This window comes from Streptococcus thoraltensis DSM 12221, from assembly GCF_000380145.1.
Classification (GTDB): Bacteria; Bacillota; Bacilli; order Lactobacillales; family Streptococcaceae; genus Streptococcus; species Streptococcus thoraltensis.
On the sequence record NZ_KB904629.1, the window covers coordinates 1 to 57671 of the forward strand.

A 57671-nucleotide genomic window follows, 5' to 3' on the forward strand; every position below is an offset into this window, starting at 1 on the left:
TCAAAGAGTATGAGTAGGGCAAGTCGAAAGTGACCATCTAGCAAAGTTGAGTCAAAAGACTGTAAGCGCCCAATAACGAGGTATATTGAAAAACATTCCAAAGTCAAGTTGACTCTGGAAACTTTTCTATTTGCAGTTGTTCTGAATTCGTTCAGCCCACGGTACATAAGCCTCTAGCACTTCCTTTTTAGCGAGCGTCGCCTCGTTATGGCGCGGTTACGAAAGACTGATAGTAAAGTCAAAGAGTATGAGTAGGGCAAGTCGAAAGTGACCATCTAGCACAATTGAGTCAAAAGACTGTAAGCGCCCAATAACGAGGTATATTGAAAAACATTCCAAAGTCAACTTGACTCTGAAAACTTTTCTATTTGCAGTTGTTCTGAATTCGTTCAGCCCACGGTAAATAAACCTCTAGCACTTCCTTTTTAGCAAGCGTCGCCTCGTTATGGCGCGGTTACGAAAGACAGATCGTAAAGTCAAAGACTTTTGGTGGCGGCTTATTTATAAAGCAAAAAACCTGCCAGAAGTGACAGGTTTTTTAGCTTCTAGTTTAAATAGGAGATTAGAAACTAGAAAGGAGATTAAATTAGAAAGCGAGGGTGGAGATTATTGAAATGCATCGAACAGTCAATTTTAAGAGAGAGTTCCTCGCCTCTACTGTGTATTAGTTTATCACATCGCCAGATTTTAACCAGTTAAAAATCATGAAATGTCGTTTTTTCGTCCTGAAATGTTGTTTTCCCATTTCGCGATCAAGGTTTTTATCTTCAAACGTGAAACAAGGCATGACTCTCCATTTTCAAAATAAACCAGCTGTTCAGCCTTATCTACACCGTTCACATTGTCCAAATTGACTAAAAACGACCGGTGACATTGATAGAATTTATCGCTCATTTTTTCAATATCTGATAGTTTTGCATAAAATTCTAAACGTTCCGTTTTCGTCCTTAAAATTAATTTATGTGCCGTTTGTGATGTTTCAAAGTACAAAATATCGTGAAGTGGAACTTTAACCTGCGCCTTGGCAGATTTGTAATCAAAATAGTCTACTTCAGTCTGTAAACTTTTCGATAGACTAGCGGTATATAGAATACTGTCGCGAACCTGCTCTTTGAAATCATCTGGATCTAAGTTTTTATCAATAAAATCATAGGCGGCAACCTTGTATTTAAAACTTATTGGAGCAAATTCTGAGTGAGTTGTTACAAAGACAATCACCGCATTTGGATCCATTTGACGCAATTCTGAAGCAACTTCCAAGCCTTTACGAGGCTCATCTTTGATTTCAATATCAAAGAAAAAGAGCTGGTGGCTTCCTCGTTCTTTAACATTATCAAGTAAATTTGTGGCTTTACTATAAGCTGCCAAATGACGAGCAGATAAGTTTTCTTCTTTTAAAATTTCTTTGACAGCTCCCAATAACCGTTCTTGTTGATAGAGGTTGTCTTCTAAGATAAAAATATTCATGGCTCTGGTCTCATTTCTAGAATTTGTGTAAAGCTATGCTGTCCTACCTTGGTAGATAGAATCGTTTCTGGATAGTTCTCTAAAATCTGTCGAACATTTGCTAAACCAATCCCTCTATTTGGTCCTTTTGTCGAATATCCTTTTTGGAATATTTTAGACATATTAACACTATCCTTGCTTATGCTATTTTCAATGACTAGTAATTGACTCTCTTCTCTCTCAAAAAAGGCAACACTGATGTGCGGTCTATGCGATTGTTTGGCTGCTTCGATGGCATTATCTAAAAAGACGGACAAGACAATGACCAAATCCAAAACATCTAGATAAATCTCATCTATCACATCCGGAATTTCTAAAAAGGCTTCAACATTTTGGCTTTGAGCCTCAATCATCTTGGTTGATAAGATGCTTTTAATCGGCGAAACTTTTAAATTAACTAGACGCCCCAATTCGTATTGAGAGCGTTCCACTTTCATTTTACGTCCCTCAATCATTTCTCCATACGATTTTTGAATGTCTGCCAGATTACCCTCATCAATTAAGGTTTGCAGGGTTTTAAAGGAGGCCTCATAATGTTCCCTAAAATTCTGAATATCGCCATATAATTTTTCAATATGCTGATTGTAATCCTCAAGCGCTTTGATTTTTTCAGCCTTGGCTTCTTCTAATTTGCGATCCATTTCTAATTTTGCTTCATGATTAACTTCGGACAACAACCAGAAATACAAGAGTATGTAAATGAACAGAATCTGCTGGCGGTAATCCCAAAAATTTAACAAGGTTGGAAATAAAACCTCTGCTACAGCACTATAGGTAAAAATCAAGTAATAGCTCAGTAAAACCCCACTAAACATATTAGATAAAAAGTTCTTCTTTGCTGTCGTTCCTTTTTGGATATGTTTGAAATTAAGGTTTAAAATTTTATTTAGAAAGTAATAGACGGGAAATACACCACCATAACTAATGTATAAAAGAATGTAATCCTTATCTAGTGCTTCGGGAGTAATATTTAGCAGTGGCGATAATAGGTATAAGGCTATTGCTCTTGAGATAATATCGACCGTCACCACAGGAAAAAAACTGTACAAAATATATTTGTAAAAACTTTCCTTTGGATTTCGATAATAATAAGTAGCCAAAAACACGCAAAAAATAAATGGGGATGTTTCTAATTGAAAGAAGTAGTTAATGACGATAACTACAAAGGCAGACGGTAACAAATACCGTTTCTTGAGATTAATATCACTGACGTGAAGAAATACCAGCCAGTACATCAACCACATGGTAGTAAATACCAAAAAATCCTTAATTAATCCTAAACTCATACTCCCTCCTGTTCATAGGAATTGATAATCAAAGTATCCTTAGCCATATAAGAACCACTTCAAAAGCCATCGAAATATTAAGATTTCTCTGGAAAATCTCTCGGATAGTCTTTGATGCCGTGCTCGTATGATCATCTAAGTGGGGGCTTTGACTATCAAACTGCAAACAACTGGAGACTAATTTTTCTACAGAAGTGCTATAAGACACACTGGCTTCAAAGCCATTCTCGACTTTTTTGACAACCAGCCGTAGGGTTGGTTTTTTGCTGAGTTTAGCATGGTGGATACCCAGTTGAAGCATGTTATGAAGTAGGGTAATGGCATCCTTTTGATTTAGCATAGGAACATCTTCTGAATCAGCAAGCGATACGGAAACTTGAATGCCTGAATGTTTTGCTTCCAACAAATCTTTCGTCACGATTAATTTAATATGATTATTGGCTATTGGCATCAATTGGTAGAATAAATAATCTTCATCTTCCATTCTGTCCTGAGATTTTTTCAAAACTTCTGCAAATGAGCGTCTAATCTCATCAATATCCCCATGATAGATACTTTCGTTGAGACTAATCAAGATATTATCATAGTCATGCTTAAAAGATCGGATATTTTGATAAATACCTTCTAAATGTTGGCTGTATTGTTCCAAATTCTCCAAATACTGCTTTTCTTCTCTTTCAACGTTTGAAACATGTAGTTCTCCAGCCTTTCGATTCAAAAGCGTTAGCACATAGACCAAGACCATAACAGAGGCAAAGAGTGTTACACGATCGTAGTTAGCCATCACTGATGGGTTTTTCAAGAAGACTGTATAATGGATAATGTAGTAAAGGAAAAAGAGCCCATTCATGGCGTAAATATAGCGTTGAACCAGCTTATCTGGCATTTTCAAAATGGTTGGGTAATCAATGCGAAAAAGACGCCTTAGAGCCTTAGTGATTAGTATTAAAAATGGGAAAATGAGTACAATCCCCAAAGGTTTGAGATAGGGTGGAAAAGCAATCCCTCTTAGTAAAACCGGAAACACAAAGATGTAAAAACACCTTAAAAAGAGGTCAAAAAGTACCACTGATAAACCGCTGTAAAATAAATGCCTACAAATCGTTCTTGCTTCTTTTTCCAATAGGGATAGTAGGAAAAAAGTGAGCCAGAGAGGTAGGAAAGCATTTACTGGGATTAGGACTAGAAAGACAATTGATAATAGTAAGAGAAAAGGAAAATAGTATTTCTTTACTTTTCTCTGTACCAAGTCTTGGTAAATATACCAAATCGCTGTGAATTCCAGTAGGTAATATTCAATTCCAAAAAATTCCATCTATCCTCTCTCCTGAATGGTTTGATGAGTATCATATATTCTTTCTTAATTTTAATATCGTCAAATAAATTAACTTTTAGACAAAGAACACAAGACGCCGATGCAGATAGAACTGTCTTCATCAAATTAAGTCAACGACGCCTGCTTTTGATTATCAAAGGGTATGAGTAGGGCAAGTCGAAAGTGCCCCTGTCTCACAGTTAATTCAAAAGACGATACAAATTAGAAAAGAAGAGTCAGGTAAGTCCCGCTCTTCTTCTGCTATTAAAGACTTTGTAACATATTATCAAGGTGTTCGATAGACTTATCGCGTCCTAGTAGGTAGATGGTATTTGGCAATTCTGGGCCGTGCATTTCCCCTGAAACGGCGATACGAATCGGCATGAAGAGATTTTTCCCTTTAATACCTGTCTCTTTTTGAACAGCCTTAATTTGCGGGAATATATTTTCTGGTTGGAAACCTTCATCTGACATGGCTTCAAGTTTGGCTTTGAAGGCTGCAAGGACTGTTGGAACAGTCTCACCTGCCATCACTTCTTTTTCGGCATCGCTCAAGGCTGGGAAGTCAGAGAAGAATAGATCTGTTAATGGTACAATCTCGTCAGCAGCTGTCATCTGTGGTTTATAAAGTTCCACCAATTTTTCAGCCTTGTCTGTCAGACGACCAGCTTCTTCAAGGAATGGTTTGCAAAGCTCAAACACCTTGTCAAAGTCCGCATTCTTGATGTAGTCATTGCTCATCCAGTCCAATTTCTTTTGGTCAAAGGCGGCTGGAGATTTGCTGAGGCGACGTTCATCAAAGAGATGAATCAATTCTTCACGTGAGAAGATTTCATCTTCGCCACCAGGATTCCAACCAAGAAGAGCGATGAAGTTAAAGACTGCTTCTGGCAGATAACCTTTGCGACGGTAATCTTCAATGAACTGAAGCGTATTGGTATCGCGTTTTGAGAGTTTTTTACCTGTTTCAGAATTGATGATGAGGGTCATGTGACCAAATTCAGGTGCTTGCCAACCAAGGGCTTCATAGACCATGAGTTGTTTTGGTGTATTGGCAATGTGGTCATCTCCACGAATAACGTGAGAGATTTGCATGTCATGGTCGTCCACTACTACTGCAAAATTGTAGGTTGGAAAACCGTCTTTTTTCTGGATAACCCAGTCACCACCAATGTTGCCACCTTCAAACTCAATATCACCTTTGACCATATCCGTCCATTTGTAGATAGCTGTCTCATTAACTGCCAAACGGACAGTTGGAATAACACCCGCTGCTTCACGTTCTGCGATGTAGGCTGCCTTTTCCTCTTCTGACATGCCAAGGAATTCGTTGACATAACGTGGGGTTTCGCCAGCTTTTTCTTGACGTTCACGCTCTGCTGCCAATTCTTCTTCTGTAACGTATGATTTGTAGGCTTTACCTTCGTCAAGTAATTGTTGGATGTATTTTTGATAAAGTTCTAAACGTTCAGACTGACGGTAGTTTTCATGGGTTTCAGGACTTTCATCCCAATCCATCCCCAACCAACGAAGATTTTCAAGCTGGCTGCGCTCACCATCTTCAACGTGACGTTTACGGTCTGTATCTTCAATACGGATAATGAAGGTGCCGCCATGGTGACGTGCATAAAGATAGTTGAATAGTGCTGTACGGGCATTACCGATATGCAAAAGACCCGTTGGACTTGGTGCGTAGCGCACACGAATATCGTTTGACATGTCTGTCTCCTATAATCATTTTTATCAATAGCTTTAGGCAAATACAAATTCTTTTGTATTTGCCAATCTATACCATTATAGCATAAGTCAGCTCTGTCAGCTAAGGAAATGACAAGAATTTTCTGATAAAAATGCTAACATCAATCAACCTCTTTCTAGCACAGTTACTTAGGCATCAGAAAAGCTTTTTATAGTCTTTTGAATTAACTGTGAGACATGGTCACTTTTGATATGCCCTACTCATCTCTTTAAAAATCCAAAGCAGACCTTGCGGACTTGATTTGATGACCTTCAGCTCTATCTGCGTCGGCGTCGTTTTGACTGCTTGTGATTTTCATTGGGTATCAAGTCCTGTCTGCGGCTTTTCTGTGCCTTGTCTGCAAGTTCATTCATTTGACCATACTACAAAAAAAGAGTCAAGCCCTTGGCTCAACTCGTCAACTTCAATCAAGATTTAATCAAGATTTAATCAAGATAAATCCAAAATACCGTTTCTGTCTTAACGCCCATTATCCTGACCAGCCGCCATTACCGCGACCAGAAGTTGTAAGATGTCCTCCTACAACTTCGGCGAAAGTTTCAATGTTAAGGCTCTGCACATAAATCTCACCGTAACCTCTAAAACTATTGACGATACCCTCACCAGTACCGATTGACTGTAAAAAGCCATTTTCTAAGTGAATGTCATAATCTAAGGTATCACTCCATGCCACAACATGGGCATTATCTATCGTCATACTCTCTCCATGAAGCTCTAACTTTTTAATCGAACCAAAAGCATTCACCAGAAGGGTTCCCTGTCCTTCTGTCGCCATCACAAAGAGACCACCTTGACCACCAAAGAAAGCTTTACCGATGGATTGTCTTTCCATACGATACTGAGCTGATCCGTCCAATGCTAAGAAGGCACCATCATTGAGGCGGTATTGCTTTTCGCCCAATTCAAGCGCTACTACCTGACCCGGCATAGAAGGTGCTAAAGCCAATCGACCATTATCTTCTGTCGAAATGGCTTGGGTCACAAAGAGTGATTCTCCCGACGTCATCGATCGTCCAAGCGCACCCAGCATTTTTCCCAGACCTTCCCCACGTCCATTTAAGCGCGTATTCAACTGGACACTTGGTGTATGGTAAACCATGCTCCCTTTTTGCAAATAAACAGACTCTCCAGCCTCCAGAGCAATCTCCACCAAAGGAAATTGCATGTTGCTATCAATATGATACGTCATTCGTTGATCTGCCATAATCAAATCCTCCATTAAACTTATTATGACAGATAATGAAAACGATAACATCAGTCTTGAGAACGATTCTCAAGTTCTTCTACAAATGCGCTCCCTTTATAAAGTGGGTATGCAATAGGCTGATGTAACCGTAGGGGTTTTCTTTGAATTTTTATCGTTAATCAATTATTAATTATTAAAAAACGATATTTTTTTATTGATATTCGATAATTTTATGGTATACTATTTTCAAAATTAATCAGGAGATGACCATCATGAACCATAAAAGTTATGAAGATTTCAGTATTGTCTTAACCAAAATTTGCCTAATCGTCCTTTTTATAGGAGCTGTTGTTCTACTTTCAACGGGAACTTGGGTCGTTGATTTAGCTATTATTTATCCGTCGCCTCTCCTAAAAGGTGCTCATCGCTACATGACAATGTTAGTTTTAGGATATAGCATTGGATTTATATCTTTAATTTTCCTATATCATTTATTTCAACTCATCAACAGAATCGGTAAAGGACTTATTTTTATCGAGTCAAATGTTCGCAGTCTTCAACGCTTAGGATGGGAGGCTGCTGCGATTACAACCATTTCGTTTCTGATGGGAGTAACTTGCTACATTCCAATGCTCTTAATCACGGCAGCTGGTATTGCGCTGACCCTAGTTATTCGTGTGATTCGCAACGCCTTTGGCAAAGCTATTGAGTTACAAAATGATGTCGATTATACCATCTAAGAGAGGAAAAAACGTTTATGATTCGTATCAACTTAGACCTTGTCATGGCACAAAAACACATCAGTGCGGGGCGGCTAGCCGAACTAATCGAGTTGACCCCTGCCAATCTATCGATTTTAAAAAATAACAAGGCTAAAGCCATTCGCTTTTCAACCTTGAATGCTCTTTGTCGCGAATTAGGCTGTCAGCCAGGCGACATCATCGAGTATGTTCCCGATGCAGAAAGTGAGTAATAAAAACATGAAAAACCCTTCCTCTTTCAAGAAACCCCTCATCCCTCTCTACCTAAAAAAACTCTCTGATTCAGACTTTTACCATTATAAAATCGGAGCACAACTCACCTATCTTCCAGCCTACTTTTACATTGTCAATCTTTTTAACAACAATCCTATTTACCTCGTCTTAGCTGCTCTTTTGACGATTATCATCACCGAATGGAATCAGCCAAATCAAGTGTATCTGGATAGCATCAAACAAAAATCACCAGAAGATATGCTGCTGCTTGGTTCTCTCCTTCTCCAATTGCTAGGATTTGCCATTTGGGGGATTCAAGCCCAATTTGACTTCTTTCGTCTAGTTGGACTCCATCTAACCTTCATCTACTATGTCTTAGCTCGCAACAAGCAATTCATTCAAGGGCGATTTGGTATTTTCTTTCTTAGAGATGCCTGGCGAGGCTTTTGGACTATCCCTATCAAAAACATTCGCCTTCGCTCTCAAATACTTGGTCACCCTCCTCTTCAAAAATCCAACAAGTCCAAAGTAAATCCCCAATTTATCTTGACACTCTTAGGTTCTATTGGCGTAGCAATCCTACTAGTCGCCTTTGCAATCAGCCAGCTGCAAGCCGTCTCCCAGCAATTTAAACTGGTCACTGATCACTGGTTTGACCAGTTAAATGCTATTTATTTCCAGTTCAGCTGGTACGACCTTTTCATCGAATTTCTTTGCTATGCCATTTTATCTCTGCCTGTAGGTGCCTACCTCTACGGACTGCTTTTTGGTCCACTGATTAGAGGAAGAAAAAGCGATGAAAGCTATCAAGCTCTCCAAGAAAAACTTAATAACAATAGGACTCTTCCTGTCTTTAGCAGTTACATTATCATTGGCAGTTTGTGTTTTATCTATTTGCTCTTTCTAATACTTGGTTTTTCTGATTTACAGGCACTGTTTCAAGCACAGACGATTAGTCCACAGGCAGCTTCTGAGACAGCCGTATCTGGTTTTTGGCAACTGGTTCGCGTAGCCCTCTTGAATTTTACAACGCTTGCTGGAAGCTACTTTTTCGTATCATCTCCCATCTGGGATAAAAAGATTGGCAAACTCATTTTAACTTGCTTATTCGCATTTTCTCTCATCTTTGCACTTCTCGCTGCTTGGAAACTCTTTGGTATTTATATCTACCTTTTCGGACTGACACCTCGCCGGCTCATTTCTGGCTGGTTTGTCACCGTTCTAATCGTTTGGACACTATTGACACTCGTTCGACTTCATAAACCATTTCATAGCATTCGTATCGGGCTGTTCTACCTTATTTTTAGTTTTAGCTGCCTTTCCTACCTGTATGCCTTTTGGATAGACTAATACGCTTCGAAAATTAATTTTAACCCTATTATTGACTTGATTGATGACCTTCAGCATTGTTTGCGGCGGATAGTCTGATTTTGATTGTTATTGTGAGTATTAAAAAACTGGCGTATGTTCCTTTATGGACACTCCAGTTTTTTTCTGAACAGGTTAAGGTTTTGTCACAATCCCCCATCACTTCAAGTGAGTAATCCCTCGTGGTGGCAATGACTAAACGAAATAAAAAGCAAAAATATAGCCTTTTGACGATAGAACTTAGTCAAACACTGCACCTTGATACGCTTTGAAAATCAAATTTAGACCCTGTTGACTTGATTGATGACCTTCAGCGCTGCCTGCGGCGGATAGTCTGATTTTGATTGTTATTGAGTATAAAGCTCCTATAATAACAAAAAGGACGTTGAGCATTTTTTCTCAACTTCCTTTTTTTAGGCTTGGTGTTCTATCCAATCAATACACCAATTTATTAACTTTTCCAAACGCTCAGTCTGACCAGTCATATCCAGATAGCCCATCACAGCTTCAAAACCAGTTGACATTCGGTAGGTCACGACATCCGCATTCTTAGCTTTGGTGCGACTATTGGTATTGCGCCCACGATGGTAGATATTTTCTTCTTTTTCGGTCAAAAGCTGCGCTTCTAACATGGCTGTGATTAGGTTGGCTTGTGCCTTGGCTGATACGTAGCGAGTGGCTAAGCGATGAAGTTGATTAGGCTTAGTTTGACCTGTAAAAATCAGGTGACGGCGGATGTAATAAGAGTAAACGGCATCCCCTTCAAAAGCAAGGGCAATCCCATTAATCAAATTGACATCCACTTGAGTTGCTTTAATCACGTGTCCACCTCACGCCATCTTTGGTATCTAAGAGCTTAATGCCTTGTTCGGCTAGCTGGTTTCGAATGGCATCGGCACGCGCAAAATCTTTATTAGCTCGTGCTTCTTGACGTTCTTCAATCAAAGCTTCAATATCTGCATCAAGAACTTCTTCTGCTTCTTCTTGGAAGACAATGCCAAAGACCGCTAACATAGCTGCAAATTCTTCTTTGATAGAAACTGTGTAATGCCCAGAATTAATCCACTTCGCTAGCTCAAACAGCACCGTAAGACCATTAGCACTGTTGAAATCATCGTCCATAGCTGCTATGAACTGTGATTTGAATGCTTCAAAGCTGTCGCCATCCACAGTTTCTTGGAGTGGCTGTTGATAAGCATTCTTCAAATACTTAAGATTAACTTCTGCATCATGGATGGCTTTTTCAGTGAAGTTAACCGGCTTGCGGTACTGTTGGGTCGCTAAGAAGAAGCGAAGCACCTGCCCATCCACTGTTTTCAACATGTCGTGAACTGTCACAAAGTTACCTAGTGACTTGGACATTTTTTCGTTATCCACATTGACAAAGCCATTGTGCATCCAGTAATTAGCAAAGGTATGTCCTGTTTTGGCTTCGGATTGGGCAATTTCATTAGTGTGGTGTGGAAATTCCAAATCAGCTCCACCGCCATGAATATCGATAGTATCACCTAGAATCTCTGTCGCCATCACCGAGCATTCGATATGCCAACCCGGACGACCCGCTCCCCAAGGACTTTCCCAAGAAACTTCACCAGCTTTCGCTGATTTCCAAAGGGCAAAATCAACTGGATTCTCCTTACGAGCTGTTTCCTCATCGGTACGTCCTGAAGCCCCGATTTCCAAATCAGCTAAAGTTTTATTAGCCAATTTAGCATAGTTCTCCGACTTTTCAACACGGAAGTAAACATCACCTTGCGACTCGTAAGCAAAGCCTTTTTCCACAAGTGTTTCCACAAAGGCAATAATCTGATCCATGTAGTTGATAACACGAGGGTTTTTGGTAGCAGGCTTGACCCCCAACTTAGCCGTATCTTCCATAAAAGCTGCAATAAACTTATCAGACAGCTCTTTGGTAGAAATCTGTGCTTGCTTAGCCGCTTTGATGATTTTGTCATCCACATCGGTAAAATTAGAAATGTAATCAACACGATAGCCACGGTATTCAAAGTAGCGACGAATCGTATCAAAAGCCACGGTTGAGCGAGCATTTCCAATATGAATATAGTTATACACCGTTGGTCCGCAGACATACATCTTAACCCTGCCTTCTTCTAAAGGCACGAAGTCACGGAGACTGCGAGTCATGGTATCGTAAATTTTAATCACTTAGTTCTCCTTGTCATTTTTTCGCATAGATGTTCTACGGTACATGGTCCAAACACCTGATATAAGCCCTAGTAAACAGATGACAGTTAAAAATAAATCGCCCTTTTCAACTGATGTTTTCGTTAATAACCGTAACAGTACGATGGTGAGATAAATACAAGCAAGCAAAAACAACCAATTGAGCTTCAAAAAACTTTTCATCTTTGATACTCCTTTTTTCATTACCCTCTATTAACTTGGTTCGGTGGATTAGATTGCTTAAAGGTGGGATGACTGATGACTCTTATCCGCCGCTTCTTCCATTTTGGAAGCGTAATAATGGCTTTTACGGTCTTCTTCAACCGCGTGATTGACCAACTCATCTTTTTTTCCATGCACACGAACCACCTTGGCTGGCACACCGACGACCGTCACATCTGCAGGCACATCTGACACTACAACAGCACCCGCACCGACCTTAGCATTTTCGCCAATTTCAATAGGTCCAATAACCTGAGAGTGCGCCGAAACTAGCGCACCACGGCGTACGGTTGGATGCCTCTTACCAGTATCTTTACCAGTACCACCAAGCGTCACTCCATGATAGAGCATGACACCTTCTTCAACCATAGCCGTTTCACCAATCACAAGACCTGCTCCATGGTCGATGAAAACCCCGGGAGCAATCTCAGCCCCAGGATGGATTTCAATATTGGTCCAAAATCGCCAAAATTGACTATGCATCCGCGCAATCAATTTGAACCCACGTTGCCATAAATAATGAGAAAGGCGATGTGCCGCAAGAGCCTTGATACCAGGATAGGTGAGAACCACCTCTAAAGACGTACGAGCCGCTGGATCTAACTCTTTAACAATATCGATTGATTTTCGCCACCAGCCCATACCAGTCCTCCTTTTGCTTTTTTATCTCATCCTAAACCCTTGATAGTTTAGCTATTTTTATAGTCTTTTGAATTAACTTTGATCATGGTCACTGTTGACTTGCCTTATTCACAGCCTTCGAAAATCAAGTACTGCTCGCGTCTTGCGTTCCTTGTCTGAAAGGTAATTCATGTGACTATATCTCATGCTTACTTATTGATACCAGCCCACTCAACGATAGCCTGTTGTTCTGCCAAAGGATTGACCACAACGCCTAACGTATCACCAGCTTCTTTACCATCTGCTTGTAAAATTTCTGCTAACTTCCATACAAAGACTGAACCGCCCATTTCTCTAAATGGCAAGCCGAATTCCTCATTGTTATACCAATCCGCAAAGTTTGGCAGGCTTGAAAAGACGGGAACAAAACTTTGGTCCAATTCATTTGCCATAGTCGGGAAACGACGCTCGTGTGTCCCATCAGCTTTGGGATAAATAAAGACTGGCACCAGATAAACTTTTTCCAATAAATCAGCAGCTTGATTCTCATCACTCATGATGTCATTGATCAATTCTGTAAAAGTATTAACAAACTGAATCATCTCGCTAGATTGGAAAATCGTTGAGTTGCTGAAATCTCCTGTTTTCTTCACATTAAAAATCAATCCTGTCAGCTGATGTAAAATCACTTCTTCAAGAACGTCTAATGCTGAGCGCTCAATCCATTCCTGCTTGGAGGCTGACGGGTGTTCGTGACAGAAGACTTCAAGGTCTTCTGTACTCGTAAAAACAGGGGTTAACTTCTGCCCATCAATAGCAATAGCATAAGGTTCTGAACTGGCTAGTACAGGATAGGTGTGCATGCTGTTGACGAGGGCAATGCTACGCAGAAAATTATCTGGCTCTTCAATGAATTGACGAAGGGCTAAGCCCAACTCAATGTTAAATCTTTCCATGATTAGTTTTCCTTTTTGTCTGAAATCTTTTCCTCAGGTTTTTCAGCTGGTTTTGGACGTGGTACGAGAACTTTCATCGACGCATCAATGCGACCCTTTTCGTCAACTTTGATGACTTTGACATCCACTTCTTCACCAACTTCAAGAACATCTTCCACGCGGTTGGTGCGTGTCCAAGCGATTTCTGAAATGTGCACAAGGGCATCTGTCTTGTCAAAGAGGTTGACAAAGGCACCGAATTTTTCGATACGAACCACTTTGGCATGATAGATTTCGCCAACTTTAGCTTCACGAACTAAATTAGCAATGATTTCTTTAGCTCTATCAATAGCATCTTGGTCGGAAGAATAGATGGAAACATTTCCTTCTTCATCAATGTCAATCTTAACACCTGTTTCAGCGATGATTTTATCAATCGTTTCGCCACCTTTACCAATGACAATCTTGATTTTATCCACATCAATCTTGATCGTATCAATCTTAGGTGCGGTTGGTGCTAGGTGTGGACGTGGCGCAGCAATCGCTCCTTCGATGACATCAAGGATTTCAAAACGAGCTTTTTTGGCTTGTGCCAACGCTTCTTCGAGGATTTGTGGCGTAATCCCTTCGATTTTAATATCCATTTGGAGGGCTGTGATACCTTCACGAGTTCCCGCCACTTTAAAGTCCATATCACCAAAGTGGTCTTCCAAACCTTGAATATCGGTTAGGACTGTATAGTTGGTGCCATCTGAGATGAGACCCATGGCAATCCCTGCAACGGGTGCTTTGATGGGCACACCACCAGCCATAAGCGCTAGCGTTCCTGCTGTAATGGAGGCTTGAGAGGATGACCCATTGGACTCCAAAACTTCTGCCACTAAACGGATGGCATAGGGGAATTCTTCTAGGCTTGGAAGCACTTGCTCCAAGGCACGCTCACCAAGTGCGCCGTGTCCAATTTCACGACGACCGGCGGCACCGTAACGCCCAGTTTCTCCGACAGAGTATTGTGGGAAATTATAGTGGTGTAGGAAGCGTTTTTTGTACTCGGGATCTAAACCATCGACAATCTGAGTTTCTCCCATCGGTGCAAGTGTCAACACTGAAAGCGCTTGGGTTTGCCCACGTGTAAAGAGACCTGAACCGTGAACTTTTGGCAAAAAGTCAATTTCTGCCTCTAACGGACGAATTTCATCAACACGACGGCCATCTGGACGAATCTTGTCTTCAGTAATGAGACGGCGCACTTCCGCATGCTCCATTTGTTCCAAAGTTTCAGCCACATCACGATAGATGCGGTCAAATTCTGGGTCATCAGCATAGCGATCGGTGTATTCTCCAAAGACCTGTTCACGCACTTCATGAGTTGCTTCTTGACGAGCTAGTTTTTCCTCAACTTGGACGGCACGCGCCAAATCATCATAGTATTTGTCGTTAATTTCCTTGAAAATTTCTGGGTCAACTTGAAGTAATTCTACATCAGCTTTTTCTTTACCGACTGCGGCGACAATTTCTTCTTGGAAAGCAATCAAGTCTTGGATAGCTTGATGCCCTTTCAAAAGAGCCTCGAGCATGATGTCTTCTGATAATTCTTTGGCACCTGATTCCACCATATTGATGGCTTCTTTAGTACCGGCTACCGTCAGCTCAAGAGCAGAGGCTTCTTTTTGTGCCTTGTCTGGATTGATGATGAATTCTCCATCAATGTATGCCACTTGCACACCTGCGATTGGGCGTTTGAAAGGAATATCTGAAATCGCAAGCGAGAGAGAAGACCCAAACATAGCAGCCATTGGTGCGCTGGCGTCTTCATCATAAGAAAGGACAGTGTTAATCACTTGAACTTCGTTGCGAAAGCCCTCTGCAAACATGGGGCGGATAGGGCGGTCAATGAGACGCGCAGTTAGGGTAGCATCTGTTGACGGACGTCCTTCACGCTTATTAAAGCCTCCGGGGAATTTACCAGCGGCATACATCTTTTCTTCATAGTTGACTTGAAGGGGGAAGAAATCACCGGTTGCCATTTTCTTAGACATGACTGCTGCTGTCAAAACAGTGGATTCACCATAACGAACAACCGTAGCCCCATTCGCTTGCTTAGCCACTTGACCAATCTCAACTACTAAGGGTTTGCCAGCAAAAATCGTTTCAAAAACGTGTTTACTCATTTGTTTACCTCATCTCATAAATCTTTAGATACCTTGTTTTTTACAAAGCTCAATCTAACTGAAACGCTGTTAAATTCAGCTTTGCAACAAACCATGGTATCTGTACCATTTTACCATAAAAAAATCAGAAATGGAGAGTAGAAAAAGTGATATTCTCTAGGGAGGACAATGAGAAATAAAACCACACTATTGTTCCAACATTCATAGGATTATTCTTTTTTACAAAACAACATATGTAGTCAAATGAATTAACTTTCAGAACAAGGAACAGAAGTACTTGACACTCAATGAAAATCAAAAGCAGACGAGGCGATGCCGATGCAGATAGAACTGTCTTCATCAAATCAAGGTAACAAGGTCTGCTTTTGATTTTCAAAAAGGATGAGTAGGGCTAGTCGAAAGTGAGCAGGTATCAAAATTAATTTAAAAGACTATACTTATCAAATCCCCCTCGCTCTTAAAACACACCTATCTTTTTTACTTATGCTGATCACATCATAAAGCTGAAAAATGTTTTAACAGCAAAAACCATTTGATTAGCTCTATCTGGGGATAGCAAGACACTCTATCAGAAACATGTCACCAAACAGTCAAAATAAGAACTAAGCAAGGCAAGCAAGAAGGACAACGACAATTGGCGTGTTCATACTAAACTCTCAAAAATAGCTTTAGTCACACTGTGACTAAAATAACTATTTAGATGACATAGCATAATCTCGACTCTCTTGAGAGTGCTTTCACTATTCTTTAAATTATGATAAAATTCAAGAAATAATAATAAAAGGATGTTAAATATGTCTAAAACAAAGCTGAAGTGGCTTAGTCGGATTATGACAAGTCTTGGGCTACTTTCCTCTATCTATTCCTTTTTCATTTTAGGTACCATTATGGCAAAAGTAGAACGTACAATTACAGACGAAACTTGGCTTTTGGTAGCACTGGGTATCTTTATCTTCTATTTCTTTTCCATCTACTTTATTCTACTCCTTCATGAACTAGGTCATGCTTTTTTTGGAAAACTCTCTGGCTACCAAATGGTCGCTCTGGGAATTGGCAATTGGCACCTTATCCGCCAGAAGACTGGTTGGAAATTTGAGAAGAAAGCGGTAGTACTGGGAGCAGCTGCCCAATACATCGGAATTAAGAAGGATAGGGATGATATTCGAGGAATCCTCATGTTCTCAGGTGGGCTGCTTACTCACCTTCTGCTCTTACTAGTGGCTGTCCTTGTAGGATGGATTTGGAATATCTGGGACTGGGCAAGCCTTTATATCTTCTTTAATTTGGGGCTTATCTTGATAAATGCTTCTCCTGATGGCATTACAGACGGGGCAAGGCTTTTAGAGCTGTACCTTTTCCCTGAAAACGGTCGCTACCTTCAGCCAGCTCTAAAACATGCAGCAATCCTCTATACCGCACCCGACACGGCGACAATGACAGACTTCTATAGCGAGGAAGTCCCCTTGCAGATGGGTAGCATCCCCCAAATTTTCTACCTAAATCATACTTGGATTGATATTTTTGAAGGGCGTTTTGAAAAAGCTGATGCTGATTTGCAGACCTTGGCTAACTTTACGGAAAACTCTTTTATCAAGATGTGCGCCAGCTACTCCCGCTTCGAAACCCAACTCCTATCTGGTAATAGTAATAAAGCTAGAGAACTAGCTAAAACCAAAGCAGTCAAAAAAATGCTGGCTCACCCCCAAGCAAGTATACAAACCATAAAAGCGAAATATGAACTTGAAGTTCTCGGCAACAAGAAAAAAGCACAAAAGAGTCTTAAAATCGCTAAAAAAGCCTTCAAACTCAACCAACTCTTAAAAGATGAAAAAGCCTTTTATAGCAAGATTTATGAAGAAATAAAAGAAAAAGTCTAAAAACTACTGGAGAGGCAGACAAAGAACAGCCCCAAAACCCACCAGTGACCATTTTCTTCAACATTTTTTAAGCTCTTTGAAAAAACTCTTAGGAACGATGTCAAATCGGCAACCCTAAGAGTTTTCTTTATTGGCAATTAAATGTCAAATCCTCTAACCATTAAAAATAGAGATAGCTATTGTAGCAATTGTTACCCGTGTTTGAATCTGACAACCTTCTAACAGCACAGAATTCCTAAAACTCAAGCTGCAGGCGTTCATTAAAGTAGGTTTTATAAGCAAAATAAGATGCAATGACTGAACCTAAGCTTGTAGCTGACAAAAGCATAAACATAACCATGATTTGGTATTTGATGGCATAGACTGGGTCTACCCCTGCAAAAATCAAACCAGACATCATCCCCGGCAAGCTGACTAGACCAACCGTTTTAGCAGAGTCAATGGTCGGCTGTACTCCTGTTTTAATAGCTTGTCGCAAAATAGATAGCGAAGCCATTTTTACCGGTGCGCCGAGAGCTAATTTTTCCAAAACTTGTTGACGTTGGTCGGTAAAAAGACTGTACATGGCGCGATAACTAAGACCGATGGCAACCATGGAGTTGCTGGCAATCATCCCCGAAATTGGGACGATCTGGGAGGGCATAACCTTGATGGCACCTGAAGCTATCAGAATTCCCAAAGTTATGGCAGTCGATAGTAAAATAGCCAACCAGGATTGCCATAAGTGTTTATTACCATTAGGATTGCGCGAGTGGGCTTGACGGCTGGCATTAAAAATGATGACCATGACCATGGCAAAGGTTAAAAAGATGTTGTTAACTCGAAAAATGTATTGCAGGATAAAGCCAACCACAACCAGTTGGATAACGGTGCGCACAACAGCGATAGCAATCTCTTTACCCAAGCCTAATTTTTCTTTAGCGCTGAGCCCAACCGCCAGAAGCACCAAGCCAAAGGCTAGAACGAGTGATAGATTACTGACTGATACGTTTGTCATCGACTAATGCTCCTTTCTCGATGGTAATGATACGACTGGCTGACTGAATTTCCTCCTCATCATGAGTGACTTCAATGATGGTATGACCCTTAGTATGATAATCGGCAATAACCTTGTTAACTAGATGCTTGGTAGCACTGTCTAAACCAGAAGTCACCTCATCAAGTAACAAAACCTTCGGTTCAAAAAGCAGATTACGCAATAGGGCGATACGCTGCTTCTCACCACCTGATAAGTCCTTGATGGCTTGGTCTAGATGGTTAGGCGTCAAATTGAACCGAGTAAGCTGTTCCAAGACTTTCTTTTCATCAAAAGGAAGCTGACGAATCTCAAAAGGAAAGATCATGTTATCCCGAACAGTCTCGCCGAACAAAACAGGCTGCTGAAAGCAATAGGAAACCTGACGACGGTAATCGATAGGATTGAGTGTGGATACGGACTGACCTTCAAACCAAACATCACCAGAAGTCGGAGAAATCAGAGTTGATAACAATTTCAACAAGCTACTCTTACCACTCCCAGAAGGACCCACTAAGGTCACACGCTCACCCTCTTGAATTGAAAACGAAATATCTTTAAGAATTAACTTATCACCGATTTGATAAGCTAACTGATTAATATTAAAAATAGCCATAAATTAATTATAACACAGTCCATTTTTCATTCATTAGAGCGATGGCTCAAAATGAAAAAAGAAAGTGGACGAAAAGTCGCTAACTGACAGAGTTCGATATTGTTACCCACCTTCCACAAGTTGAGTAGGGCTATAAAGGCTATATAGTCAAATGAATTAACTTTCAAACAAGAAACTGAGACACGGACAGCACTTGAGTACGACAAGCCGAAAGTGACGATGTATCAAAGTTAATTCAAAAGACTATATCGTAATTAGCGCCCACTCAAAGAAGACAATCGCTTACACCTTATCTAAAATAGTTTCCAGTGTTTCTTGATGAAGAGATTGGAACAAGCTTAGTTCAACTTTTCCAATACGCATTTTCAGCACCATCTCGTTTTTGTTTTTCTTATCAAAACGACGAGATTGGGGCGTTTCCAAAGGAACGATAGGTTGTGACATCACAATAGCCTCCAATTCTGTTTTCTACTAACAGTATACTGGAGACCTGACAATCTCGGTAGATACCTCGTTATGGCGCGGTTACAGTCATTCGACTATAAAACGCAAAAAACACCTCAAGAGCTAGGCTAACTTTTGAGGTGTTTATTGGGGTTGAATAGCCTTATCAATCGTTTTAAAAAGAGCTAAGTCAATTCAACCAAATCCATTTAATAGGAAGAATATCGGTCATTAGTCTTCGCTATTTCTTTTACGCTTTTTAGAAGCAAGCAAGGCAGCTAGAGCAAGTGCCATACCACCACCATAAAGCGGAGCTAATTGGTTGCTTCTCTCACCTGTTCTTGGTAGGTTTTCGCCTTTTACTGTGTCAGTTGACGACATTTTCTTAACAGGTTGTGATGAGATAGCTCGTGCAGCTGGTTTGCTTACAGTTGGAAGAACGGTTTGACCTGCCTTACCTGTGATACCTCCGTCTGAACCACCAGATTTTGGATCCATTTGAGGTTTTTCAACTTTTGGTGAATCACCTGGTTTTGGTTCTACTTGAGGCTTCTCAACTTTTGGTGAATCNCCTGGTTTTGGTTCTACTTGAGGNTTCTCAACTTTTGGTGAATCNCCTGGTTTTGGTTCTACTTGAGGNTTCTCAACTTTTGGTGAATCNNCNGGTTTTGGTTCTACTTGAGGCTTCTCAATTTCTTGGCTATCCACTTTACCATTGCTATCGGCATCGTTGACAGTAACTTCTGATGTTGTCACTTTGGCAAGGCGTGCTTCAAGAGCAGCTTTTTCTGCGCTGTCTGCCAAGGTGTCGACGAGGGCGCCAGCGACATTTTTCTTATCGACAGTTGTCTTGTTCAAGCCATCTACAATTGTTTTTTCGAGTGGGTTGACGAGACCGTCTTTTTCAACTTCAGCTTTCTTGTCTTGACCTGCTTTCGCAGCGGATTCGGCAGCTTTGACAGCGGCTTCTGCGACTTCTAGTCTGTCTTTTTCATCTGCTTTGCCGTTGCTGTCAGCATCGTTGACAGTAACTTCTGATGTTGTGACTTTGGCAAGGCGTGCCTTGAGAGCTGTTTTGACTGCACTGTCTGGTAACTTATCAACAAGGTCGGTTGCAACATCTTTCTTATCAACAGTTGTCTTGTTCAAGTCAGTAATAGCTGTCTTTTCTGCTGGGGTAACAAGACCGTCTTTTTCAACTTCAGCTTTCTTGTCTTGACCTGCTTTTGCAGCAGCTTCTGCGGATTTGACAGCAGCTTCGGCAGAGGCAAGGGCGGCTTCTTTAGTGTCTTGGCTATCTACTTTACCGTTACTATCGGCATCGTTGACGGTAACTTCTGATGTTGTGACTTTAGCAAGGCGCTCTTTGAGGGCTGTTTTGGCAGCATTGTCTGACAGACCTTCAACGAGCTCGTTAGCAACATCTTTCTTATCAACAGTTGTCTTGTTCAACTCATCAACAGCTGTCTTTTCTGCTGGGGTAACAAGACCGTCTTTCTCAACTTCGGCTTTCTTATCTTGACCTGCTTTTGCAGCGGCTTCAGCGGCTTTCACAGCTGTTTCAGCGGTTGCAACATCAGCATCTTGAGTATCGGCTTTGCCGTTGCTGTTAGCATCGTTGACAGTAACTTCTGATGTTGTGACTTTGGCAAGGCGTGCTTCAAGAGCAGCTTTTTCTGCACTGTCTGCCAAGGTGTCGACGAGGGCGCTAGCGACATTTTTCTTATCGATAGTTGTCTTGTTCAAGCCATCTACAACTGTCTTTTCGAGTGGGTTGACGAGACCGTCTTTTTCAACTTCAGCTTTCTTGTCTTGACCTGCTTTTGCAGCGGATTCAGCAGCTTTGACAGCAGCTTCTGCAACGTCTAGTCTGTCTTGGTCATCTGCTTTGCCGTTACTGTCAGCATCGTTGACAGTAACTTGTGATGTTGTGACTTTAGCAAGGCGTGCTTTGAATTCATTTTTCTCTTTACCTTCTGGTAGCGTGTCAACGAATTTTTCTGCAGCTTGTTTGCTCTTAGTTACCTCTGCATTTAATGAATCGACTGCTTGTTTTTCATCTGGAGTGACAAGACCATCTTTCTCAACTTCAGCTTTCTTTGCCTTGGCAGCTTGAGCTGTCTTTTCAGTTGATGTAACAAAGAAGTCAGCTCTAGCAATTATGCTATCTAGACTATCTGCTTTGCCGTTGCTGTTGGCATCGTTGACAGTAACTTGTGAAGGTGTCACTTTTCCAAGGCGATCTTTGAGAGCAGTCTTGGCATCACCATCTGGTAACTTATCAACAAGTGCAGTTGCAGCGGATTTCTTATCGGCAGTTGCTTTGTTCAAGTTATCAACAGCTGTCTTTTCTGCTGGGGTAACAAGGCTGTCTTTTTCAACTTGGGCTTTCTTGTCTTGACCTGCTTTTGCAGCGGCTTCAGCGGCTTTGACAGCAGCTTCGGCAGCGACAAGCGCAGCTTCTTGTTTGTCTTGGCTATCTGCTTTACCGTTACTGTCAGCATCGTTGACAGTGACTTCTGAAGTTGTCACTTTGGCAAGGCGTGCTTGGAGAGCTTCTTTTTCTGCACTGTCTGCCAAGGTGTCAACGAGGGCGTTAGCGACATTTTTCTTATCGATAGTTGTCTTGTTCAAGCCATCTACAACTGTTTTTTCGAGTGGGTTGACGAGACCGTCTGACTCAACTTCGGCTTTCTTGTCTTGACCTGCTTTTGCAGCGGCTTCGGCAGCTTTGACAGCAGCTTCGGCAGCGACAAGCGCAGCTTCTTGCTTGTCTTGGCTATCTGCTTTACCGTTACTGTCAGCATCGTTGACGGTAACTTCTGAAGTCATGATTTTGGCAAGACGATCCATGAAGGCAGCTTTTTCAGGGCTATCCGGTAAATTGTCCTTTATCAAAGATGTGACAAATTCTTTATTAACTGTCACTTTTTCATTTAAGCGATCTACTTCTTCTTTTTCAGCTGGATTGACGACACCATCTGACTCAACTTCTGTTTTCTTATCTTTAGCAGATTGAGCAAGAGCTTCGACAGACTTAACAGCAGCTTCTGCCTTTTCTAGTCTTTCTTTATCATCTGCCTTACCGTTGCTGTCGGCATCGTTGACGGTAACTTCTGATGTTGTGACTTTGTCAAGGCGGTCTTGGAGAGCCTTTTTGGCATCGCTGTCTGGTAACTTATCAACCAAGAACTGGGCACGTTTTTTAGCATCAGTTGTGATTGTATTTGACAGATCTAAGTGTTCTTTCTCTGATGGAGTGATAACACCGTCTTTTTCAGCTTCTGCTTTCTTGTCTTGACCTGCTTTTGCAGCTTCTTCAGCAGCTTTAACAAGTCTTTCAGCGAATTCTAATCTTTCTTGATCGTCTGCCTTACCGTTGCTGTCGGCATCGTTAACGGTAACTTCTGTTGTTGTCACCTTAGCAAGGCGGTCTTGGAGAGCGGTTTTAGCCTCACTGTCTGGTAACTTATCAACTAAGGATTGGGCATGGTTTTTGCTATCCGTTGTGATTGTATTTGACAGATCTAAGTGTTCTTTCTCTGATGGATTGATAACACCGTCTTTTTCAGCTTCTGCTTTCTTCTCTTTACCGAATTGAGCGGCTTCTTCGGCGGCTTTGACAGCTGCTTCAGCGACAGTAAGGGCAAGATCTTTTTCGGCTTGATTATCGACTTTGCCATTATTATCAGCAGTTTGCTCGTCTTTGCTGTCTGCTTTACCGTTACTATCTGCAGTTTGTTCCTCTTTACTATCTGCTTTGCCGTCACTGTCAGCATCGTTGACAACGACCTCTGATGTTGTAACTTTGTCAAGGCGATTCTTGAGGGCTGTTTTAGTCTCACTGTCTGACAAGTTATCAACTAAGGATTGGGCATGGTTTTTACTTTCTGTTACGGTTGCATTTAACTCATCTACAACTTCTTTTTCAGAAGGATTTACAGCGCCGTCTGCTTCAACTTCAGCTTTTTTATCTTTAGCTACTTGAGCAGCATCCTCCGCAGCCTTAACAGCGAGTTCAACTTGGGAGAGGTTAGCGTCAGGCTGGGTTTTCTTATCATCTTTTCCCTTGCTGTCAGCGGATTCACCAGCAACAGGAGTAGTGTTTTGTTCATCTTGACTTTCCGCTTTGCCATTATCAGCAGCAGCTTGTTCGTCTTTGCTATCTGCTTTACCGTTACTATCTGCAGTTTGCTCGTCTTTGCTATCCGCTTTGCCATTATCAGCAGCAGCTTGTTCGTCTTTGCTATCTGCTTTGCCGTCACTGTCAGCTTCGCTAACGGTGACTTCTGAAGTCGTAATTTTTGCAAGGCGGTCTTGGAGAGCCTTCTTGGCATCGCTGTCTGGTAACTTATCAACCAAGGACTGGGCATGGTTTTTAGCCGCAGTTATGATTGTATCTATCTGATCTAAGTGTTCTTTCTCTGATGGAGTGATAACACCGTCTTTTTCAGCTTCTGCTTTATTCTCTTTACCGAATTGAGCGGGGGCTTCGGCGTCTTCGACTGCTTCTTGAGCGTCAATAAGAGCAACATCTCGTTCGTCTTGACTGTCGGCTTCGTCATTATTATCAGCAGTTTGATTGCCTTTGTTATCAACTTTGCCATCATTATCAACCGTTTGCTCATCTTTGCTATCGACTTTACCGTTATTATCAGAAGATTGTTCGTCTTTGTTGTCGGCTTTGCCATTATTATCAGTAGATTGTTCATCTTGACTTTCCGCTTTGCCACTATCATCAGTAGCTTGTTCTTCTTTGCTATCGGCTTTGCCGTCACTGTCAGCATCGTTAACGGTGACTGTTGATGTCGTCACTTTATCAAGGCGGTCTTTGAGGGCGGATTTTTCAGGGCTATCTGGTAAGTTGTCTACTTCAGATGCCACACGTTCTTTATGAGTTGTTAGGTCTTTATTTAAGCCATCTATTGACGCTTTTTCAGCTGGATTTATGACACCATCTGACTCAATGTCTTGTTTCGCAGCTTTAATGATTTGTGCCATCTTCTCTATAGCCTCAACGGTGGCTTCAACTTCTTCCAGTCTTCTTCGATCAGTGTCATCTGCGACAACAGGGACAATGTCTTGTTCTTCTTTGCTATCTACTTTACCTTGACTATCAACAGCGCCAACGGTAACTTCTGAAGTTGTAACTTTAGCAAGGCGAGCTTTGAGGTCAGCTGTGTCATGGTTATCTGGTAAGCTGTTAACGAGTTGGGTTGCAGAGGATTTGGCTTGTGTTACCTTACCATTCAATGCATCGACTGCTTGTTTTTCTTCTGAAGTGACAGTACCATCTTGCTCAACTTGTGTTTTCTTGGCAGCGGCTTCTTTTGCAGCTTCTTCTGCTGATTCTGTAAAGGCTTTGGCTGCATCAAGAGTGATTTTTTGACTGTCTGATAGACCGCCCTTATTAGCAGCATCATCTGCGACAACAGGGGTATCGGCTTGTTCGTCTTTACTATCGACTTTGCCAGTATTATCAGCAACTTGCTCTTCTTTACTATCTGCTTTGCCTTGACTATCAACAGCGCCAACAGTGACTTCTGAAGTGGTGAGTTTAGCGAAGCGCTCTTTGAGGGCAGGTATTTCAGTGCCTGATAAATTGTCAAACGCAGTGCTTAGTTGTTTCTGACTATTCGTTATGGTTGTATTTAAGCGATCGATTTCTGCTTTTTCTTCTGCCGTTACGACACCGTCTGCTTCAGCCTCTGCTTTTTTGGTTTTAGCGTTTTGAACAACTCGTTCGGTAGTTGTAAGAAGATCTTTAACAAGACGGAGGACAGCAGCTTCATCAGCATCTACTTTACCATTGCTGTCGGCATCGTTAACCGTGACTGTTGAAGTGGTTATCTTATCAAAGCGAGCTTTGAGGTCGCTTTTTTCTTTGCCTTCTGGTAGACTATCAAGTTTTGCTGCTACAAGTTGTTTCGTCTGAGTCACCCCCTCATTCAACGCATCAACTTCTCGTTTCTCAGCTGGAGTGACAAGTTTATCTGATTCAACTTCTTTTTTCTTTTTCTCAGCAGCTTGAGCGGTCTCTTCGGCATTTTTGATAAAATTATCAAGTCTGGCAATTTCGCCATCTATAGTATCGGCATAGCCATTACTGTTGGCATCGTTAATTGTGACGTCTGCGGTCGTCACTTTTGCAAGGCGAGCTTTGAGTTCCTTTGTTTCTGAATTTTCTGGTAAAGTAGCAATGAACTGTTCTGCTAATTTTTTGCTCCTAGTTACTTCTGCATTTAATTCATCGACTTCTTGTTTTTCAGCTGGATTTACGGCACCGTCTGCTTCGACTTGGGCTTTCTTATCCTTAGCTTTTTGAGCAGTCTTTTCAGTCATTGTGATATAGAAGTCAGCCCTAGCAATAGCACTAGCCTGCTTATCTGTTCTGCTCTTGCTGTCAGCAGCGCCATCTTTAGATTTTACAGTGGTTTCAGGCGCAACAGGGGCATCGGATTGTTCAGCTTTATTATCCGCTTTTCCCTTACTTTCAACATTTGTATAACCAGACGTTGGCTTGAAAGCCTCATTGCCTTCGACAAGCTCTTCCAAATCGGTCTTATCAACCAATGTATTTTGAACATCTTCTAAAAGATTTTGATCGTCGGCTGGACTATCAGGAAGACTTCTCACAGATCTAACACGTGGTTTGTCAGTCTCGTCACTTGTCAAAGCGCTAGGTGCTGGGTGGTTTTCTTCTTGGGATGATGTCTCATCCACTTCTGGGCTTTCACTTGCGACTGCAGGCTCTACAACAGAAGTATCGGTTGACGGTGTGAGCGTTTCTTGGACTTGAGTTGCTGGCACTTCTGTTTCACTTGCGACTGCAATCTCTGCAACAGGAGTATCTGTTGACGATACACGTGTTGCTTGAGGTTTAGGTGCTAGTGTTTCTGAACTTTCACTTGCAACTACAGGCTCTGCAACAGAAGTGTCGGTTGATTGCACAAGCTCTTCTTGGGCTTGCATTTCCTGTGTTTCAGAAATCGCTTCCATTTCAGGGCTATTTAAACCTGATGACGCGACACTAGTGTCTTCCTCTTTTTGAATCTGCTGTGTCACTGGCTGAGCGGTGTCAGCTGACGCTTCAGGTGCAGCCATCCCCAAAATAACCGTTCCTAAAAGAACTGACGCTGCGCCAAATGAATACTTACGTATGGAAAATCTCTGTTTTTGTTTCAAAAACATGTTTGCCTCCTAATCTTTCTTTAAAAAATACTTAACTTTAAACGAATCGTAAAAATACATTCTTATCATATATCATTTTCCTTAAAAAAACAACACAAAAATGTCATTTTTTAGTTATATATCCATGTTTTTTTAATCATTTTAGTCTAAAGTTGTTTAGCCATTAAAATCTATGAGTGAATAACCAATAAATGCACTAGTTTTCTTTCAAAGAATAAGACTTTATCCTTAAACTAGCCTTAAATCAGTATTTAATGGCGCAATTTGGGTAAAATTTCTTGAAATATCGTTTTTAATTTTTGTAATTTTCTAAAATTTTTAACCATGAAGATTTTTACTTTAGAGAGGGAGGGGAAATCGCCCAAATGGAAGCGTTTAATTGATCTCGCCGACGACACGGCACTTGGCAAAAGGGAAAAAGTTACCAGACGGGGGTGGGGGAAAATCTTCTATTTCACTGTGTGCCACTAAACGGATACCCACCTTGGATAATTGAACTCACCTATGACACTTGGCGAAATGGGAAAGTATTACTAGACGAGGGCGAGAGAAAATATACTAAGTTCACTGTGTACCGCCAAACGGCGACATAGCTTGAATTATTGAACCCGCCTACGGCACTTAGTGAGATGTGAAAACTTTCCTACACGCAGGCGGTTATTCTCCTAGTTCCCTATGTGGTACCGCCAAACGACGACATAGCTTGAATTATTGAACTCACCTATGACACTTGACGAAATGGGAAAGCATTACTGCACGCAGAGCAGCGGCAACAAAAAAGCACTCCAAAAGAGTGCTTAATTGATCTCGGGCTAAAATCTTAGTGAAAAGATAAACTTCCTTGTGTGGAGTCACACATGGTCAGTTTTTCGATTTTCATGCAGATTTTAGGTGCCCTTGATGTCTTAAATTAGCGACGAAGTCCGAGAGATTGGATAAGTTCACGGTAACGGTTTACGTCTGTGCGGCGTAGGTATGCCAACAAGTTACGACGGTGACCGATTTTCTTCATCAAGCCACGGTATGTTGCGTGGTCTTTTTTATGCTCTTTGATGTGGTTGTTAAGGTGGTTGATTTCCCAAGTAAGCACGGCTACTTGAACTTCAACTGAACCTGTATCACCTTCGTGACGAGCGTATTGTGCAATGATTTCATTTTTTTTCTCTTTTGAGATTGCCATAGTATATTCTCCTTTTTTTGCTTTATCCGAGTCCTAGGATTGGCACTCCTAAAACCAAGAAAAAGTTGGTTTAGCCGTTTCCAGCTCCATATATTCTATCAAATTCCTGACGTGCGGTCAATTTTTTTCTTTTTGGAAAATAGCAAAGCTGCTATCAAGACAGCCGTCATGCTTAGGATGAGTAGACTGTACAAGCCAAAGACTGCTGTCGGTGCTGGCGCAAAGTTAGTCAATAATTGTAAGGCGAAGGCTGTTGAACCTCCTCCAAGATTGCAACCTAAGAGGACGAGGACTGTTGCTGTTGAAAGCAGATGGGCGGGCATTTTTTCTGAAATGATGTGAAAAGCATAGGTAACTGCTAAGGAATAGAAGAATCCTGTTGTTAAAGCCCCAATGGATAGAAGCAACCAGCTGTCAGCAAGCCACAGAATGAGGCAGCCCAAACCGAAAATCAGAGTGACACTAGCTTGGAAGAATTTTCCAAAAAAAGCCATCAGAGGTGAATAGAGCGTTCCGGCTAGAATCCCCATGATCATCATGGCGCTTAGGAGAATGCTTGATTGTGATGCTGTCCCAAGCCCTAGCTGCTCAACGACTTGAGGAATCCGAATGGTGACTGAGGAGTTGACGAGGATAATAAAACCGGCATAAAGAGCAATAGCCAAGCTGTAAAGGAGCTGTCGCTGGGAGAATTTGGCGGTCTTTTCAAGCTTCTTAGTTGATTCCTGCTTGTGAGGAATATCAGGGACAAAAGCCATGTACATGAACAGGATAATCAGCCCGAGACCGTAAATGGAAAAAGATGCTGACCAGGAAATGCTTAGGAGTTGTCCTGCTAAAAAGGTCAACAAGGCTGACCCCAAGACTTCCATAGAGCCTCTAAGCCCAAGCATGCGTGTTCGGTCGTCGCCTGTAAAACGCTCGCTGATGATATTAATGGCACGCGCATTGAGCAGACCAATACCGCTTCCTAAAAGGATTCTTGATAGAAAGATAAGGGGATAAGCCTGAAAAAGGACTGGCAAACTGCCACCGATAGATAGAAACAAAAGCCCAAGGACAATCACCGCTCTTTCTTTCAAAAAACGGTTGATAACTGGTGTTAAGAGTAGGATGGCGATGATAGCAAAAGACGATAGGGGGATGAGGCGCTCGATTTGCGATGCGGTAAAGCCTTCTTGCTCAAAATGGGCGATCATTTGAGGGAGGGCTGGCGACACGGCGAAAGTCGAGACCATCATTAAGGATAGGGAGAGCAAACTTGCTCTTTCAAGGGTTGATTTCATGGGGAACCTTTCTTGCACAATTAAACTATGCTAAGTATAATGAAACTAAACGCATATCAATAGGACCTATGTCCTAAAAAGGATGTTGAAAATGATTTCAAATGCAAAAACACTCAACTACTATCTTCAGGATTCCGATTTGGCTCACTTTTTTCCAAAAAATTACCATAAACAGCTTCAAGTAGTCACTTATGACAAAGGACAGGTCATTTGTTCTCAAGGAGACGAGTTGGACTATATCGCTTATTTCTTCTCTGGAAAGGCTAAAGTTATCCGTCGTTCTGCCAATGGGAAAGAACACATCTTAGAAACGCTTGAGCAGGCTACTATTATCGGTGATATTGAGTTGATGACAAAAAGACCCGTTGTTTCGTCAGTCATCGCTTTGGAAGAATGCACTTTGGTGCAACTGCCACTTTTTAACAAGTTGGAACTCCTTTCAGACCCTCTTTTTCTGTATCAAGTAGGTCGTGAAATCGCCCAGAAATGTTACCAACAAAGTATCAGTTCGTCTGCCAATATCACCTATTCCGTCAAAGAACGCTTGGCTAGCCATATCCTTAGCGTGGAAAATCAAGGCGCATTCATCTTGGAATTAACTATCTTAGCCGATGCTCTAGGAACGAGCTACCGCCACTTGAACCGTGTGATTAAACAATTGGTCGATGAAGACCTCATTGTGAAAGTGGGCTTGAGGCAATATCTCATCAGCAACAAAAAAGAGCTTCAACTCTTAGCCATTCAAGAGTGAAGCACTGTATTTGAGATAGTCTTTTAACTTAACTTTGCTACATGGTCGCTTTCGACTTGTCGCACTCATATTCAATGAAAACCAAGTACTGTCTGTGTCTCATACTCAATGAAAATCAAAAGGAGACTAGGCGACGCTAATGCAGATAGAACTGTCTTCATCAAATCAAGTCAACAAGGTCTGCTTTTGAGTTTCGAAAAGTATCAGCTGCTTGTTCTGACAGTTAGTTCATTTGACTATCCTATAATCTTATTGGGCGTTTGACTTAGGCGCCGCTGGTAAGAGGAGGTTGAGCACCACTCCGACAATAGCACTGAGCGCTGTTCCTGAAAGGGTAAGGCTGCCGAGATCAAGAACCGCACCACCAAGCCCTAGAACCAGCATGGCACTGGCAATAATTAAATTACGTACTTGGCTGAAGTCAACACGTCTTTCAATCAAAACTTTGAGACCATTGCTCGCAATAACCCCGTAAAGAAGGATAGACATACCACCAAGAACCGCATTGGGAATCGTTGATATTAAGGCTGTAAACTTGCCTAGAAATGAGAAAGCAATAGCGATTAAGGCTGCATTTCGGATGACAGAAACAGAAGCGATACGTGTCATACCGATAACACCGGTATTCTCTCCATAAGTGGTATTAGCTGGACCACCGATAAGGGCTGACACTGCTGTTGCAACCCCATCACCGACGAGGGTACGTTTAAGACCGGGTTCCTTGAGGTACTGACGACCTGTGATTTGACCGAGAACGGTATGATCCCCAATGTGTTCGGCAACCGTTACAACGGCGATAGGCAGGATGGCTAACATCTCCGGACCAAAGTAGAAATTATAGGATTTGAAATGTCCTGTTTTGAAAGGGAGATAGAATTGTGGGATTTCAAACCAAGATGCCTTCAACACAGGGGTAAAATCAACTAGCCCAAGCAAGGCTGACAGGATGTAACCTCCAATAATGGCAAAAAGGAAGGGGATAATCTTGATAAAACCTCGACCGCTCGTATTGATAAAGGCTGCAATTAAGAAGGTCACAAGCGCAACTACAATATGACGCCAGTCAGCATCGGCGACAAAGCCAGCATTGGTTACGGCTGAATTGGCTAAACCAAGACCAATCACAATAATCATCGGTCCAATTACAATTGGGGGCAACAGTTTGTCAATCCAAGCTGTCCCAACCATTCTAACAATTCCTGAAATGGCGACATAGATAAGACCGACAAAGAAGATACCTGTTTGGGCGGCTGAAATATCACCTCCCATAGCTTTGATGGCTGTTGCCATCGCTGTAATGTAAGCAAAGGATGAGCCTAAGTAGACGGGTACTTGACATTTTGTAGCCAGTTGATAAATCAAGGTACCAATCCCTGAAGCAAAGAGCGCTACAGATACTGGCATACCAAGAATCAAGGGCACAAGGATAGTCGCTCCAAACATGGCAAAAACATGTTGAAAACTAAGCAGTATGCCTTTGGTAAGGGGTGGCTTTTCATCCACATCCAAAAGTAGGTCAACTTTATGTAAGTCAACATCAATGACCGAGTGGTCGTCTAAGTTAGAATGATTGTGTGACATATTTCCTCTTTCTTCTGGGCATATAAAAAGTCATATCCTTTTACGAATACAACTCCTTTTGGCTACACAAAAGGACCCAGCTATCTCAATATAGTCATAGGCCCTCAAATATGATGCTCGAAAAACGCTTCTGTCATGATACCTGAATTGTTTTTGAGCTTTCCTTGATGTCTTTTTCACCTCACGGGATGAATTTAAAAACCTACGCTTTAAGTATTTTAGCATAAGCTCCTTTAAAAAGCTACACTTTTTTCTAGAATTAAGCCAACTAAAATTGGCTGCTTGGCAGTTAGGACTTCTCCTTTAGGGCAATCTTTAAGAATAGGACTGTCAAGGTTTCTGTTATCATTTCCGCTAGGTATGGTATTGGTTTATTTTTTTATTCCTCTTATTATTCTCAAAAATCCATCGCGACCAAAACTTTTATTGACTTTCATTTTGTGATATAGTTAAAAGTACAAAATCTATCTATAAATCTAGTAAAGGAAACCCTATGTCACCTATTGAAAAAATAACCAAAGCATCACATTTAATTGATATGAATGATATTATCCGAGAGGGAAATCCTACGCTTCGAGCAAAGGCTGAGGAAGTGACTTTCCCACTTTCAGATCAGGATATTATCCTTGGTGAAAAAATGATGCAATTCTTGAAAAATTCACAAGATCCTGTTATGGCTGAAAAACTTGGACTACGTGGGGGTGTTGGCTTGGCTGCACCGCAATTGGATATTTCTAAACGTATCATCGCTGTTTTAGTGCCAAACCCTGAAGATGAAGATGGCAATGCGCCAACAGAAGCCTACAGTCTCCAAGAAGTGATGTACAATCCTAAAATTGTCTCACATTCTGTTCAGGATGCTGCACTGGCTGATGGTGAGGGCTGTCTGTCTGTTGACCGAGCTGTTGAGGGGTATGTTGTCCGTCATTCTCGTGTCACTGTGGAATATTTTGACAAGAATGGGGAAAAACATAAAATCAAACTGAGAAGTTACAATTCGATTGTCGTACAGCATGAGATCGACCATATCAATGGCATTATGTTCTACGACCGTATCAACCAAGATAACCCATTTGCTATTAAAGAAGGCATGCTGATTATTGAATAAAAATGATATAAATAGCGGCTCAAGCGACACTGCTCCTACTTAATAGGGCAATAATGTTCCCTGTTGCTTGTAGTGTAGGGGGGGCTGATTGCATAAAAATGATGTATAGTCTTTTGAATTAACTTTGATACATCGTCACTTTCGACTTGCCGTACTCAAGTACTGTCCGCGTCTTAGTTCCTTGTCTGAAAGTTAATTCATTTGACTATAAAAAACATCTGAAAACGCAAGGCTACTAACTTGTGGGGAAAAGAAAATACCTTATGCGACTAGTTTCTTGTATTGTGCGAGGGGCTGGTCGTTTGATTTCTGGTTCATTCTAGTTTTATTATCAATCTCTTTATCAAGCTGTCATACTTTTTAGCCATGGCATCTCTTGTCTCATGCTTCTATTTTTCGGTCATTCAGCCACTATCCGCCTTAACTATTAGTTTCCGACGGGTTGGGGAAAACGATGAGGTTCATTGTTTTCAGGCTGATTCAAAAGACCATAGCTTGTTTCAGTTCAATACAAGCTAGTTTAGCGTTTCGTGAATAAGATTTTTTAACCATATTAAAACACTCCTGTTTCTAATGGATTAGAAACAGGAGTGTTTTTCTTGTGTCTCAATTTAAGGGACGGTGTCAAAAAGCGAGGTGTTTTTGATTTGCTAGTTCCCTATGGAGCCATAGATAAACTATAGTCTTTTGAATATAGCTTAGATGGAGTGGGCTTGTCAAAAATCACTAAGCTACAATGGCTTTGGCAACTTCTTCTGTGGTCATGCGTGAGAAGTATTGTGTTGTATCAACGGTTTGTAATTTTTCAAGGACAGCTTTGTACTCGTAGCGAGTGCCTATTAGGAGTTCTTCAATCTCTTTAGCTGGTTTTACACCAAAGAAATCTCCGTAGATAGTCAGACCTTTGATGATTGAGTTTTCAACGTTGGCATAAGTTGTGATTTTACCTGCTGGATAGCGCACGGCACGTGAAACAGTGTATTCTGGCGATGAGCCAAAAATCCATTCCCATGTGCTGAATTGTTCTTCGTATGATTTTTGGATGGCTGCCAATTCTTCATCTGAAAAGACATATTCTGTCATGTCAGGATATTCTTCTTTCATTTGGTTCAAGAGGGCATCTTGGAATTCCAAAATGGTCATTTTTTCTGGCAATTCGTTGTTAATATTGGTTACGCGGGCACGAACTGACTTGACCCCTTTAGACTCAATCTTATCCTTACTTACCTTTAGAGCATCTCCCAAGACCGTCATGTCAACGTCAAAGAGGAGGCAACCGTGGTGCATCATGCGACCTTTATGATAGGCTTGAGCATTTCCTGCGATTTTTTTGCCATCAATCTCAAGGTCATTGCGACCTGAAAACTCGGCTTTAACCCCTAATTTTGCCAGAGTATCGATAACAGGTTTTGAAAATGTCTCAAAATCAAAAGAGCCTTCTCCAACCTTGTTGGAAATGATGGTGTAGTTAAGGTTATTCAAATCATGGTAAACGGCACCACCACCTGACAGACGGCGAGCAATGTGAATACCGTGCGCATCTGTGTATTCTTTGTTGATTTCTTCAATGGCATTTTGATGACGACCGATGATAATAGCTGGCTCATTGATCCAGAGAATGAACAGCTCATCTTCATCAACTAATTCGCGAAAAGCATAGGCTTCAAGGGCAATGTTGTAGTGCGGATTATTGCTTTTATTGATAATATATTTCATCAAAAAACTCCTTTATTTTGGCTAGTTTGCGTGTGCAAAAATATACCTTTTTAGTATAATGCAAACGCTAGCAAATAACAAGATTTTGGAATCCTTTGTCCTAAAATCTATTAAATAACAGTTTTTCTAGTTTGAGGTTTAGGCGAAGTAGCAGAGTATGTGTCATAAGAGTCGTTTCAACGTCAACAATCCTTTTAATACTCTTCGAAAATCAAAAGCAGACCTTGTTGACTTGATGTGTTGGAGACAGTTTTATCTGCAGCGGCGACGCCTAGTCTACTTTTGATTTTCATTGAGTATAAACAAATACAAATAATTAATCGTAAAACAGGACGCTTGAGCGTATCAAACCTAATCAACCTTTTCCAAACGATAAGTACAAAACGTTATGACAAAAACACCTCCCGTTACTATCGAACGGAAGGTGTTTTCTAATAGGAGCGTCAGCTAAGCCGCCATAGCAGTTAGCTGCTTGTTTCAAGGACTTCAGTCCTGACAATTAATAGCTTACGACGAAAAGGCACCTCGTTCGATTTTAACGAGGTGCCTTTTCTAGCTTAAGATTTAGGCGACGCACACCATGGTGTTCGCCGTTTCTTATCAACAACTGCTTCAGCAGTTGGATTAAGAATAATCTTATTTACGTTTTGGTGGGTTGTGGATAGCCTCACCCAATACATCAGCAAAGGCTTCGTACATAACTTCTGAGAATGTTGGGTGGCCGTGAATTGAAAGAAGAAGTTCGTCTACTGTCAATTCATTTTCCATGATTGTAGCTGCTTCATTGATCATTTCAGCTGCTGCTGGACCAATGATGTGTACACCAAGAATCTCATGGTATTTAGCATCTGCGATAACTTTTACAAAACCTTGATCTTCATTAGAAGCAATGGCACGTCCGTTACCTGTAAAGCTGTTTTTACCGATAAGAATGTCACCGTATTTAGCACGAGCATCTTCTTCACTCATACCAACCATGGCAACTTCTGGGTGTGTGTAAACTGCAGCTGGTGTGAATTCAAGGTTTGCTTTACGAACTTTACCGTGCATGGCATTTTCAGCAGCAACTTCACCCATACGGTAAGCGGCGTGTGCAAGCATTTTAGTTCCGTTAATATCACCGGGTGCATAGATACCTGAAATTGAAGTTTCTTGATAGTCGTCAACTTTGATACGGTTGCGTTCCATTTCAAGGTTGAGGTTTTCAAGTCCGTTCATTTGTGGTACACGACCGATTGAAAGAAGAGCTTTTTCAGCAACAACTTCTGAACCATCATTAAGTTTCAAGGTCAATTGGTTATTAGCTTCAACAATTTCTTCAACACCGACAGAAGTCTTGATGTTCATGCCTTTTTTAGTAAGGATTTTTTGAAGTTCGAGTGAGACTTCTTTATCCATGGCAGGGATAATACGGTCAGCCATTTCAATAACGGTCACTTCAACACCGTATGAAGCCCATACAAGACCAAGCTCGATACCGACAACACCACCACCCATAACAGCAAGTGATTTTGGCATTTCACGAAGGTCGAGAATGTCATCAGATGTTAAAACAAGTTTAGAGTCAATTCCTGGAATATTGATACGTGATACTTTTGAACCTGTTGCAAGGATAATGTTACGCCCTTTGATTGTTTCTGAACCAATTGTAACGGTTTTGTCAGGGTTAACTTGTCCAAGTCCGTTGAACATTGTGACTTTGTTAGCTTTTAGAAGACCGGCAACACCACCTGTTAATTTCTTAACAACAGAGTTTTTGAAATCAACGGTTTTATCCATGTCGATTGTGTAGTTGGTTGAAGCAAGGTTGATACCACGACCAGCTGCATGTTTGATACCGTCAAGGATTTCAGCATTTTTAAGGTAGGTCTTAGTTGGGATACATCCCACATTCAAACATGTTCCACCAAATTCTGATTTTTCAACGATGGCAATTTTTCCACCAAGTTGAGCACCACGGATGGCAGCGTAGTAACCTGCAGGTCCACCACCAACGACGATAATATCGTATTCGTTATCAGCAAGTGGCGCTTTTTCAGCAGCTGGAGCAGCTTCTTGTGCTGGCGCTTTAGGAACTTCAAGTCCTGCTGCTTCAAGGTCTTCAGTTGTACGGGCAACATCAACGTCTGATGCAGCGGATGAAGCAACTTCAACTTCCTCACCGGCTTCACCAATGTAACCGATTGTTTCAGTTACAGGTACTGTTTCACCAGCTTGACGAGTGATTTTCAAGAGAACACCTGAGTCTTCTGCTTCGATTTCCATGTTTGTTTTATCAGACATGATTTCAAGAAGAACATCACCTTCAGCGACAGTATCACCTTCAGCTTTTTTCCACTCGATGATTTCACCCTCGGCCATATCAACACCGAGTTTTGGCATAATAATTTCAACAGCCATTATTGATTTCCTTTCGTAAGATACATTGGGGTATTTGAGAGAAGTGTCTGTCTATTAGTCTTACTGAGACAGACAAGTCTAGAAACTTGTGGTGACCGACTCTCTTTTCACCCATCTTTAGTTTTAATTATAAAGTAGATTAGACAAATAAGCTATATTGTTTCTAATCAGATAAGCAATTCAAATGGATTTTCCATCAATTTCTTGAGGTCAACCATGAATTTAGCCCCATTCATACCATCAACCAAACGGTGGTCAATTGTCAAGCACATTGCCATGATTGGACGTGCGACGATTTCACCATCAACAACGGTTGGCGTTGGGATGGTAGCTCCGACACCAAGGATAGCTGAGTTAGGTTGGTTAATGATTGGGTTAAATGTCTTCGTTCCAAACATACCCAAGTTTGTGATGGAGAAGGTTGAACCAGACATTTCAGCGGCTTTTAATTTACCGCTTTGAGCTTTCTTGATAACGTCTTTTGAAGCAAGAACGAAATCTGACAAGCTCATTTTATCTGCTCCGTGAACAACTGGTACGATAAGACCATCGTCAAGACCTACGGCAATACCTAGGTTAACAAAACGGTGAAGTTCGATGTCATTAGCATCATTGATGAGAGATGCGTTCATATATTCATGCTCAGGTTTCATCAATGTTTTAACAACTGCCATACCAATCAAGTCGGTAAAGCTGACTTTAAGTCCTGTCTTAGCCATGATTGGATCGATCAGCTTCTTACGAAGTGCTATCATTTCGGTCATGTCAATGTCATAGTTAAGCGTGAATGTAGGCGCTGTGAGGTAAGAGTTTGTCATACCTTTAGAGATAGCCTTACGCATAGCTGACATTGGTTTGTGTTCAACGCCTTCAGGAAGCTCAACGACTTTTTCTTCTTTAGCTGGTGCTTGTGCTGCGGCTTCAGCTGGTTTAGCAGCTTCAAGGGCAGCCAAGATGTCTTCTTTCTTAATTTTTCCTGCAAATCCAGTTCCTGTGATTGTTGCAAGGTCAAGTCCTTCAGCTTCAGCCATCTTGCGAGCAAGTGGTGTTGCTTTTGGTTGGGCACCTTTGAAGTTTTCAACATCTTGGGCATGAACACGTCCTTTAGGACCAGAACCAGGAACAAGTCCTAAGTCAATACCTTGTTCACGAGCTGCTTTTCTGGCAGCTGGCGTTGCACGGACTTTGCCACCTTTTCCTTGCGGAGCAGCAACAACTGCTGGTGTTGGAGTTGTTGCTTGAGAAGGTGCCTCTGCTGGTTCTGGACTTGCTTTCTCCGCAGGTGCAGATGCTGGTGTTGCAGCCTCTGTAATTTCTTCACCTGCTTCACCAATGTAACCAATTGTTTCAGTTACAGGCACTGTTTCACCAGCTTGGCGAGTGATTTTCAAGAGAACACCTGAATCTTCTGCTTCGATTTCCATGTTCGTCTTGTCTGACATAATCTCAAGGAGAACATCACCTTCAGCGACAGTATCGCCTTCGGCTTTTTTCCATTCGATGATTTCACCTTCAGCCATGTCAACACCGAGTTTCGGCATAATAATTTCGACAGCCATAGTATTCCTTTCCTAGAATATTTGGGATTAGTCCCTTATTTCGTAAAAATAGATAAGAGGGTTTGGGAATTATTCCTCACTTCCCGTCTTATCTTAACATTTATCGTGATTAGTTACCGTTGTTAGCCATCTTACGGATAGCTTCTTTGATTTTCTCTACATCTGGTAAGATTGCTTGTTCTAGAACACGTGCGTAGGGTACAGGCACATCTTCTGAAGCCAAACGAACGATTGGGTGATCAAGATAATCAAAGGCTTCGCTTTCAGTTACTTTTGCAGCGATTTCTCCGATAAATCCACCAGTCTTGTAAGCGTCGTTAACAAGCATCAATTTACCTGTTTTCTTAACAGAGTCAACAATCATATCCAAATCAAGTGGAATCAAAGTACGTGGGTCAACCACTTCGACATCAATGCCTTCTTCTGCAACTTCTTGCGCTGCTTGAAGAACACGTTCTAACATGCGTCCATAAGAAACGATGGTAAGGTCTTTACCTTCGCGTTTGATGTCACCTTTTCCAAGTGGGATATAGAAGTCTGGGTCTTGGTTAACTTCTTCTTTTTTACCGTAAAGTGCTTTTGGTTCCATAAAGATAACAATGTTGTTGTCTTGAATAGAAGATTTCAAAAGACCTTTAGCTTCGTTGGCATTTCCCGGAGCGACAACTTTGATACCTGGGATGTGCGTCAACCAAGCTTCAAGTGATTGTGAGTGTTGCGCTGCAGATCCGATACCTGAACCTGATGCCACACGGAAAGTAACCGGTGTTTTAAGTCCACCACCAAACATGTAGTTGTTTTTAGCACCGTTGTTAACGATAGCATCCATCATGATGGTAATGAAGTCCATGAAAGTAACGTCAACGATTGGACGAAGACCAGTGATGGCTGCACCAATTGCTGCACCTGAAATAGCAGCTTCTGAAATTGGGGTATCTTTGACACGTTTAGCTCCAAATTCTTCAAGCATACCTACTGAAGTACCGAAGTCACCGCCGTAAACACCAACATCTTCACCGATAAGGAAGATGTTTTCATCTTTACGCATTTCTTCAGACATAGCAAGGTTTACGGCTTCACGTAATGCCATTAATTTTGTTTCAGTCATTATTTTTTTTCCTCTACCTTTCTACTCTTAGTCTACCCATACATCTTCGAAGGCTACTGAAAGCTCTGGGAATGGGCTGTTTTCAGCAAATTCATACGCTTCATCGACTTCTGCTTTTACTTGCTCTTTGATAGCATCCAGTTCTTCATCAGTCGCAATACCTTCTTCAGTCAAATAGGCACGGTATTTAAGCATTGGGTCTTTTTCTTTCCATTCAGCCACTTCTTCTTTAGAGCGGTATTTACCAGCGTCAGAAGTAGAGTGACCAAACCAGCGGTAAGATTCAACCTCAACGATTGCAGGTCCGTTTCCTCCGCGTACGTGTTCAACGGCTTTACCCATTGTTTCGTATACAGCTAAAACGTCGTTACCGTCTTCACAGTAGAATCCAGGAATTCCGTATGCTTCTGCACGAGTGTAGAGGTGAGGAGTGTTTGTTGCTTTATGAATATCCATTGAGATACCATAGCGGTTGTTGATGATAAAGAAGATGACAGGTAATTTCCATGTTGCTGCCATGTTAACTGACTCGTGGAAAGAACCTTCGTTAGTTGCACCATCACCTGAGAAAGCAACGGCAATGTTACCAGTTTCTTTATATTGTTGTGTAAGGGCTGCACCAGTAGCTAGGGCAAATCCACCACCAACGATACCATTTGTTCCGTAGTTACCTTTTTCAAAGTCAGCCAAGTGCATTGATCCACCACGACCTTTTGAAACACCTGTAGCTTTACCTGCAAGTTCAGCCATCATACCTTTAAGATCCATATCTTTAGCAATTGACTGACCGTGACCACGGTGGTTAGAGAAGATAAGATCTTCGTAGCTCAAGTGTGCAACAGCACCAACGTTGGCTGCTTCTTCACCAACTGAGAAGTGAGTCATCCCTTGAACAAAGCCGCGACGAACGAGCTTGTTGATACGCATATCAAATTCACGAATACGTTCCATTTTCAAAAACATATCCATGTGTTGTTCTTTAGACAAAGTAACCATACTGTCCTCCAATAATATATTAATCCTCCCCATCTTAACCCAAATTTTCACAATTTGCAAGAAAATGAACCGCTTTCTACCCTATAACAGATGAGTTTTAATTCATTTAAAGTTAGTGATTTCACAAACTTTCAAAGCCTATTTATGCGCCATAAAAATCAAAATCAGACTGGGCGAGGTCACTGCAGATAAAGCTGAAGGTCACAAAATCAAATCAACAAGACTTGACTTTTATGGTCAAATGAACTAGCTTTCAGACAAGGAACGAAAGACGCAGACAGTACTCGCGTATGGCAAGTCGAAAGTAACGATGTATTAAAGTTAATTCAAAAGACTATATGATTGCCAGACTACTAAAAAATAAAGCCTCATTTTTCATGAGACTTTAAGAGATTATGCATTGATGGCTGCAAGGAGAGCTTCAACTTGTTTGTTCAATTCTGCTGAAACTTCTTCAGTGGCAAGGAATTTACCGTCAGTCCATGCTGAATCGTTAACTCTTGAAGTTGTAAAGTGATCAACAAGGTTGGTACGAATGAATGGGAGAAGAGAACGGTACTGGTCACCAGCTTCTTTATGTCCACCATTAGCAACAAGTGAAACTGTTGTCACTTTATCATGGATGGCAGACTCGGCGGCAGGATTTGCTGGGTCAAGTGAACGTGACAACCAGTCAAGAAGATTTTTCACTGTACCGGGCATAGCGAAATTGTAAACAGGTGAGAAGAACCAGATAGCATCTGCTGCTTGAACAGCTTCACGTGCTTTGGCAACCGAAGCTGGCACTGCCGCTTCCAAATCTTGTGAGAAAACAGGAACATCTGAGTAGTCAAGGTAGGTCACGGTTGCTTTACCTTCGAGTGCTTTTTCAGCCAATTCAGCCATTTGGTGATTGAATGACCCCTTGCGTAGTGAACCGACAACGAATAAAATGTTTTTCATTTCTTTTTCCCCTTTGAAAAATGTTTTTAATTTAGTAATGATAGCCATAACGACTCCTTCTAGTTAGTAATAATTATTACTATGTCGTTATAGTATCAGATCATTTTTCCTTTGTAAAGAAAAAGGTACTATGTATTACAAATTTTTAAATTTCTTCAAAAGGTCTATTAGTTGTAACTGTTCTCTTTCTGTTAAAACTGAAAATGACGCTTCAACACGCGCAATGTGTTCTGGTAAGACTGTTTCAAACAGGCGTCGTCCTTCGTCTGTCAAGCCAATAACATAGGCACGTTTGTCATTCTCATCACGATGGCGATAGATCCAGCCATTGCGATCCATGTTTTTCAAAACAACGGTCATATTTCCTGATGTGGCAAGGATAGAGTCAATCAGCTTACTGATGTTCATTTCTCCCTTGGTATGAAGTACATCTAACACGCTAAACTGAGTAGGAGTAATCTGATATTTTTTAAAGACACATGAGCCTTTTGCATCCAATGTTCTCTCAGCTTTACGAAAAACAACCATGGCTTTCAGGGCTGTGTTGCTGTCCAGTCTACTCATTCTAATCTCCTTTTACATTTTTCCTATAGCTAGTTAGTGACATGATAGCATCATAGCCCCGTTTGGTCAAGGAAAAACAGGAGTTGAAAGGCTTCAAACTCCTGTTCTGACAAGGTTTTTAATGTTTGGGTATCGTCTGATTATTCTAAGCGAAGAAATCATCAAATAGGCTTAATTGGTTATCTTCTGGAAGATTTCCAAGAATACCCATATCTGACATTTTTTCAACTAAGGTAGATGATAAACCGCCGCGTTTACGGAGTTCTGTTTTTGAGAGAAATTCCCCGTCCTTGCGGGCACGAACGACCTGCTTAGCAACGTTCTCTCCGAGACCCTCAAGGGCTACAAATGGCGGAATTAGGGTGTCTTCGTCAATGATGAACTCGGTCGCATCACTGCGGTAGAGATCTAGCTTACCAAACTTGTAGCCACGTTCTAACATCTCATTGACCAGCTCAAGCGTTGTGAACAGGTCGTTCTCCACATTTGACGCCTCGTTACGTTGTCTCTTCTCGGTAATATCTTTCATACGAGCTTTAACGGCAGTTAGACCGCCACTCATGGTTTTGAGTTCGAAGGCTTTGGCACGAATTGAGAAGTAGGCACAGTAATAATAAAGGGGGTGGTGAACTTTGAAATAGGCAACACGAAGAGCCATCAATACGTAGGCTGCCGCATGGGCTTTGGGGAACATGTACTTGATTTTCCCACAAGATTCGATGTACCAGTCTGGCACATTGTTATCTCGCATGGCTTGGATATAGCCGTTGCGCTCTTCTTCAGGAATCTTCAACCACAAGCCCTTACGCACACGCTCCATAATGGTAAATGCCATCTTAGGCTCTAAGCCTTGATGCATCAGATAAACCATGATGTCATCTCGACAACCGATAACCGTCGAAAGGTCGGCTATCCCTTGTTTAATCAAGTCTTGCGCATTTCCCAACCATACGTCTGTTCCATGGGACAATCCTGACAGCTGAAGCAATTCCGCAAAGGTTGTTGGGCGTGTTTCATTAACCATTCCTCGAACGAAGTTAGTTCCAAACTCTGGAATGCCAAGCATTCCTGTAGGGGTACCAATTTGCTCCTCAGTCACTCCAAGAATTTCGGTTCCTGAAAAGAGTGCCATTACGCCAGGATCATCGGGTAGGATTTCTGACGGATCGATCCCCGACAAATCCTGTAACTTACGAATCATGGTCGGATCATCATGTCCGAGAATATCGAGTTTTAGGATATTTTCATCAATATCGTGGAAGTTAAAGTGGGTGGTTTGCCACTCCGCTGAGGTGTCATCTGCAGGGTACTGAACAGGAGTGAAATCATAAACATCCATATAGTTAGGAATAACAACGATACCACCCGGGTGCTGACCAGTTGTTCTCTTAACGCCTGCTGCTCCTTTGGCTAGACGATCTACTTCTGCTTCTCGGTAGAATTTGCCATAATCACGTTCATAGCCTTTAACAAAACCATAGGCGGTCTTATCTGCCACGGTACCAACTGTTCCAGCACGAAAGGCGTACTCTTCTCCGAAAATATCACGAACATCCAAGTGAGCTGATGGTTGGTCATCACCTGAGAAGTTAAGATCAATATCAGGAACCTTGTCGCCATCAAATCCAAGGAAGGTTTCAAAGGGAATATCCTGACCGTCTTTCTTATAGAGAGTACCACATTCCGGACAGTCTTTATTTGGCAAATCATAGCCTGAACCGTAGGAGCCATCTGTGATGAATTCACTGTTTTGACAGTTGGGGCAGACATAATGCGGTGGCATAGGATTGACCTCGGTAATCCCAATCATGGTCGCAACGAAGGAAGAACCAACAGATCCACGAGAACCAACAAGGTACCCCCGTTCGTTAGATCGGTTAACCAGCATCTGAGAGGCTAGGTAAATCACCGCAAAGCCATTCCCCAAAATAGATGACAGCTCTTTTTCAATGCGCAAATCGATAATATCAGGTAGAGGATTGCCATAAACTTGAAAAGCCTTTTCATAAGTCAACTCGGCAACGGTTTCCTCCGCTCTATCAAGGTAAGGAGTGTAGAGATCCCCCTTAACCACCTCGATATTCTCAAATCGCTCTGAGAATTCTTGGGTGTTGGTCACAACGACTTCATAAGCCAGCTCTTTTCCAAGAAAGGCGAACTCGTCCAACATCTCATTTGTCGTGCGAAAGTGAGCCTTAGGAAGTGGTGCTGGCATGGCACCTTCTCCGCGACCGATTGTTCGGTTAATCATGGCACCTTGTCCTAGACTGCGCACGATAATTTCTCGATAAATCTCTTCTTCTGGTTCAATATAATGAACATTACCTGTTGCAAGGACGGGCTTGTTCGAGCGACGTCCGACCTCAATAAGATTTTGAATGACTTCTTGAATGCCCGTTTCGTCCTTGATGGTTCCTTGCGCTAAGAGTGGTGCATAGATAGCTGGCGGCATGATTTCAATAAAGTCATAGTATTTAGCGATGTCAACTGCTGCATCAACTCCCTTGGTTAAGACAGCATCAAAGACTTCACCTTCAGAACAAGCTGAACCTAGTAGCAAGCCTTCTCGGTGGGCGTTTAGCACGGTTCTTGGAATGCGGGCAACTCCTTCAAAATAGTTGACATTTGATAACGATACCAGTTTGAAAATATTCTTAAGACCGACTTGATTTTGGACGTAAATAGTCGCGTGTTTGACCCTAGCTTTCTTATAGGAATCTTCAGCCACCAACTTGGTGTTAAGATCTGCCATGTCCGTGATGCCATGACGATCCAAGACATCATTGATAAAGATGAAGAGTAGGCGTCCGGTTGCTTCGGCATCGTAATTAGCCATGTGGTGATGCTCAAGCGCTACTTGGAAACGTTTGGTCAAGGGTCCCAAACCGTGACGCTTATATTCTGGATAGAGATTACGAGCAAATTCCAAGGTATCAATGACGGGTTGCGTAATCAGTGGCAGATGATTGCGTTCGTAATTTGCATTCATAAAGCCAACGTCAAAGGTGGCATTGTGGGCAACTAAGACGGTGTCCTGACAGAAAGCTTGGAATTCTTCCAAAACTTGCTTCAATGGCTTGGAACCTTGAAGGTGCTGATCGGTAATCCCTGTCAATTCCGTTGTAAAGGCAGAGAGGGGGTGTCCCGGGTCAATGAATTCATCAAACTGCTCGATGATGTTGCCCTTGTGCATTTTTGAGGCTGCTATCTGAATCAAATCGTTGTTAACAGCTGATAGACCTGTTGTTTCTACGTCAAAAACGACATAGGTGGCTTCTTTAAGAGGCATTGAGACTTCATTGTAAGTAATAGGCACACTATCTTCTACAATATTAGCCTCCATTCCAAAGATGGCCTTTATNCCTAATTTACGAGCGCGGTGATAACCATGAGGGAAACTTTGCACATTGCCATGATCTGTTATGGCAACTGCAGGGTGACCCCACTCAGCAGCCTTATCAATTAGGGATTCAACCGTTGGGAGGGCGTCCATGGTAGACATGTTGGTATGGGCGTGAAATTCCACACGTTTTTGCTCATCTGGCATCAGGTCTTTTCGTGGGGTATGCGCGATTTCCTTAACCTGCTGAACGTTCATGGTTAGACTATTGGTGAACTGGTTATTTTCAATATTCCCTTGAACACGAAGCCAGGCGCCTTTAGCAATCATGTCATATTTTTTAAGTTCATCGTCATCCTTCGCCCATTTTTGCATGGCAAAACTTGACGTATAGTCTGTCATTTTGAAGTTGATGATGTGACGGCCTGTACGCGTCGTTTTCTTCTCAACATCAAAAACCATCCCCTCAAAGACAATGCGATTTTCCTCTGTCTGAATATCAATCATTGGCGTGATTTCAGCCTTTTCAAATCGAGCTTGGCGCTTAGCCGCTCTTTCTTTGTAGTCAAAAGCTGAAGAGGCTTTAGGTTCTTCTGGTGGCGGACCCGCCGCTTCAAGAGCTTTCTGTGCTTCAAGGTTTTCCTGCGCAGCCTGCTCTAAAAGGGCTTCACGATTGCTTTCAAAAGATGACTTCAGATCCTCTGTCATCGCTTGGTCAGAAACCACCTCAAACGTCAAGTCTCCGAAGCCAAACATGGCGAATTGCTGGGCTAGTTTTGGGATGTGATTCTTTTTGAAATGTTCATTTTCAGTGTATTTTGGTCCTGTAATGATAACCTTTTGCCCATCGTATGCAACTTGTAGTTTTGAAAAAGTTGCTTTAAAACTGGCACTGGCACAAAGAGGATGTTCAAAAGCCTCGCTATAATAAGCCTGCAAGAGTTCTTGGTCAAATTCAGGATTGGTCACCTTTATATCAAAAGAAGCCTTGATGTCAGCATTTTTAAAGGTTGACACTAGCCGCATCTCAAGCTCACGATAAAGCTCGATGGGAAGAATATGTTCAAACGAAAAATGAAAATCCCAGCGACGACTGAGAGAATGTACCTTAACCTCGATAATATCGGCAGATGAAAAGGCACTTGAACGACGGTGTTCAAGCGGCATTTCAATCTGTTCCATGAGTTTTTCAAACAAGTCTGACATGATTTCTCCTTGATAGTAACTGCTACTATTTTAACACAAAATCAAGAAGGACGGACATCAAAAAAGGCTGGAAATCCAACCTATTATATTATTCTTTAAAAACCAAAATCAGACCTTGTTGGCTCGCTACACTTCACTTCTATTTCTGTATCAACGTCGCCTAGTCTGATGTTAATTTTCATTAATTACATCACCCTAATCTGACCCTAACTGTTTACGGTATCTTGTTCCAATGATGGTTGCAATGACTGCCTTGATGGTATCACCGGGAATAAAGACCAGATTTGACAAAAGAGATGGAAGAAGGGCGGCATGGGTATAATGCGCAAGGTAAATCGCACCAATGACATCCACAACTAGAACACCTGATAACCAAACAAGGGCAAAGATAACTAGTGGTTGGGAAGAAGGGAGTAGCTGACGTAGACCGGCTAGAACAAGTGGCATGATTACCCACCCCATGACATAGCCTGCTGTTGGACCTGAAAATACAACTAAGGTCGTGCTACCGCCTGTAAAAACAGGTAAGAACAAACCAAGAATAAGAAAAATAAGAATGGCTAGGGTTCCTCTTTTAGCGCCTAAGAGAACGGCAGCTAGCATAACTCCCATATTTTGAAGGACAATCGGAACGGGGATAAAGCCTAATGGTAGCGGTGGCATTAGCCCTAAAATAATAATCAGGGTTGCCATTAAGGCAATTTGAATGAGTGATTTAGTGCTGTTCATGGTGAGACTCCTTTGAAAAATAGATATGATCATGAAGCTGGCAGTTAGGATTAAAAGCAGACCTGCAATGTGGACAGGAACCAGACTTGTAGCCTGTAAAAGTCAGATGGTTTTGACAGACTCCACAAATAACAGGATAGGTTTCGTCACTTGAAGTGGCTTTAAAGGGGTGGTTTTCCATAGCATCATGACACTTGTAACAGGCATAATAAGACTGACAGCTCGCACATTTTAAAGCAATAATATCCCGTTCAGAGTGATAGTGCTGACAGCGGCTGTTCTCATCTAGAGCAATTCCTTTAAATAACATGGCATCCTTTTCCTAAGCTTCTGTACTCTAGTTTAGCTAAGTTTTCCATTTGTGTCAACCTAATTAGAAAACAAGGTTGACACTTTTTGTGTTCTTTTTTCTAACTAAAACACACTCTTAGAAATATTGATTGATGCTCAATAAAAGTCAAAATTAAACGAGGCAATTCCGATGCAGATAAGACTGAAAATCATCAAATCAAGTCAACAACACCAAAATTTGATTTTCAAAGCGTATCAGAAAAAAGCATTGCCAAATTACGATAATCTTCTGGAAGCACTTTTGTCCTTCTCCTGTTTCAGTTAACGGTAATAATCTTTTTTGTTTTCTTTCCACCAAGAACACAAAAAAGGTTGAAGAAAAAGTCTATTTTAGACAATTTCTTCAACCTAAACACACACTTGCTAGTTTAAAGCTTGCACTCACTATGTACTGTTATTTAAAATCTGGTCTTCACTGATAAGCCTTTTAGAAGGGGCTGTTAAGAAAGACACTCATTTTAGACTAAATCAGTTTGAAACCTACTTAGGTAGAGAATCACCAGTAGCTAGTGGCATCATTTTTAAGTCTGCGGTGCTTTTTAAGAGGCTACTTCTTCAAGAGTCGTGATATTAACACGAACAGCTGTTCCGTCAGACTTGACAATCTGAATGGTTGAACTATCAGGGTATGAGAAGTTTTCTAAGCTGACTCTGTATTTATTAACAAGCGCCATTAATTTGTTTTCAAACGTTTGAACATCCATACCATATTGTTGCGCATTTTGACGTAAGGCTAAGTCAAATTCGTCTAGTTCTTCACTGTCATCTTCTGTTTCTTCAGTGCCTTCTGTGGCATTCGGACTTGTGTTTATATCAACGTCTTGTTCGTTGGTGTTAGTTGCTGGTTTTTCTTCTGGAACGTCGGTTACACTTTGTTCTGATTTGCCATGATCACTATCATCTCCCCAGCCTTCTTCTTTTGGAAGTTCATCTCTATGCGCCATATAGTACTTAATCGTTGAGAAGAGTTCAGATAGGGTATAGCCTTCTGGAGCTTCCCAACTACCTCCACGATCAAACCAATGCAGTGGCACATTGTGATAATGATCCAGATGAGGAACAATCAAGTATTTATTTTCGTAGCCAACAGCATATGCCATATGAGCTGGAATTTGATTTAATGGCACAATTTTTTTAGGAGTGGCTTCTTCAAAGATTTGGTGGGCAAGTTTCTCTTCTTCCTTCTTGCTTGCTTCCTCTTTTGACTGATTGCTTGGTGCTGTATCTGATTCTTCCTTATCAGCTTCCTTAACTACTTCCGCATCATTGCCCCATTCTTTCACTTTTGGACGTTTTTCAGGATGCATCATATAATATTTAGCCGTCGCAAGGTAATCTTCTAAGCTGTAGCTCTTATCGAAATCTTTTAGAATACCTGGATCTTCATCAAACCAGTCTAATTCAACGTAATGGTAATGATTTTTATGAGGAATAACAAATGTACCATCACGGTATTCGGTAGCTTGGGCAATCCCATAGAGCAAATCATCTGGATCAACAATAGCTTTTGGCTCAATAGCTTCATAGAGCTCTTTTGCCTTTCTCACTTTAGACCCTTCATCTGTGACGTTGGCTTCTTCTTTTTTAGCTTTGATGAATGCTTCAGCGGCTTTTAATTCTTCTTTGGAAAGGTCTTTCTTAGGAACCCAGTGTTCATGCGTCATATGGGGAATCACATAACCAGTACCAGCCTCTTCTTTTATGTCCTTCGCATCGAAAATATAACCATCAGAAGTCGTGTATTTTCCCTGTGCTTTGGCAGCCGCAATTTCTTCTGGGCTGTAGACGATTTGGCTATTTGGTTTGCCTTGACGTTGATCTTTAGGAGTAACCTTGTGACTTTCTTCTTCCGCTGAATGAATCGGCTCAATTGGCTTGGTGCTTCCTGGTTTTGGTGTTTCCTTTTTCGGTGTCTGAGGGGTTGAGTTATCTTTCTTAGGATTTGTCGGTTTCGTTGCGACAGGCTTAGAATCTTCTTTTTTATTAGTTAAGCCTTCAATCTTAAGACCGTGATAGCTAGCAACCAGTTTGGTGGCTTCTAATTCTAGCGGAGACATGTCCTTGTAGTGGATGAAATGGAAATGATTTCCATGGGGAATAGAAACGCCACTATTGGTAAAACTGGTAACCTTGGCTGGATCATAGACTAAACCATCACTTTCTACATGCCTTTCTGACAAGGGCTGTGCGTAAAGTCGTTTTAAAACCTTATCCAAAGCTGATTCTTTAGCTACTGGTTTTGGTGTTTTAGGTTTAGTTGTGCTTGGTTGAGCAGTCACCGGATTATTAGAATGGTTTGGTAGTGAAGGGCTAGTTCCATAATGACCATCATGATAGCTTGGTGTTTTCTGGCTGACATGATGACCAGTTGACGGCGCTAAGATTGTCGTCTTAGGCTTATGGGAGCTATTAGATTTTCCTGATTTCTTATTCCAGTAAGACTGTGCGGCAGCTAATTCACTTGGTGATAAGTCTGCCTTAGGAATGTAGTGGAAGTGATTTCCATGAGGGACAATAAAGGCATCGCCAGTATCTTCTACAACATCTGTCGGACTGAAAATATAACCGTCATCAGTCGTATAGCGCCCATCTTTTTTAGCAGCTTTGATAGCCTTTGTCGTAGCTCCGCCACCTGATTGTGAATGGCTATGAGCTTTACCATGCTGCTTAGCTTCTAATGTGCCTTTTTCTACCTGCTCTGCAATTTGCTCTTTCGTGCGAACATTGGTTTGCTTACTACCTTCTTTCAGATAGAGATAATACTTCCCATCAACCTTGATGATATACCCATCTTTAACTTTATTGATGACATCAGACTCACTAAAGACATAGTTAGGGTCTTTCATAATAAGTTCTTCACTAATCAAAGCATCATAGGGAACTTTACCGTTGTAGTAATGATAGTGATCACCATGCGAGGTGACGTAACCCTTGTCCGTAATTTTGATAACAATTTGCTCAGCAGCTATCCCTTCTTCATTGCTGATTTGTTCAGGCGTTTTAGAGGCTGCTTTTTTCGCTTTATTCGTTTTGCTTACTTTAGATTCGTTAATGTAAGCAACTTGATTATCCTTTTTTTGTTCAGCTTGATACTGCCCTAGTTGATAGCTACAAGCACTAGCCAATAACGTAATTGCGGCAGCCGCCGTCAGTAGTTTTTTATGGTTCATATTGCCCTCCTATTTATTTTAATTCTTGGTACAGGATTTCTAAATTTTCTTTAACGTTTTCAAGATAGCTACGATTATTTTTAGGATCAGCCTCCAAAGGGCTAAGCATTTTTAATTTGGCACCCGTTGATTTAGCAACTGTTTGAGCTACTTTTGGAGAAACATTTGTTTCAACAAAAATGGTCTTAACCTTATGATTTTTAATAAAATCTCTAACTTCTTTTAACTGTCGTGCCGTAGGTTCTTGTTCAGCCTTAATCCCAGCAATCCCTAGCTGAGTTAATTTAAAACGATTGGCTAAGTAAGAAAATGCCGTGTGTTGGGTAACAAAGGTACGCGAAGATACTGATTTGAATTTCTTCTCGTAATCTTTATAAATCTGATTGGCTTCCTTGCGGAAACTTTTCGCATTTTTATGGTAAATTGCTTTATGTTTAGGATCTAGTTGACTTAATTTATCCGCAATAATATCCACTTCATCAGCGGCAAGTAGCGGGTCTGACCAGGTGTGAGGATCATAAAGAGTTGCAGGATCAATGCCTTTACCAACTTCAAGGTCTTCTAAACCTTCTACTCTTTGAAAATCCAACGCTTTGCCTGCTTCCAGCACTTCTACCTCCGAATGATGTGCATTGGCATCCAAATCACCCGCCCAACTCTCTAAAGTATGGGAATGATAGACAAACAAATCAGATTCATAGATGGCAGCAACATCATTTGGTGATGGTTCAAAACTGTGGATACCAGCGCTTGATCGAATCATGCGGACGTCATTCAAATCTCCAGACACCTGTTTTGTCATGGCATAAACCGGATAGAAACTGGTCACAATGCGTAAGCCTTCTGCCTTGCTTGGTTTTTTAGATTGACATCCCACAAGACAGAGCAGAGAAAGACAACATATGATAACAAGTCCAAAATCTATAATTTTTCTTTTCAAACCTAAACTCCTTTCTAAAAATTAAGTGCGCTTAAATTTATTTAACCAGTTAATTATATGGTTAAATAAATCGTTTGTCAATAGCCTTTTTATCTTTTATCGTCCTTAAATTTAAAAATAGGATTTCAAGCACTCGCTATCAGCCTGTGAGGAACCAGCACTCTGACACATACTCCTAAAGACGAAGCCTACTAGTTCTAACTGTCGTGCGCCTTTTACAGTCAAGTGACATAGGAATGCAACTGATCAGGTGACAGCAAACTAGACAGAAATTGAAACTGAAAGGCTTGATGATGTCGTCAAATGAATTAAGGTTCAGATAAGAAACGGAGATGCGGACAGTACTTGATAGTCAATGAAAACCAAAAGCAGACTAGGCGACACCTCTGCAGATAGAGCTGAAGGTCACAAAATCAAGTCAACAAAATCTGGTTTTAATTTTCGAAGAGTATGAGTAACCTTTTTGTTTTCTACCCCAAGAAAACAAAAAAGGTTGAAGAAAAAATCCAAAACGGATATTTTCTTCAACCTGAAGGGTGGGTTCAAGTCCATCCTCTTCAACTGATTCTTGTATCGTCAAATGAATCAAGGTTCAGACAAGAAACGGGGATGCGGACAGTACTTGATGCTCAATGACAATCAAATTGATGCAGTGGCTGACTGGTCTCTTTGTTCGCTTTTTAAGATTCAAAGATAATCTCACCAACTGTGCTGATGGGGAGTAACATAATCCAGCCAATTAGTTTCGCCTGTTCCTAGAAAACAGAGTGAGGTCTGTTTTCCTTTCACTCCCATTTAGGATTAGAAATTACGTTTTGACTGATTGTAGCCATAACGTTCCATAAAGTCTTCACGGAATTCCAGTAAATTGTCATCTATGATGGCTTGGCGAACTTTCTTCATAAGATTTACAAGGAAATAGAGATTATGGTAAGAGGTCAAACGCATACCAAAGGTTTCATCAGCTTTGAGCAGGTGACGGAGATAGGCGCGTGTGTAGTTTTGACAGGTATAGCAGTCACAGTCATGGTCAAGCGGTGTGAAGTCTTCGGCATACTTGGCATTTTTAACCACCAGACGACCCTCACTGGTCATACATGTCCCGTTACGAGCGATACGCGTTGGAAGGACACAGTCAAACATATCAATACCACGAATCACTCCATCAATCAAGCTATCAGGCGCTCCAACTCCCATTAAGTAGCGAGGCTTGTTTTCAGGCAAGAGCGGTGTTGTGAAATCCAAGACAGCATTCATCTCTGCGTGGGATTCACCAACAGCTAAACCTCCAACAGAGTACCCAGCAAAATCCATAGCGACCAGATCTGCAGCAGATTGTCGACGCAGATCTTCAAAGCCAGCACCTTGCACAATCCCAAAAAGTCCTTGGTCGTGAGGGCGACGGTGGGCTTTTAGCCCACGTTCCGCCCAACGGCTAGTCCGTTCAATAGAATTTTTTACGTAATCATAGGGTTGGTAAAATTGAGGACATTCGTCAAAACTCATCATGATGTCCGAACCAAGATTGTTCTGGATTGAGATAGCTTTCTCTGGCGAGAGGAACATTTTTGAACCGTTCAAGTGGTTTTTAAAGGTGACTCCCTCTTCAGTGATATTGCGACTATCAGCCAACGAATAAACCTGAAAACCACCGGAATCCGTTAGAATGGCTTGGTCCCAATTCATGAATTTATGAAGACCACCCGCACGGGCAATCAGCTCATCACCAGGGCGCAGCCAAAGGTGATAAGTATTAGAAAGGATAATTCCTGAACCCATTTGCTTGAGTTCTTCAGGAGATTGCGTTTTTACCGTTGCTTGTGTACCAACCGGCATAAACATCGGCGTTGAAAAGGTTCCGTGTGGGGTTTCAATTTCTCCCAGACGAGCACCCGTGTGTTTTTCCGTCTTAATCAGACGGTATTTGATAGCATGTTCTGTCATATTGACTCCTTATTGTGTTACTCATTGAGTATTAATTTACTAGAAAAGACAGTCCTAGGGATGAACTAAGCCTTGGAAATGTCAAACATCGAAATCACCAATCATCTCACCCTGCACTATAACAAGTCAGCCATGCTATTTTACCAAATAAAGCGCTTTGTGTCAGTTACTTCTACTAAGAAATCTTGTTTTTTAATTCCACCCATAAGATTTTTCTCATGAAAACATTATCCTCTCATTTTGACTTGTGATATAATATGTCTAACAATTCTTTGAACCCCTTTTAGATTGGAGTCTTTTATGATTACAAGTATTAAACAACAAGCCAAGGCACTGTTGACAAACCTGCCTGGTAAGTATGCCCTCTTCACACTACCGATTGTTCTATCGATCATCAGTATTAGTGTTTCCTTCAAACAAGGCGCTTTCAACACCGGTGAAACTGAAGTTAGTTTTTCTGTAGCTATCTTCCCCACCTTAGTAAGTTTTCTAGTGGCCTTCTTCACCATTTCAGCGCTCTACACGATGCTTGAAGTGGTTCGGCAGGAACGCCGTTCTGTTGCATTCGGGGATTTAGCGCAAAGTTTTTCTGGCGATCATTTCCTTAAATTATTTATAACCCTCCTTATTCGTAACTTATTACTACTACCATGGGCAATCCTTTTGGCATTGGGGTTTGCACTAATGATAGGTGTTGGCGTTGCCTCCTTATCTGGCGAGATCAGCATGGGCAGCGCAGGACTTATCGTCTCCCTTATTGGTTTCATCTTGTTCCTTTTAGGTATTATCCTCAGCATTTGGAAATCTTTGCAATATTCGCAAACAGAATTTGTTATTTACGACCAGGTTGCGCAAAATCATTACCAAGGACCACTGGCAGCTATCAAAGAAAGTAAGCAGCTGATGAGAGGTCATGGCTTTGAACTATTCAAACTTTACTTGAGTTTTATCGGTTGGTTTATCCTTATGTTCTTCACTTTCGGCTTGATGTATATCTATCTTTTTCCTTACCTCACTACCACTCGTTCAGTCTACTACCAACACCTACTAGAACAAAATGATGTTGCAACAATTGAACACGAAAGCAGCTCTACCCAAGAGTCACCATTTGATACTCACTAGTACACTAAAAAACTCATCTGGTTTCTACCAAATGAGTTTTTTGTTATTTTCCGCTATAAACGCTTAAGTGTGATGGCAAAATAGTGACGTCAACTGGTAAGTCATCACCCTCATCTCCATCAACATTAGTTCCCAAAGTGGCTGCATTTTTCAGTGCAATATGTGCCTTATTAAAAGTACGATAGCCAATATTTTGGTTAGAATCTGTAACACCTGTCGCTAGACTTGGAATCGCCTTGAAAGACTCTAGCATGTTAGTATCTTTGAGATAAACCAAATGCAAGAGACCATCATCAACCTTCGCATCAGGCAGGAAGTTTTCATGACCACCGATAGAATTCGTCAATCCAATCAAAAGTGTTGTCGAGGTAACGGAGATGTTCTCACCATCAACTTCAAGTTCAAAATCATAGTTTTCATTTTGAGCAATCTTCTTAAGCCCTGAAATAAAATAAGCCATCTTGCCAAACTTGGTTTTTTCTTCCGCAGAAACATCACGAACAGCTTCAGGAATCGACCCAATGGCAATAACATTCATAAAGTAAGCGTCGTTTATCTTTCCAATGTCCAAAGATTTCGTTTGCTCGAAGTCAAGTTCATCAATAGCCTCTTGTGGATCGATAGGCATGTTCAAAGCACGTGCCAAATCATTGACTGTTCCTAATGGGAAAAAGCCAAATTTTGGTCGATAATCTTGCTCTGCCAAACCACTAATGCCCTCATTAACCGTACCATCGCCACCCATGACAAAGACACTGTCTACTTTTTCTTGGGCGGCCGCTCTTGCAAAGTCACGCGCATCGCCACCTTTTTGGGTTTCCTTAACTTCTACCTCATCAAAGTAGGATTCTAGTTTTTTTAGCGCAGCCTGTTGAAATTCTTGAGCTTTTTCACCACCTGCACTTGGGTTGATCACTAATAAAGCTTTTTTCATAACATCACCTCACTTGTTTTTCTTATTCTCATCATACCATATTGCCTTGCAAAACTCTTGATAATATTGTTGAAAACATCCGGAAAGTTTGGTTTTTTGACTTTTTTGTTATCGTCAAATGAATTAGCTGTCAGATAAGGAACTAAGACACGGACAGCACTTGATGCTCTTTGACAATCAAAAGCAGACCTTGTTGACTTGATTTGATGACTTTCAGTTCTATCTGCTATCTGTGTCGCCGAGTTTGTTTTTGATTTTCATTGAGTATGAGTAGGGCAAGTCGAATGTGACCATGTGTTAAAGGTAATTCAAAAAACTATAGTTAAGTTTTTTTTAAGAGTCATTTCCTATAATACAATTACCCTAAAACTTTTTCATAATCTCTTAAGTCAGGCAGTCATGTCTGGCTTTTTCTACTATTTGCCAAGTCTATCAGGACTTTAGAGTGACATTATTTTTTAAAACAGTAGTAAAAGTAGCGCCACTGTTGCGGTTTTCATGGTTTGATAGTGTCATAAGCGCATACAAAAATCACACCTTATTTTGTGATTTTTTAGATAAGGTGTGATTAGGTGTAGTGCATAAACTCATTTACTGACTTTTGGTTGAATCATAGGTGTAAAGTTTATTATGTGCAATGAGGTAATCCATTGTCTGTATAAAACGATGTATAGAGACAATCACAGGCGGTTTCGTTGAAGCTATTTGTGATTGCCTTTTTTGTTGTGCACCTAATTCCATTCAGCAGCAAAAAACACCCTAATCCTTCGATTAAGGTGTTTAAGTTAATGATTTACCAAATCACTACACGGTCTGCTGGCTCACGCCACATGCCGTCGCCTTCTTTGACATCAAAAGTTGTAAAGAAGTCATCAAAGTTTGGCAATTGTACATTGGTACGAAGTTTCCCTGGGGCATGGACGTCAATTGATAGTAAGAGTTGTAGGTACTCTTCACGAGCCTTCATGCGCCACATAGTAGCAAAGTTAATGAAGTAGTCTTCTGCTGAGAAGTCATCATCTTTCTTGGCTGCTTCAAGTGCGGCTGCAAGTCCACCAAGGTCTGCCACATTTTCAGATACGGTTAATTTCCCATTGGTCTTGCCACCCGCGAAATCAATGCCGTCAAACTGCTCAACAACCTTATCTGTACGTTCTTTAAAGGCCGCATAGTCTTCTTCCGTCCACCAGTTATTGAGGCTACCGTGTTCATCAAAAGAAGCACCGTTAGTGTCAAAAGCGTGTGAAATTTCGTGAGCGATAACAGCTCCGATACCTCCATAGTTAGCTGATGAGGATTGCTCCAAGCTGTAAAATGGCGCTTGTAAGATGGCTGCTGGAAAGACGATTTGGTTTTGTTGCGGATCGTAGTAAGCATTCACCATGTGAGCTGGCATGTGCCATTCGTCACGGTCAACAGGCTTGTTCCACTTGCTCCAAGAGTGAGCGATGGAAATCTTAGCCAAGTTCTTAGCATTGTCAACCAATGAAAGATTTTCGTCAATCACTTTTTTAGCATAGGTTTCTGGTAATTTTTCAGGGTAACCAATGTGAGGTGTGATGACGTTTAGTTTTGTGATAGCCTTTTCAATTGTTTCTTTTTGCAACCAAGTGTTGCTAGACAAACGGTCTTTATAAACTTCAATCATGGTTGCCACCTTAGCTTCCACATCTGCTTTGGCTTCTGGCGAGAATTTCTCACCCGCATACCAGAGACCCAAAGCTTGAGTGAATGGCCCTTGAGCGAGATAGTAAGCGGCTTTTTTCTTATCCATGGCTTGCGGTGTTCCTGACAAAGCACGATTATAAACACCTGAAAGCACACGAATCTCATCGGTTAGGTAAGAATTGAAGGCATTAGCTGCACTATATACCAACTCTGCCTTGAGCAATTCCCAGTTTTCTTCAGAATAATACGCCGCAGCAAACTCCGTCCAAAAACGTTCTTCCGGTACGATGACCTTGTCTGGTGTTTGACCCAAGATATGTGTAAAAATAGCATCCAAAGGCAATTCTGGAGCTAACTTGGTGAAATCAGACCAGTCATAAGGGTGGTAGAGTTTCACGTATTCAGC

At 41.4% G+C, this 57671-nt stretch carries 39 protein-coding genes and 2 pseudogenes (1 of these 41 running past the window's edge); 7 read left to right on the forward strand and 34 right to left on the reverse strand.

Features of this window, described 5'->3' with window-relative positions; translation table 11 throughout:
* Positions 1–702 precede the first annotated feature (702 nt).
* The 5 genes from A3IA_RS0108965 to A3IA_RS0108985 all read right to left on the reverse strand — a co-directional run bounded on the left by A3IA_RS0108965 (position 703) and on the right by A3IA_RS0108985 (position 7070).
* The gene (locus tag A3IA_RS0108965) at positions 703–1467 is read right to left on the reverse strand and encodes a response regulator transcription factor (RefSeq protein ID WP_018380984.1); all 765 of its coding nucleotides are present in this window, start codon (positions 1465–1467) and stop codon (positions 703–705) included.
* A complete protein-coding gene (locus tag A3IA_RS0108970; protein ID WP_018380985.1) occupies positions 1464–2792 on the reverse strand; it encodes a GHKL domain-containing protein in 1329 nt (442 codons plus the stop codon). Before A3IA_RS0108970 ends, A3IA_RS0108965 begins: the two co-directional genes overlap by 4 nt.
* Before the next feature lie 28 nt (positions 2793–2820).
* Complete coding sequence (locus A3IA_RS0108975) at positions 2821–4107, reverse strand: sensor histidine kinase (protein ID WP_018380986.1); 1287 nt, start codon at positions 4105–4107, stop codon at positions 2821–2823.
* A 264-nt stretch (positions 4108–4371) separates the two neighbouring features.
* Complete coding sequence (gene gltX / locus A3IA_RS0108980) at positions 4372–5826, reverse strand: glutamate--tRNA ligase (protein ID WP_018380987.1); 1455 nt, start codon at positions 5824–5826, stop codon at positions 4372–4374.
* A gap of 509 nt (positions 5827–6335) precedes the next feature.
* Positions 6336–7070 (reverse strand): TIGR00266 family protein, encoded by a 735-nt coding sequence (locus tag A3IA_RS0108985; protein WP_018380988.1) that lies wholly within the window; start codon positions 7068–7070, stop codon positions 6336–6338.
* Between the two features lie 245 nt (positions 7071–7315).
* Here A3IA_RS0108985 and A3IA_RS0108990 point away from each other — a divergent pair, with 245 nt between their 5' ends.
* The 3 genes from A3IA_RS0108990 to A3IA_RS0109000 are packed head-to-tail and all read left to right on the forward strand — an operon-like array spanning position 7316 to position 9376.
* On the forward strand, positions 7316–7792 hold the full coding sequence (locus tag A3IA_RS0108990) for a DUF2975 domain-containing protein (RefSeq protein ID WP_026217654.1): 477 nt from the start codon (positions 7316–7318) through the stop codon (positions 7790–7792).
* A gap of 17 nt (positions 7793–7809) precedes the next feature.
* A complete protein-coding gene (locus A3IA_RS0108995) occupies positions 7810–8025 on the forward strand; it encodes a helix-turn-helix domain-containing protein (RefSeq protein ID WP_018380990.1) in 216 nt (71 codons plus the stop codon).
* Between the two features lie 7 nt (positions 8026–8032).
* Positions 8033–9376 (forward strand): DUF4153 domain-containing protein, encoded by a 1344-nt coding sequence (locus A3IA_RS0109000; protein ID WP_018380991.1) that lies wholly within the window; start codon positions 8033–8035, stop codon positions 9374–9376.
* Positions 9377–9807: 431 nt separating this feature from the next.
* Here A3IA_RS0109000 and A3IA_RS0109010 read toward each other — a convergent pair whose 3' ends face one another.
* The 5 genes from A3IA_RS0109010 to pnp all read right to left on the reverse strand — a co-directional run bounded on the left by A3IA_RS0109010 (position 9808) and on the right by pnp (position 15527).
* The gene (locus A3IA_RS0109010) at positions 9808–10215 is read right to left on the reverse strand and encodes a Mini-ribonuclease 3 (RefSeq protein WP_018380993.1); all 408 of its coding nucleotides are present in this window, start codon (positions 10213–10215) and stop codon (positions 9808–9810) included.
* A complete protein-coding gene (gene cysS / locus A3IA_RS0109015) occupies positions 10208–11560 on the reverse strand; it encodes a cysteine--tRNA ligase (RefSeq protein ID WP_018380994.1) in 1353 nt (450 codons plus the stop codon). The genes A3IA_RS0109010 and cysS overlap by 8 nt, the downstream gene beginning before the upstream one ends.
* 258 nt (positions 11561–11818) lie before the next feature.
* On the reverse strand, positions 11819–12442 hold the full coding sequence (cysE, locus tag A3IA_RS0109025; protein ID WP_018380996.1) for a serine O-acetyltransferase: 624 nt from the start codon (positions 12440–12442) through the stop codon (positions 11819–11821).
* 188 nt (positions 12443–12630) lie between these two features.
* On the reverse strand, positions 12631–13377 hold the full coding sequence (locus A3IA_RS0109030; RefSeq protein WP_018380997.1) for an SseB family protein: 747 nt from the start codon (positions 13375–13377) through the stop codon (positions 12631–12633).
* A gap of 2 nt (positions 13378–13379) precedes the next feature.
* Complete coding sequence (pnp, locus tag A3IA_RS0109035) at positions 13380–15527, reverse strand: polyribonucleotide nucleotidyltransferase (RefSeq protein WP_018380998.1); 2148 nt, start codon at positions 15525–15527, stop codon at positions 13380–13382.
* A 794-nt stretch (positions 15528–16321) separates the two neighbouring features.
* Between pnp and A3IA_RS12060 the strand changes: the two genes are divergently transcribed.
* Entirely contained in the window at positions 16322–17404 is a 1083-nt protein-coding gene (locus A3IA_RS12060; RefSeq protein WP_018380999.1) for a site-2 protease family protein, read from the forward strand.
* Between the two features lie 235 nt (positions 17405–17639).
* Here A3IA_RS12060 and A3IA_RS0109045 read toward each other — a convergent pair whose 3' ends face one another.
* From A3IA_RS0109045 to A3IA_RS0109070, 8 genes and pseudogenes are all read right to left on the reverse strand, one after another.
* Complete coding sequence (locus A3IA_RS0109045; protein ID WP_018381000.1) at positions 17640–18401, reverse strand: ABC transporter permease; 762 nt, start codon at positions 18399–18401, stop codon at positions 17640–17642.
* Positions 18379–19035 (reverse strand): ABC transporter ATP-binding protein, encoded by a 657-nt coding sequence (locus A3IA_RS0109050; protein ID WP_018381001.1) that lies wholly within the window; start codon positions 19033–19035, stop codon positions 18379–18381. Before A3IA_RS0109050 ends, A3IA_RS0109045 begins: the two co-directional genes overlap by 23 nt.
* 282 nt (positions 19036–19317) lie before the next feature.
* Positions 19318–19479, reverse strand: coding sequence for a hypothetical protein (locus A3IA_RS13280; RefSeq protein WP_018381002.1), 162 nt, complete (start codon positions 19477–19479; stop codon positions 19318–19320).
* Between the two features lie 231 nt (positions 19480–19710).
* Positions 19711–19977 carry an LPXTG cell wall anchor domain-containing protein gene (locus A3IA_RS13755; RefSeq protein WP_483294760.1) on the reverse strand — a complete coding sequence of 89 codons (267 nt, stop codon included), beginning with the start codon at positions 19975–19977 and terminating at the stop codon, positions 19711–19713.
* Positions 19978–20151: 174 nt separating this feature from the next.
* Positions 20152–22824 (reverse strand): annotated as a pseudogene (locus A3IA_RS13760) (GA-like domain-containing protein); the annotation flags it as partial.
* A 39-nt stretch (positions 22825–22863) separates the two neighbouring features.
* A pseudogene (locus A3IA_RS13765) lies at positions 22864–26670 on the reverse strand (GA-like domain-containing protein); the annotation flags it as partial.
* Positions 26671–27580: 910 nt separating this feature from the next.
* On the reverse strand, positions 27581–27850 hold the full coding sequence (gene rpsO / locus A3IA_RS0109065; protein ID WP_003046456.1) for a 30S ribosomal protein S15: 270 nt from the start codon (positions 27848–27850) through the stop codon (positions 27581–27583).
* 98 nt (positions 27851–27948) lie between these two features.
* Positions 27949–29136: an MFS transporter gene (locus A3IA_RS0109070; protein ID WP_018381004.1), complete on the reverse strand. Its 1188-nt coding sequence runs from the start codon at positions 29134–29136 to the stop codon at positions 27949–27951.
* Between the two features lie 91 nt (positions 29137–29227).
* Here A3IA_RS0109070 and A3IA_RS0109075 point away from each other — a divergent pair, with 91 nt between their 5' ends.
* The gene (locus tag A3IA_RS0109075) at positions 29228–29887 is read left to right on the forward strand and encodes a cyclic nucleotide-binding domain-containing protein (protein WP_018381005.1); all 660 of its coding nucleotides are present in this window, start codon (positions 29228–29230) and stop codon (positions 29885–29887) included.
* Positions 29888–30136: 249 nt separating this feature from the next.
* On the opposite strand, the gene A3IA_RS0109080 is transcribed toward A3IA_RS0109075, so the two are convergent.
* Positions 30137–31468: a uracil-xanthine permease family protein gene (locus tag A3IA_RS0109080; protein WP_018381006.1), complete on the reverse strand. Its 1332-nt coding sequence runs from the start codon at positions 31466–31468 to the stop codon at positions 30137–30139.
* 493 nt (positions 31469–31961) lie between these two features.
* Here A3IA_RS0109080 and def point away from each other — a divergent pair, with 493 nt between their 5' ends.
* Positions 31962–32576, forward strand: a complete 615-nt coding sequence (gene def, locus A3IA_RS0109085; RefSeq protein ID WP_018381007.1) for a peptide deformylase — start codon at positions 31962–31964, stop codon at positions 32574–32576.
* 726 nt (positions 32577–33302) lie between these two features.
* On the opposite strand, the gene lplA is transcribed toward def, so the two are convergent.
* From lplA to tgt, 13 genes are all read right to left on the reverse strand, one after another.
* Positions 33303–34292 carry a lipoate--protein ligase gene (gene lplA / locus A3IA_RS0109090; protein WP_018381008.1) on the reverse strand — a complete coding sequence of 330 codons (990 nt, stop codon included), beginning with the start codon at positions 34290–34292 and terminating at the stop codon, positions 33303–33305.
* Between the two features lie 636 nt (positions 34293–34928).
* Positions 34929–36692: a dihydrolipoyl dehydrogenase gene (gene lpdA / locus A3IA_RS0109095; RefSeq protein ID WP_018381009.1), complete on the reverse strand. Its 1764-nt coding sequence runs from the start codon at positions 36690–36692 to the stop codon at positions 34929–34931.
* 167 nt (positions 36693–36859) lie between these two features.
* A complete protein-coding gene (locus tag A3IA_RS0109100; protein ID WP_018381010.1) occupies positions 36860–38251 on the reverse strand; it encodes a dihydrolipoamide acetyltransferase in 1392 nt (463 codons plus the stop codon).
* Positions 38252–38360: 109 nt separating this feature from the next.
* Complete coding sequence (locus A3IA_RS0109105) at positions 38361–39359, reverse strand: alpha-ketoacid dehydrogenase subunit beta (RefSeq protein WP_018381011.1); 999 nt, start codon at positions 39357–39359, stop codon at positions 38361–38363.
* A gap of 27 nt (positions 39360–39386) precedes the next feature.
* Complete coding sequence (locus A3IA_RS0109110) at positions 39387–40355, reverse strand: thiamine pyrophosphate-dependent dehydrogenase E1 component subunit alpha (protein ID WP_018381012.1); 969 nt, start codon at positions 40353–40355, stop codon at positions 39387–39389.
* A 393-nt stretch (positions 40356–40748) separates the two neighbouring features.
* On the reverse strand, positions 40749–41297 hold the full coding sequence (locus tag A3IA_RS0109115; RefSeq protein WP_026217656.1) for an NADPH-dependent FMN reductase: 549 nt from the start codon (positions 41295–41297) through the stop codon (positions 40749–40751).
* Positions 41298–41432: 135 nt separating this feature from the next.
* Positions 41433–41861, reverse strand: a complete 429-nt coding sequence (locus A3IA_RS0109120) for a MarR family winged helix-turn-helix transcriptional regulator (protein WP_018381014.1) — start codon at positions 41859–41861, stop codon at positions 41433–41435.
* A gap of 145 nt (positions 41862–42006) precedes the next feature.
* The gene (locus A3IA_RS0109125; RefSeq protein WP_018381015.1) at positions 42007–46407 is read right to left on the reverse strand and encodes a PolC-type DNA polymerase III; all 4401 of its coding nucleotides are present in this window, start codon (positions 46405–46407) and stop codon (positions 42007–42009) included.
* Between the two features lie 195 nt (positions 46408–46602).
* Positions 46603–47136: a biotin transporter BioY gene (locus A3IA_RS0109130; protein WP_018381016.1), complete on the reverse strand. Its 534-nt coding sequence runs from the start codon at positions 47134–47136 to the stop codon at positions 46603–46605.
* Positions 47123–47446 (reverse strand): CHY zinc finger protein, encoded by a 324-nt coding sequence (locus A3IA_RS12765; protein WP_083902739.1) that lies wholly within the window; start codon positions 47444–47446, stop codon positions 47123–47125. Before A3IA_RS12765 ends, A3IA_RS0109130 begins: the two co-directional genes overlap by 14 nt.
* A gap of 580 nt (positions 47447–48026) precedes the next feature.
* Positions 48027–50657 carry a pneumococcal-type histidine triad protein gene (locus A3IA_RS0109135; protein WP_018381017.1) on the reverse strand — a complete coding sequence of 877 codons (2631 nt, stop codon included), beginning with the start codon at positions 50655–50657 and terminating at the stop codon, positions 48027–48029.
* A gap of 13 nt (positions 50658–50670) precedes the next feature.
* On the reverse strand, positions 50671–51597 hold the full coding sequence (locus A3IA_RS0109140) for a metal ABC transporter solute-binding protein, Zn/Mn family (protein WP_018381018.1): 927 nt from the start codon (positions 51595–51597) through the stop codon (positions 50671–50673).
* 801 nt (positions 51598–52398) lie between these two features.
* A complete protein-coding gene (tgt, locus tag A3IA_RS0109150; RefSeq protein ID WP_018381020.1) occupies positions 52399–53541 on the reverse strand; it encodes a tRNA guanosine(34) transglycosylase Tgt in 1143 nt (380 codons plus the stop codon).
* A 300-nt stretch (positions 53542–53841) separates the two neighbouring features.
* Between tgt and A3IA_RS0109155 the strand changes: the two genes are divergently transcribed.
* A complete protein-coding gene (locus tag A3IA_RS0109155; RefSeq protein ID WP_018381021.1) occupies positions 53842–54663 on the forward strand; it encodes a DUF975 family protein in 822 nt (273 codons plus the stop codon).
* A 43-nt stretch (positions 54664–54706) separates the two neighbouring features.
* Here the strand turns inward: A3IA_RS0109155 and A3IA_RS0109160 are convergent, their stop codons facing one another.
* Positions 54707–55597, reverse strand: coding sequence for a diacylglycerol/lipid kinase family protein (locus tag A3IA_RS0109160; RefSeq protein WP_018381022.1), 891 nt, complete (start codon positions 55595–55597; stop codon positions 54707–54709).
* Between the two features lie 793 nt (positions 55598–56390).
* Positions 56391–57671 carry the 3' portion of a M13 family metallopeptidase gene (locus A3IA_RS0109165; protein ID WP_018381023.1) on the reverse strand. Its footprint extends 615 nt past the window's final position, so 1281 of the gene's 1896 nt are visible here — the last part of the coding sequence; its start codon lies beyond the right edge, outside the window; its stop codon occupies positions 56391–56393.

Coding starts and splice junctions, on each gene's coding strand:
- cysE (WP_018380996.1), bottom strand. CDS start 12,442: ATGGGCTGGTGGCGAAAATCAATCGATATTGTTAAAGAGTTAGATCCA.
- A3IA_RS13280 (WP_018381002.1), bottom strand. CDS start 19,479: ATGTCACAACCTATCGTTCCTTTGGAAACGCCCCAATCTCGTCGTTTT.
- def (WP_018381007.1), top strand. CDS start 31,962: ATGTCACCTATTGAAAAAATAACCAAAGCATCACATTTAATTGATATG.
- A3IA_RS0109115 (WP_026217656.1), bottom strand. CDS start 41,297: ATGAAAAACATTTTATTCGTTGTCGGTTCACTACGCAAGGGGTCATTC.
- A3IA_RS0108985 (WP_018380988.1), bottom strand. CDS start 7,070: ATGGCAGATCAACGAATGACGTATCATATTGATAGCAACATGCAATTT.
- tgt (WP_018381020.1), bottom strand. CDS start 53,541: ATGACAGAACATGCTATCAAATACCGTCTGATTAAGACGGAAAAACAC.
- A3IA_RS0108995 (WP_018380990.1), top strand. CDS start 7,810: ATGATTCGTATCAACTTAGACCTTGTCATGGCACAAAAACACATCAGT.
- A3IA_RS0109070 (WP_018381004.1), bottom strand. CDS start 29,136: ATGAAATCAACCCTTGAAAGAGCAAGTTTGCTCTCCCTATCCTTAATG.
- A3IA_RS0108975 (WP_018380986.1), bottom strand. CDS start 4,107: ATGGAATTTTTTGGAATTGAATATTACCTACTGGAATTCACAGCGATT.
- A3IA_RS0109100 (WP_018381010.1), bottom strand. CDS start 38,251: ATGGCTGTCGAAATTATTATGCCGAAACTCGGTGTTGACATGGCTGAA.
- A3IA_RS0109045 (WP_018381000.1), bottom strand. CDS start 18,401: ATGACAAACGTATCAGTCAGTAATCTATCACTCGTTCTAGCCTTTGGC.
- pnp (WP_018380998.1), bottom strand. CDS start 15,527: ATGAGTAAACACGTTTTTGAAACGATTTTTGCTGGCAAACCCTTAGTA.
- A3IA_RS0109050 (WP_018381001.1), bottom strand. CDS start 19,035: ATGGCTATTTTTAATATTAATCAGTTAGCTTATCAAATCGGTGATAAG.
- A3IA_RS0109075 (WP_018381005.1), top strand. CDS start 29,228: ATGATTTCAAATGCAAAAACACTCAACTACTATCTTCAGGATTCCGAT.
- A3IA_RS0109105 (WP_018381011.1), bottom strand. CDS start 39,359: ATGACTGAAACAAAATTAATGGCATTACGTGAAGCCGTAAACCTTGCT.
- A3IA_RS0109000 (WP_018380991.1), top strand. CDS start 8,033: ATGAAAAACCCTTCCTCTTTCAAGAAACCCCTCATCCCTCTCTACCTA.
- rpsO (WP_003046456.1), bottom strand. CDS start 27,850: ATGGCAATCTCAAAAGAGAAAAAAAATGAAATCATTGCACAATACGCT.
- A3IA_RS13755 (WP_483294760.1), bottom strand. CDS start 19,977: ATGGATCCAAAATCTGGTGGTTCAGACGGAGGTATCACAGGTAAGGCA.
- A3IA_RS12765 (WP_083902739.1), bottom strand. CDS start 47,446: ATGTTATTTAAAGGAATTGCTCTAGATGAGAACAGCCGCTGTCAGCAC.
- A3IA_RS0109110 (WP_018381012.1), bottom strand. CDS start 40,355: ATGGTTACTTTGTCTAAAGAACAACACATGGATATGTTTTTGAAAATG.
- A3IA_RS0109130 (WP_018381016.1), bottom strand. CDS start 47,136: ATGAACAGCACTAAATCACTCATTCAAATTGCCTTAATGGCAACCCTG.
- A3IA_RS0109030 (WP_018380997.1), bottom strand. CDS start 13,377: ATGGAAAGATTTAACATTGAGTTGGGCTTAGCCCTTCGTCAATTCATT.
- lpdA (WP_018381009.1), bottom strand. CDS start 36,692: ATGGCTGTTGAAATTATTATGCCAAAACTCGGTGTTGATATGGCCGAG.
- A3IA_RS0108990 (WP_026217654.1), top strand. CDS start 7,316: ATGACCATCATGAACCATAAAAGTTATGAAGATTTCAGTATTGTCTTA.
- A3IA_RS0109135 (WP_018381017.1), bottom strand. CDS start 50,657: ATGAACCATAAAAAACTACTGACGGCGGCTGCCGCAATTACGTTATTG.
- A3IA_RS0109160 (WP_018381022.1), bottom strand. CDS start 55,597: ATGAAAAAAGCTTTATTAGTGATCAACCCAAGTGCAGGTGGTGAAAAA.
- lplA (WP_018381008.1), bottom strand. CDS start 34,292: ATGAAATATATTATCAATAAAAGCAATAATCCGCACTACAACATTGCC.
- A3IA_RS12060 (WP_018380999.1), top strand. CDS start 16,322: ATGTCTAAAACAAAGCTGAAGTGGCTTAGTCGGATTATGACAAGTCTT.
- A3IA_RS0108965 (WP_018380984.1), bottom strand. CDS start 1,467: ATGAATATTTTTATCTTAGAAGACAACCTCTATCAACAAGAACGGTTA.
- A3IA_RS0109120 (WP_018381014.1), bottom strand. CDS start 41,861: ATGAGTAGACTGGACAGCAACACAGCCCTGAAAGCCATGGTTGTTTTT.
- A3IA_RS0108970 (WP_018380985.1), bottom strand. CDS start 2,792: ATGAGTTTAGGATTAATTAAGGATTTTTTGGTATTTACTACCATGTGG.
- A3IA_RS0109080 (WP_018381006.1), bottom strand. CDS start 31,468: ATGTCACACAATCATTCTAACTTAGACGACCACTCGGTCATTGATGTT.
- A3IA_RS0109155 (WP_018381021.1), top strand. CDS start 53,842: ATGATTACAAGTATTAAACAACAAGCCAAGGCACTGTTGACAAACCTG.
- gltX (WP_018380987.1), bottom strand. CDS start 5,826: ATGTCAAACGATATTCGTGTGCGCTACGCACCAAGTCCAACGGGTCTT.